40 protein-coding genes, 2 tRNA genes and 3 rRNA genes (2 of these 45 running past the window's edge) are annotated in these 57,671 nt (G+C 67.3%); 15 read left to right on the forward strand and 30 right to left on the reverse strand.

The window, feature by feature from the left end; all coding sequences use genetic code 11:
- Both AC1MEQ_RS06740 and AC1MEQ_RS06745 read left to right on the forward strand, forming a co-directional pair.
- On the forward strand, positions 1-871 hold the 3' portion of the coding sequence (locus AC1MEQ_RS06740) for an ABC transporter ATP-binding protein (RefSeq protein WP_479795124.1). It extends 275 nt beyond the left edge of the window; only the last 871 of its 1,146 coding nucleotides appear in the window; its start codon lies beyond the left edge, outside the window; the stop codon is at positions 869-871.
- Between the two features lie 102 nt (positions 872-973).
- On the forward strand, positions 974-2,338 hold the full coding sequence (locus tag AC1MEQ_RS06745; RefSeq protein WP_479795126.1) for a DUF4032 domain-containing protein: 1,365 nt from the start codon (positions 974-976) through the stop codon (positions 2,336-2,338).
- A 77-nt stretch (positions 2,339-2,415) separates the two neighbouring features.
- Here the strand turns inward: AC1MEQ_RS06745 and AC1MEQ_RS06750 are convergent, their stop codons facing one another.
- From AC1MEQ_RS06750 to AC1MEQ_RS06795, 10 genes are all read right to left on the reverse strand, one after another.
- Entirely contained in the window at positions 2,416-3,843 is a 1,428-nt protein-coding gene (locus tag AC1MEQ_RS06750) for an NCS2 family permease (RefSeq protein ID WP_479795128.1), read from the reverse strand.
- Positions 3,840-5,246 carry a guanine deaminase gene (locus tag AC1MEQ_RS06755; protein ID WP_479795129.1) on the reverse strand — a complete coding sequence of 469 codons (1,407 nt, stop codon included), beginning with the start codon at positions 5,244-5,246 and terminating at the stop codon, positions 3,840-3,842. Before AC1MEQ_RS06755 ends, AC1MEQ_RS06750 begins: the two co-directional genes overlap by 4 nt.
- Positions 5,243-6,046, reverse strand: a complete 804-nt coding sequence (gene xdhC / locus AC1MEQ_RS06760) for a xanthine dehydrogenase accessory protein XdhC (RefSeq protein ID WP_479795131.1) — start codon at positions 6,044-6,046, stop codon at positions 5,243-5,245. Before xdhC ends, AC1MEQ_RS06755 begins: the two co-directional genes overlap by 4 nt.
- Positions 6,047-6,061: 15 nt before the next feature.
- Positions 6,062-8,431 (reverse strand): xanthine dehydrogenase molybdopterin binding subunit, encoded by a 2,370-nt coding sequence (xdhB, locus tag AC1MEQ_RS06765; RefSeq protein ID WP_479795133.1) that lies wholly within the window; start codon positions 8,429-8,431, stop codon positions 6,062-6,064.
- Positions 8,428-10,083 carry a xanthine dehydrogenase small subunit gene (locus tag AC1MEQ_RS06770; protein WP_479795135.1) on the reverse strand — a complete coding sequence of 552 codons (1,656 nt, stop codon included), beginning with the start codon at positions 10,081-10,083 and terminating at the stop codon, positions 8,428-8,430. The genes xdhB and AC1MEQ_RS06770 overlap by 4 nt, the downstream gene beginning before the upstream one ends.
- Before the next feature lie 204 nt (positions 10,084-10,287).
- The gene (locus tag AC1MEQ_RS06775; protein WP_479795137.1) at positions 10,288-10,944 is read right to left on the reverse strand and encodes a nucleotidyltransferase family protein; all 657 of its coding nucleotides are present in this window, start codon (positions 10,942-10,944) and stop codon (positions 10,288-10,290) included.
- Complete coding sequence (locus AC1MEQ_RS06780; RefSeq protein WP_479795138.1) at positions 10,941-12,902, reverse strand: glycoside hydrolase family 13 protein; 1,962 nt, start codon at positions 12,900-12,902, stop codon at positions 10,941-10,943. Before AC1MEQ_RS06780 ends, AC1MEQ_RS06775 begins: the two co-directional genes overlap by 4 nt.
- A 61-nt stretch (positions 12,903-12,963) precedes the next feature.
- Positions 12,964-13,905 carry a sugar ABC transporter permease gene (locus AC1MEQ_RS06785; RefSeq protein WP_479795139.1) on the reverse strand — a complete coding sequence of 314 codons (942 nt, stop codon included), beginning with the start codon at positions 13,903-13,905 and terminating at the stop codon, positions 12,964-12,966.
- A complete protein-coding gene (locus AC1MEQ_RS06790) occupies positions 13,902-15,530 on the reverse strand; it encodes an ABC transporter permease subunit (protein WP_479795141.1) in 1,629 nt (542 codons plus the stop codon). Before AC1MEQ_RS06790 ends, AC1MEQ_RS06785 begins: the two co-directional genes overlap by 4 nt.
- A 171-nt stretch (positions 15,531-15,701) precedes the next feature.
- Complete coding sequence (locus AC1MEQ_RS06795; protein ID WP_479795143.1) at positions 15,702-17,003, reverse strand: sugar ABC transporter substrate-binding protein; 1,302 nt, start codon at positions 17,001-17,003, stop codon at positions 15,702-15,704.
- Positions 17,004-17,209: 206 nt separating this feature from the next.
- On the opposite strand from AC1MEQ_RS06795, the gene AC1MEQ_RS06800 reads away from it, so the two are divergent.
- Both AC1MEQ_RS06800 and AC1MEQ_RS06805 read left to right on the forward strand, forming a co-directional pair.
- The gene (locus tag AC1MEQ_RS06800; protein WP_479795145.1) at positions 17,210-18,994 is read left to right on the forward strand and encodes a glycoside hydrolase family 13 protein; all 1,785 of its coding nucleotides are present in this window, start codon (positions 17,210-17,212) and stop codon (positions 18,992-18,994) included.
- 35 nt (positions 18,995-19,029) lie between these two features.
- Positions 19,030-20,070 carry a LacI family DNA-binding transcriptional regulator gene (locus AC1MEQ_RS06805; RefSeq protein WP_479795146.1) on the forward strand — a complete coding sequence of 347 codons (1,041 nt, stop codon included), beginning with the start codon at positions 19,030-19,032 and terminating at the stop codon, positions 20,068-20,070.
- 118 nt (positions 20,071-20,188) lie between these two features.
- Here AC1MEQ_RS06805 and AC1MEQ_RS06810 read toward each other — a convergent pair.
- The 8 genes from AC1MEQ_RS06810 to AC1MEQ_RS06845 form a co-directional block, all read right to left on the reverse strand.
- Positions 20,189-20,265, reverse strand: a tRNA-Pro gene (locus tag AC1MEQ_RS06810).
- Between the two features lie 240 nt (positions 20,266-20,505).
- A complete protein-coding gene (locus tag AC1MEQ_RS06815) occupies positions 20,506-21,033 on the reverse strand; it encodes an SRPBCC family protein (RefSeq protein ID WP_479795148.1) in 528 nt (175 codons plus the stop codon).
- A 115-nt stretch (positions 21,034-21,148) separates the two neighbouring features.
- A 5S ribosomal RNA gene (gene rrf / locus AC1MEQ_RS06820) occupies positions 21,149-21,265 on the reverse strand.
- Between the two features lie 284 nt (positions 21,266-21,549).
- Positions 21,550-24,682: ribosomal RNA gene (locus AC1MEQ_RS06825) — 23S ribosomal RNA — on the reverse strand.
- Positions 24,683-25,274: 592 nt separating this feature from the next.
- Positions 25,275-26,802, reverse strand: a 16S ribosomal RNA gene (locus tag AC1MEQ_RS06830).
- The 16S, 23S and 5S rRNA genes sit together here, the layout of an rRNA operon.
- A 555-nt stretch (positions 26,803-27,357) precedes the next feature.
- Positions 27,358-31,074, reverse strand: a complete 3,717-nt coding sequence (gene glgB / locus AC1MEQ_RS06835; RefSeq protein ID WP_479795150.1) for a 1,4-alpha-glucan branching protein GlgB — start codon at positions 31,072-31,074, stop codon at positions 27,358-27,360.
- A complete protein-coding gene (gene treS / locus AC1MEQ_RS06840; protein ID WP_479795151.1) occupies positions 31,071-32,888 on the reverse strand; it encodes a maltose alpha-D-glucosyltransferase in 1,818 nt (605 codons plus the stop codon). Before treS ends, glgB begins: the two co-directional genes overlap by 4 nt.
- Positions 32,888-34,963 carry an alpha-1,4-glucan--maltose-1-phosphate maltosyltransferase gene (locus AC1MEQ_RS06845; RefSeq protein WP_479795153.1) on the reverse strand — a complete coding sequence of 692 codons (2,076 nt, stop codon included), beginning with the start codon at positions 34,961-34,963 and terminating at the stop codon, positions 32,888-32,890. The genes treS and AC1MEQ_RS06845 overlap by 1 nt, the downstream gene beginning before the upstream one ends.
- A gap of 132 nt (positions 34,964-35,095) precedes the next feature.
- Here AC1MEQ_RS06845 and glgP point away from each other — a divergent pair, with 132 nt between their 5' ends.
- Positions 35,096-37,654 (forward strand): alpha-glucan family phosphorylase, encoded by a 2,559-nt coding sequence (gene glgP, locus AC1MEQ_RS06850; protein ID WP_479795155.1) that lies wholly within the window; start codon positions 35,096-35,098, stop codon positions 37,652-37,654.
- A gap of 21 nt (positions 37,655-37,675) precedes the next feature.
- On the opposite strand, the gene glgX is transcribed toward glgP, so the two are convergent.
- The 6 genes from glgX to AC1MEQ_RS06880 form a co-directional block, all read right to left on the reverse strand.
- Positions 37,676-39,802 carry a glycogen debranching protein GlgX gene (glgX, locus tag AC1MEQ_RS06855; protein WP_479795156.1) on the reverse strand — a complete coding sequence of 709 codons (2,127 nt, stop codon included), beginning with the start codon at positions 39,800-39,802 and terminating at the stop codon, positions 37,676-37,678.
- Between the two features lie 13 nt (positions 39,803-39,815).
- Complete coding sequence (gene rlmB, locus AC1MEQ_RS06860; protein ID WP_479795158.1) at positions 39,816-40,802, reverse strand: 23S rRNA (guanosine(2251)-2'-O)-methyltransferase RlmB; 987 nt, start codon at positions 40,800-40,802, stop codon at positions 39,816-39,818.
- Positions 40,803-40,901: 99 nt separating this feature from the next.
- Positions 40,902-42,371 (reverse strand): cysteine--tRNA ligase, encoded by a 1,470-nt coding sequence (gene cysS, locus AC1MEQ_RS06865; RefSeq protein ID WP_479795160.1) that lies wholly within the window; start codon positions 42,369-42,371, stop codon positions 40,902-40,904.
- Positions 42,368-42,877, reverse strand: a complete 510-nt coding sequence (gene ispF, locus AC1MEQ_RS06870) for a 2-C-methyl-D-erythritol 2,4-cyclodiphosphate synthase (protein WP_479795162.1) — start codon at positions 42,875-42,877, stop codon at positions 42,368-42,370. The genes cysS and ispF overlap by 4 nt, the downstream gene beginning before the upstream one ends.
- Positions 42,877-43,656 carry a 2-C-methyl-D-erythritol 4-phosphate cytidylyltransferase gene (gene ispD, locus AC1MEQ_RS06875; RefSeq protein ID WP_479795164.1) on the reverse strand — a complete coding sequence of 260 codons (780 nt, stop codon included), beginning with the start codon at positions 43,654-43,656 and terminating at the stop codon, positions 42,877-42,879. The genes ispF and ispD overlap by 1 nt, the downstream gene beginning before the upstream one ends.
- A 113-nt stretch (positions 43,657-43,769) precedes the next feature.
- Positions 43,770-44,252 carry a CarD family transcriptional regulator gene (locus AC1MEQ_RS06880; RefSeq protein ID WP_343901082.1) on the reverse strand — a complete coding sequence of 161 codons (483 nt, stop codon included), beginning with the start codon at positions 44,250-44,252 and terminating at the stop codon, positions 43,770-43,772.
- Positions 44,253-44,572: 320 nt separating this feature from the next.
- Here AC1MEQ_RS06880 and AC1MEQ_RS06885 point away from each other — a divergent pair, with 320 nt between their 5' ends.
- Complete coding sequence (locus AC1MEQ_RS06885; RefSeq protein ID WP_479795166.1) at positions 44,573-45,112, forward strand: hypothetical protein; 540 nt, start codon at positions 44,573-44,575, stop codon at positions 45,110-45,112.
- A gap of 88 nt (positions 45,113-45,200) precedes the next feature.
- Here AC1MEQ_RS06885 and AC1MEQ_RS06890 read toward each other — a convergent pair whose 3' ends face one another.
- Both AC1MEQ_RS06890 and AC1MEQ_RS06895 read right to left on the reverse strand, forming a co-directional pair.
- Positions 45,201-45,881 (reverse strand): response regulator, encoded by a 681-nt coding sequence (locus AC1MEQ_RS06890; protein ID WP_479795168.1) that lies wholly within the window; start codon positions 45,879-45,881, stop codon positions 45,201-45,203.
- A complete protein-coding gene (locus AC1MEQ_RS06895) occupies positions 45,878-47,095 on the reverse strand; it encodes a sensor histidine kinase (protein WP_479796077.1) in 1,218 nt (405 codons plus the stop codon). The genes AC1MEQ_RS06890 and AC1MEQ_RS06895 overlap by 4 nt, the downstream gene beginning before the upstream one ends.
- A gap of 194 nt (positions 47,096-47,289) precedes the next feature.
- Here AC1MEQ_RS06895 and phoU point away from each other — a divergent pair, with 194 nt between their 5' ends.
- Positions 47,290-47,949: a phosphate signaling complex protein PhoU gene (phoU, locus tag AC1MEQ_RS06900; RefSeq protein ID WP_479795170.1), complete on the forward strand. Its 660-nt coding sequence runs from the start codon at positions 47,290-47,292 to the stop codon at positions 47,947-47,949.
- 76 nt (positions 47,950-48,025) lie between these two features.
- Here the strand turns inward: phoU and AC1MEQ_RS06905 are convergent, their stop codons facing one another.
- Positions 48,026-48,772 (reverse strand): phosphoglyceromutase, encoded by a 747-nt coding sequence (locus tag AC1MEQ_RS06905; RefSeq protein ID WP_479795172.1) that lies wholly within the window; start codon positions 48,770-48,772, stop codon positions 48,026-48,028.
- Positions 48,773-48,857: 85 nt separating this feature from the next.
- Here AC1MEQ_RS06905 and AC1MEQ_RS06910 point away from each other — a divergent pair, with 85 nt between their 5' ends.
- Positions 48,858-49,703 carry a class I SAM-dependent methyltransferase gene (locus AC1MEQ_RS06910; protein WP_479795174.1) on the forward strand — a complete coding sequence of 282 codons (846 nt, stop codon included), beginning with the start codon at positions 48,858-48,860 and terminating at the stop codon, positions 49,701-49,703.
- Positions 49,704-49,724: 21 nt separating this feature from the next.
- Here AC1MEQ_RS06910 and AC1MEQ_RS06915 read toward each other — a convergent pair whose 3' ends face one another.
- Both AC1MEQ_RS06915 and AC1MEQ_RS06920 read right to left on the reverse strand, forming a co-directional pair.
- Positions 49,725-50,036 (reverse strand): DUF2516 family protein, encoded by a 312-nt coding sequence (locus AC1MEQ_RS06915; protein WP_479795176.1) that lies wholly within the window; start codon positions 50,034-50,036, stop codon positions 49,725-49,727.
- Between the two features lie 36 nt (positions 50,037-50,072).
- Complete coding sequence (locus tag AC1MEQ_RS06920; RefSeq protein ID WP_479795178.1) at positions 50,073-51,218, reverse strand: trans-sulfuration enzyme family protein; 1,146 nt, start codon at positions 51,216-51,218, stop codon at positions 50,073-50,075.
- Between the two features lie 90 nt (positions 51,219-51,308).
- Between AC1MEQ_RS06920 and tmk the strand changes: the two genes are divergently transcribed.
- From tmk to AC1MEQ_RS06940, 4 genes are all read left to right on the forward strand, one after another.
- Entirely contained in the window at positions 51,309-51,962 is a 654-nt protein-coding gene (gene tmk, locus AC1MEQ_RS06925) for a dTMP kinase (RefSeq protein ID WP_479796078.1), read from the forward strand.
- On the forward strand, positions 51,959-53,149 hold the full coding sequence (locus tag AC1MEQ_RS06930) for a DNA polymerase III subunit delta' (protein WP_479795180.1): 1,191 nt from the start codon (positions 51,959-51,961) through the stop codon (positions 53,147-53,149). Before tmk ends, AC1MEQ_RS06930 begins: the two co-directional genes overlap by 4 nt.
- Entirely contained in the window at positions 53,146-54,672 is a 1,527-nt protein-coding gene (locus AC1MEQ_RS06935) for an alpha/beta hydrolase (RefSeq protein ID WP_479795182.1), read from the forward strand. Before AC1MEQ_RS06930 ends, AC1MEQ_RS06935 begins: the two co-directional genes overlap by 4 nt.
- An 84-nt stretch (positions 54,673-54,756) precedes the next feature.
- Positions 54,757-54,832, forward strand: a tRNA-Thr gene (locus tag AC1MEQ_RS06940).
- Positions 54,833-55,373: 541 nt separating this feature from the next.
- Here the strand turns inward: AC1MEQ_RS06940 and AC1MEQ_RS06945 are convergent.
- The gene (locus tag AC1MEQ_RS06945) at positions 55,374-55,787 is read right to left on the reverse strand and encodes a recombinase family protein (protein ID WP_479795184.1); all 414 of its coding nucleotides are present in this window, start codon (positions 55,785-55,787) and stop codon (positions 55,374-55,376) included.
- 34 nt (positions 55,788-55,821) lie between these two features.
- On the opposite strand from AC1MEQ_RS06945, the gene AC1MEQ_RS06950 reads away from it, so the two are divergent.
- The 3 genes from AC1MEQ_RS06950 to AC1MEQ_RS06960 all read left to right on the forward strand — a co-directional run.
- Complete coding sequence (locus tag AC1MEQ_RS06950; protein ID WP_479795185.1) at positions 55,822-56,457, forward strand: hypothetical protein; 636 nt, start codon at positions 55,822-55,824, stop codon at positions 56,455-56,457.
- Between the two features lie 55 nt (positions 56,458-56,512).
- Positions 56,513-56,728 (forward strand): hypothetical protein, encoded by a 216-nt coding sequence (locus AC1MEQ_RS06955; RefSeq protein ID WP_479795187.1) that lies wholly within the window; start codon positions 56,513-56,515, stop codon positions 56,726-56,728.
- 520 nt (positions 56,729-57,248) lie between these two features.
- Positions 57,249-57,671, forward strand: the 5' portion of a protein-coding gene (locus AC1MEQ_RS06960) for a type IV toxin-antitoxin system AbiEi family antitoxin domain-containing protein (RefSeq protein ID WP_479795189.1). It continues 543 nt past the right edge of the window; the window shows 423 of its 966 coding nt (coding positions 1-423); its start codon is at positions 57,249-57,251; its stop codon lies off the right edge, out of view.

Here is a 57,671-nt window from a genome sequence, read left to right on the forward strand (position 1 = left end):
GTCGGTCGCCGACAACATGGGCTTCGCGCTGAAAATCGCCGGCATCGACAAGGCCGAACGCGCCGAACGGGTCCGCGAGGCCGCCAAGCTGCTCGACCTCGAGGACTACCTGGACCGCAAGCCCAAGGCGCTCTCCGGCGGCCAACGCCAGCGTGTGGCCATGGGCCGCGCCATCGTCCGCTCCCCGCAGGTTTTCCTCATGGACGAGCCGCTGTCGAACCTCGACGCCAAGCTGCGGGTGCAGACCCGCACCCAAATCGCCTCGCTCACCCGCCGCCTCGGCGTCACCACCGTGTACGTGACCCACGACCAGGTCGAGGCCATGACGATGGGCGATCGCGTCGCGGTGCTGAAGGACGGGATCCTGCAGCAGGTCGACTCCCCGCGCAACCTCTACGACCGGCCCATGAACGTCTTCGTCGCCGGCTTCATCGGCTCCCCCGCCATGAACCTGCTGGAGCTGCCCGTCGTCGCCGAGGGCATCCAGTTCGGTGACTACACCTACCCGGTGGACGCCGACGTGCTCGCGTCGGCCAACGGCCAGACCATCACCTCGGGCGTCCGCCCGGAGGACCTGGAACAGGTCACCGCCGGCGGAGGCCTGGCCGTCGAGGTGGACCTCGTCGAGGAGCTCGGCGCCGACGCCTACGTGTACGGCCACGCCCTGCTCGACGGCCGGGAGATCCCGATGGTGCTGCGCGTGGACGGCCGCAAGCCCCCGTTCAAGGGCGAAACCATGCACGTGCGCCCGGCGGCCGGGCACGTGCACATGTTCGACACGCGGACGGGCCTGCGGCTGGGTGACCCGGCATCCGCCGGCGCCCCGCAGGCGTCGCTCTCCGACGTCGACGCACTGGCCGAATCCGAGTAGCAGAAACCGCAGCCGACGGCGGCCCCGCCTTCCCTCGTGAAGGCGGGGCCGCCGTCGTTCCCGTCCGGGCCAGCCCGGGACCAGCGCCGAACCGAGGATGCGATGACCCGCCACTACGCCAGCTGGCACAACGAACCCACCGACTACACCCAGCGGGGCAAGCTCCCCCGCGAAACCGTGCTCGACGAGTCGGCGCGGCCCCCGTTGGGCGGGTCGCTGAACATCACCTCCGCCACCATGGACTCCGCCCTGCTGGACCTGCCCTGGCACATCCGGCTGGAGGACTGGCCGGCCCGGAACCTGGCGGCGCTGCCCCGGGGCATCTCCCGCCACGTGGTCCGCTTCGCCCTGCTGCGCGAGACGGTGATCGCGGTCAAGGAGACCGGCGAGCACATCGCCCGGCACGAATACCACATGCTGCGCAAGCTCAACCGGCTGGGTGTGCCTTGCGTGGAGCCGGTCGCCGTCATCGCCGGACGGCTCGACGAGGACGGCGGGGAGCTGGACCCGGTCCTGGTCACCCGGCACCTGAAGTACTCCCTGCCCTATCGGGCCCTGTTCTCCCAGCGGTTGCGACGCAAGACCCTCCACCGGCTCATCGACGCGCAGGCGCTGCTGCTGGTCCGGCTACATCTGGTCGGTTTCTACTGGGGTGACGTGTCGCTGTCCAACACGCTCTTCCGCCGCGACGCCGAATCCTTCGCCGCCTACCTGGTCGATGCCGAGACCGGAGAGCTCTACCCCGAGCTCTCCGAGGGCCAGCGCGAATACGACCTGGAGATCGCCCGGGTGAACATCGCCGGGGAGCTGATGGACCTGATGGAGGCCGGGCTCATCGAGGAAACCGTGGATCCGCTGTCCACCAGCGAGCAGATCATGGACAGCTACCACGGGTTGTGGAAGGAACTCACCGGGCAGGACCGCTTCGACCTGCAGGAACGCTGGCGCGTCGACGAACGCATCCGGCGGCTGAACAAGCTCGGGTTCGACGTCGACGAGATCGCCCTGCGCACCACCCCCGACGGCGCTCAGCTGCAGATCCAGCCGAAGGTTGTCGACGCCGGCCACCACCAGCGTCGGCTGCTGCGCCTGACGGGCCTGGACGTCCAGGAGTTCCAGGCCCGCCGGCTGCTCAACGACATCGACGCCTACCGGGTCCGCAAGCACCCGGAGCTGGACGAGGAGATCAACGCGGCGATGTGGGTACGCGACGTCTTCCAGCGCATCACCGACGCGATCCCGCGCGAACTGCACGGCAAGCTCGAACCGGCACAGCTGGTCCACGAGGTCCTGGAGCACCGCTGGTTCATCTCCGAACGCCGCGGCAGCAACGTGCCCCTGTCCGAGACCATCGATTCCTACATCGACACGGTCCTGCGCCACCGCCGCGACGAGGCGGCCATCATGCTCAACCCACCCTCCGAGGTGCTCGAGGTCATCGACCTCACCGAGCACGACGACGGCTGAACTGGCTTCGGCCCCCACGCAGACTGCGCGTGGGGGCCGAAGCCAGCCGGGAGTCGTGGCGGTGGCCCGTCGGGCGGCTAGCCGAGCCAGACCCAGCGGACGATCAGCAGTGCGGCGATGAGGTAGAGGATCCAGTGGGCCTCCTTGATCCTGCCGGAGCAGACCTTGATCAGCGCGTAGGCCACCAGGCCGATGGCGACACCCTCGGCAATCGAGAAGGTCAGCGGCATGACGATGATCGTCAGGAACGCCGGCAGCGACTCGGAGATATCGCCCCATTCGATATGGCGGGCCCCCTCCATCATCAGGGCCCCGACCAGTATCAGGGCCGGGGCAGTGGCCGACGACGGCACGGCGGCGATGACCGGGGAGAAGAACATGGCCAGGCCGAAGAACCCGGCAACTGTCACGGCGGTCAGCCCGGTGCGGCCACCCTCCTCGACACCCGCCGCCGACTCGACGTAGGCCGTCGTGGTCGAGGTGCCCAACACTGCACCGCTGATCGCCGCCAGCCCGTCCATGGAGAACAGGGTCTTCGCCCGGGGCATCTCGCCGTCCTTGCCGATCATGCCGGAACGCTGGCTGAGGCCGGTGAGCGTGCCGGTGGCATCGAAGAAGTCGACGAAGAAGAACGTGAACACCACGGACAGCAGGCCTGCCGACAAGGCCCCGCCGATGTCGAGGTGGAAGGCGAGGTCACTGGGCCAGATCGGCATCTGGACGATCGATCCCCCGAAGCCGCCGAACGCGGCGAATGTGCCTTCTTCGGCGCCGGGGTAGACCGGCAGGCGGCTGATGATGGCCACGAGCGTCGTGGCGATGATGCCCAGCAGGATCGCCGCCTTGATCTTCAGCTTCATGAGCACGGCAATGACGAGCAGGCCGAACAGGCCCAGCCACACGTGCGGCTGGGTGACGTCCCCGATGCCGACAAACGTCGCGTCGTTGGCGACGACGAATCCCATGTTCTTCATCCCCAGGAAGGCCAGGAAGGCGCCGATGCCCGCGGTGATCGCATATTTCATGCTCCCGGACAGGGCCCGGGCGATCGCCTGTCGGACACCGAGGACGCTCAGGATGATGAACAGGACACCGGAGATGAACACGGCCCCCAGCGCGGTCTCCCACCGATAGCCCATGCCCAGCACGACCGTGTAGGAGAAGAAGGCGTTCAACCCCATACCCGGGGCCTGCGCGAACGGGTAGCGGGCGATCAGGCCCATGTAGAGCGAGCCGAGGATCGCCGCCATGCAGGTGACCATGACCAGCTGGGTGAACAGGTTGGACACGTCGGGCATCTGCCCGGCCATGGCATCGTTGAGCACGCTCGGGTTGACGAAGATGACGTAGCTCATCGCCAGGAACGTCGTGATGCCGGCGCGGATCTCGGTGCCGTAGCTCGATCCGAGCCGGGTGATGCCGAAGTACCGGTCGACCACTCCCCTGCCGGGGGCGGCGGATTTCCGGGGTTTGCGGCTGGTGCGTTTGGGCGTATTGATACTCATTGCTCTCCTTTGAGGAGCAGTGGACCACGACGGTGTGGCCCACGGGGCGGGATGGAGGGGGAAGGCTGCTCCGGGGTGGGGTGTTCGGAGAGGTCACTGTCGGGGCGGACGGGGCTCGGCGTGCCGCCCATCCAGACGCGGTGGATGTCCGTGCTGGTGCCGTTGGCGAAGATGCCGGCCAGGACGCGGTCTGCGCTTCCGGCATGGCGAAGGATGGAGTGCAGCGTGGTCCCGGGGCGCGGGGCGACCTCGATCGCGTCGAAGACCGCACCGACGCCGAGGTAACCGACGTCGTCGTGGCCCAGTGCCAGGGCACCGGCGCGGGTCGCGAGATACAGCAGGTGCGCGGGTCCAAGCTCCATGCCGTCCGGCTGCAGCTGTTGGTGGAAGTAGGCCTGCAACCCCTCCTTGAACTGGCTGAACCCGGTGCCCGCCCCGACGTCTGATCCGAGGGAGACCCGTACCCCTGCTTCCACGTGACGGCGCAGCGGAAACAGGCCGCTGCCCAGGGAGGAGTTCGACGACGGACAGTGGGCCACCGCTGTCCCGGCACCTGCCAGACGGGCCAATTCCCCGTCGGTGGGATGGACGTTGTGCGCCAGCAGGCTGCGCGGCCCGAGCAGACCGTGCTGGTCGTAGACGTCGCTGTAGTTCGACGCGTTCGGGAACAAGCCGGCCACGACGGCGATCTCCGCCGGGTTTTCGTTCACGTGGGAGGTGAAGAACAGATCGGGCGTGCCCTGAAGCGTCTGGCGGCAGGAGTCCAGCAGGGCCTCGCTCGCCGAGAGGGCGAACCGCGGGGTGACGGCATACCGCAGCTTCCCCTTGCCGTGCCAGGCCGCGATGAGTCCTGCAGCCTCACGGGCCGCCCGTTCGGGAGTGGTGAGCAGGTCCTCGCGCAGCGCCTGGTCGGCGACGACCAGGCCGGCGGTCATCCGCAACCCCTTCCGGTAGGCGGCGGCGAAGAGGGCGTCCGTGGCGGCGGCAAAGTGGGCGCCGAACACCAACGCCGTGGTGGTTCCGGCCCCGATGAGCCCGTCCACGAACTCCGAGGCAACGTCCTGGGCATACTCCAGGTCGGCCATGCGCGCCTCTTCCGGCAGGGCGCACCGGTCCAGCCACTCCAGCAACGGCATGCCCAGTCCGCCGATGATCCGCGGCTGGGGGTAGTGCACGTGGGTGTCGACGAGCCCGGGGAGCAGCACACCGTCGACACGGGTGACCTCCGCGCCGGGATGGAGTCGTTGCGCCTCGGCCAGCGAGCCACGAAAGGTGATGACGCCGTCGTGCACGGCGAGCGCGCACTCCTCGGCGCGGAGTCCGCCGCCGTCGAAGGGGTCCTCGGGTGTATCGAGGATCCGGCCGTGGAAGATCGTGGCCGGCGGATGCAAGTCGTTGGTCATGGTGCCACTTTCTGGAAGACGCGCATGAGGTCGGCTGCGACACTGATGGCGATGGCTGCTGGGTGCTTGCCCGTGAGGTCCGGGGCACCGATCGGGCATTGGATACTGTCGATGGACGGTTCCGGGTGGCCTTCGGCCGCGAGTTTCTTGCGGAACCTGGCCCATTTCGCCGATGACCCGATGACCCCGACGCTGGCGAACCCGCCGCGTCGGAGGGCTGCGTCGCAGAGCATCAGGTCTTCGGCGTGGTCGTGGGTGAGGATCAGGACGTGCGCATCCTCCGGGAGGGTCGCGATGAGCGTCTCCGGTGCCGGCAGGGTGTGGAGGTGGACGGTGGCCGGCCCGTCCTGCAGGGTGGTGGCCAGGGCGTCGTCGACGATGCCGCGCCGGGAATCGGCCAGATGCAGGGTCACCTCGGTTCGGCTGAGGATGCGTGCCAGTTCCCGGCCGACATGTCCGGCGCCGAAGATGGCCACGGTGGGTCGCCGGCCGATCGGTTCCAGCAGCACCCGCACGGTCCCGCCACAGCACTGGGTGCCGTATTCGACCCGTGCGTGTTCGTTGAGTCCGAACTCGGTTTCCACCATCGCCGTCTCCCCGTCGGCCAGCATCGTGCGGGCACGGTGGATCACGGTGGCTTCCATGTTGCCGCCTCCAATGCTGCCGGACGTGGTGTCGGATGAGATGAACAACTTCGCTCCGACGTCGCGGGGCGAATGCCCGCGGACCTCGACGATCGTTGCGAGGACGCCGGGCGTGCCGGTGGTGCGGGCGTGCGTGAGACCGTTGAGCCAGTCCATGATCCGCTGCCCCGGTCAGTCGGCCGCGAAGGCCGGGGCGGCGGCCGGTTGGCGCACCTGGTCCAGGGCCCAGTACACGGCCTCGGGGGTGGCCGGGGAGGGCAGTTCCACCTGTCGTCCCGGTTCCCCGAACGCAGCGGCAGCGGCCCGGAGGGCCTCGCGCACGGCGATCGAGAGCATGAGCGGGGGTTCGCCCACGGCCTTGGACCCGTAGATGCTGCCGTCGTCGGTGGGGTGGATGTACAAGTCGACGTTGAACACCTGCGGCAGTTCCGAGAACGACGGGAGCTTGTAGGTGCTGGCCGCCTGCGTCAGCAGCTTGCCGCGGTTCGGGCCGTCGCTGGTGTCCCAGCGCAGGTCCTCCTGGGTGAGCCATCCGGCTCCCTGGACAAACGCCCCCTCGATCTGGCCGAGGTCGATCAACGGCGAGAGCGAGCTGCCGACGTCGTGCAGCAGGTCCACCCGGCGCGTCGTATACGCGCCGGTGTACCCGTCCACCTCCACCTCGGCCACGGCAACACCCCGGGAGTAGTACTTGAAGGCGTTGCCCTGATAGGTGCTCGGATCGAAGTGGAGGCCCTCGGTCCGGTAGTAGCCGGCCGCCGACAGGGACACCCGCTGCTGGTACGCCGTTTCGACGAGCTCGGCCCAGCCAAGGGTCCGCTCGGTGCCCAGTCCGCTGACGACGTCACCGGCGATGCGCACGTCGTTCGGGTGGACGCCGAGTTGGCTGGCCGCCACCGGTGCCAGCCGGTCGAGGATCATCTCGCAGGCGTTCTTGACCGCCCCGCCGTTCAGGTCCGAACCGGTCGACGCGGAGGTGGCCGAGCTGTTGGGTACCTTGTCGGTGCGGGTCGGGGCCAGGCGGACGCGCCGCAAGGGCACGCCCAGCGCGGAGGCGGCGACCTGCAGCATCTTCTGGTGCAGCCCCTGCCCCATTTCCGTGCCGCCGTGGTTGATGAGCACCGACCCGTCGCGGTAGACCAGCACGAGTGCGCCGGCCTGGTTCAGCACCGGCTTGTTGAAGGAGACGCCGAACTTCACGGGGGTGATGGCCATCCCGCGTTTGACGTGCTGGTGCCCGGCGTTGAAATCGGCGATGCCATCCAGTCGGGCCTGGTAGTCGCTCGTTTCCTGGATCTTGTCCCACATGTCGTTCATGCGCGTCGCCTGGCTGACCACCTGGCCGTAGGGGGTGGTCTGTCCCGGGGCGTAGAAGTTCCGGCGTCGGATCTCCTCGTGGCTGATCCCCAGCTTCGTGGCGGCCTGGCCCAGGAGGTCCTCGGTCACGATCATGCCGGAGGGGGCGCCGAAGCCACGGAACGCGGTATGGGAGGTCTTGTTCGTGCGGGCGATCCGGCCGGTGACGTGGACGTTGGGCAGGTAGTAGGCATTGTCGATGTGGCACAGTGCCCGGCTGACCACCGCAGGTGAGAGGTCGATGCTGAAACCTCCGTCGGCCGTCATCACGGCCTTCAGGGCCAGGATGCGCCCCTCGTCGTCCATCCCGGCTTCCCACGTGGCGTGGAAGCCGCCGCGCTTGCCGGTCATGGTCAGGTCCTGGGTGCGGTTCAGCCGCACGTTCACGGGCCGGCCGGTCAGCACGGCCCCCAGGGCGGCGACGGCGGCATACGGATTCGCGTTCGTTTCCTTCCCCCCGAAGCCACCTCCCATGCGCAGGCACTGCACGGTGACTTGGCTTGACGGGATGCCCAGCACACGGGCCGCGACTTCCTGGGTGTGGCTCGGCGCCTGGGTCGAACATTGGATGAAGACCTGACCGCTTTCGTCCACGGTGGCGAAAGATGCCTGGGTTTCCAGGTAGAAGTGCTCCTGGCCCTGGATGTCGATCCCCCCGGTGAGGCGATGCGGGGCCGTCGCGAGCGCCGCGTCGGCGTCGCCGCGTCGCAGGGTGGCCTGCGGCCCCTGGAACTGCCCGGCGGCGATGGCTTCCTGGGTCGTGATGATCGAGGGCAGCTCCGTGTGGGAGATCTCGATGGCCTCGCTGGCCAGGCGCGCCTGTTCGAGGGTGTCGGCGAGGACCCAGGCGACGGCTTGTCCATGGAACTGCACCTCGTCGGGGAACAGGGTTTCATCGCCGAGTTCCCCGTAATCGTTGATGCCGGGGACGTCTGCAGCAGTGAGCACGCGGGCGACGCCAGGCATGGTCCGGGCCGTTGTCACGTCGAGCGTGTCGATCCGCGCGTGGGCGGCGAAGACCTGCAGCGGCCAGGCGTGCAGGACGTGGGCCGAGCGGTGTGGCAGGTCGTCGGTGTACAGGGCGCGGCCGGTGACGTGTTCCCACGCTGCGTCGTGGGGCACGACGACGCCCGTGACGCCTTCGTGGGGAATACCGGCCAGGGGGCGGGACGAGAACGGATTCATGATGCTGCCTCCTCATGGAAGCGACGAATGGATTGGGCCAGGGTGGCGCTGCGGTACCGGGCGCTGGCCCGATGGTCGGACATGGGCGTCCCTTCGGCCCGCATGACCTCTGCTGCGGCGTTGAAGGTTTCGGCGGTCCAGGGCTTTCCGAGCAGCGCGGCTTCGGTGTCGCGGGCGCGCAGTGTCGTGGCGGCGGCACCGCCCACCCCGATGCGGATCTGGTCGACTTTGCCGTCGGCGACACGGGCGGCGATGGCGACGGCCACCGAGGAGATGTCGTCGAATTTGCGTTTGGCGACCTTGTAGAACCTGCCCAGCGGAAGAGCCGGCGTGGGGATGCGCACGGCGAGGATGACTTCGTCGGCGGTCCGCACGCTCTGCCGGTAGCCGGTGAAGTAGTCGGCCAGTGCGACCGTGCGCTCCCCCCGCGGTGAGGCGAGCACCAGGTCGGCGTCCAGGGCCAGGAGGGCGGGGGCCATGTCACCGATGGGCGAACCGGTCCCCAGGTTTCCCCCGATGGTGGCTGCATTGCGGATCAGTATCGATGCGAAGAGCGGGAAGACCTCGGCGAGGAGGGGCACCGCACCGTCGAGGAGGCGTTCGACGTCGGAGAGGGCGATTCCGGCGCCGATTTCAATATGGTCATCGGCGATATTGAAGCGCCGCAGTTCGGGGAGCTGGTCGATCGCGATCGTCAGCGGGGCGCGGCGGTGCTTGATCGTCAGTTCCACGCCCCAGTCCGTTGAGCCGGCCAGCAGCACGGCGTCGGGCGTTTCGGCCAGCAGCCCCAGTGCCTCGCCGAGGTCGGCCGGGCGGACGAAGGCGCTGTCGGGGTTTCCCAGGCGCAGTGGGCGGCTGGCGGGTGCGGGCCGGTCACGGCGTTGGGCGAGCGCGTCCTGCTGATCGACGTCCCCCAGCGCAAAGGCGGCGTCGCGGATGGGCCGGTAGCCGGTGCAGCGGCACAGGTTTCCCGAGAGGGCGTGCAGGTCGAAGCCATTGGGCCCGATCTCCGGTTCGTGCCCGGTCGTCGATGCATACCGGGTGACCGGCTCGGTGGTCGCCGCCGCATTCGCCAAGTTTCGGGGCGGCAGCACGGAGTCCAGACGCTGGGCATCGTCATCGACGACCAGGGACCACGGCAGCTGATTACCGGAAGGCACGGCGCGTGCAGTGGAGACGATATCGGACGTGGCGGGTGCGGCACCGCAGCCGCCCTCGCCACAGGCGCAGCCGGCCCGGTCCATGCGGTAGTACTCGGCAGCCATCGAGCACACAAACCCGGGGGTGCAGAAACCGCATTGGGACCCGCCACGCACCACCATCTCCTGCTGCACGGGATGCAACGCATCGGAGGTGGCCAGCCCTTCGGCCGTGTAGATCTCCTGGCCCGCGAGGGCAGCGGCGGGTACCAGACACGAGTTGATCGAGGTCCAGCGGGTTCCGCCGTCGCCGTCGGGGCGGGCGACCATCACCGCGCAGGCGCCGCATTCACCCTCGGCGCAGCCTTCCTTGGGTCCGGTGATCCCGCTGCCACGGAGCCACTGCAGCGTGGTCGTGTGCGGGGCAACGTCCCGAACGGACATCTCACTGCCATTGACGGCTACGGCCGTGGCAGCCGCGTCCGTAGTCGTTTCATGCATGGATCCGGTCATGGTTCACCCTCCTTCGGCCTGACCACCAACGATGCCGTCACGATGCGTTACAGCATCGTAGTGGGCATGGTTAAGGCCGACGAGGTCGGGAGAGCCACACCAGGTTATCCATGCGAACAGGCAATGACTCCTGTGACGCAGCTTACACATCGATGCGTGGTTCTGGAAGAGCTTTTCCGAAATGTCGTCAGGGAGGGTCTTCGATCAGCCCAGCCGGTACAGGTCGGTTGCGGTGTCCACGTCGCCGCCATCGGATCGGTCGGAGCAGTCCACCACGTCGAGCCGTTTCCGGTTGCCGGCCAGGTAATCCCGCGCCCCGGCATCACCGTGGGCGGCGGCCCGCACCGCCGGCAGGTCCGCGGCGCCGAAGACCACCGGATGGCCGCGTCGCAGGCCACAACTGCCGGGGGCGTCTCCGATGGACGGGGGCTCGGCGGGGCCGGCACCCGGGGGCCCGTGGAATCCGGCGGCCGTGATGCGCCCGGGGCGGTGTGCCGCGAGCAGGCGGTGGACCATGGCCACATCGAGCCCTGGCTCGTCGACCAGGGCGACCATCGCTCCGCATCCTCCGGGCACCAGTGCGAGGCCGCTGCGCAGCGAACTGCCCATCCCCTGCTCCCAGTCCGCGTTCTCCACCACGAGGTGCCGCGCCAGCCCTGGCAGCACCCGGGCGTTGGCTGCACCGGCTCCGAGCACGACGATGACCGGGCTGCAGCCACCCTGGGTCAGGACGCCGGCCAGATGCTCCACCAGCGTGGTCCCGTCGGCCCGCCGCAGCAGTGCCTTCGGACCGCGCCCGAGCCGCGCGCCCCGGCCCGCGGCCAGCAGGACCGCTGCCACCGGGGCCGGTGCCGGGCTCACGGGCGTTCCGTTGGCTGCCCACCCGGCGGGGCTTCCGCCGGCACGAGGGTCCCGGGCAGCGCGAACGCGGCGGCGGAGAGGGCCTGGCCGGAGACCACGACGCCGGCGCCGGCCTCGCGCACGGCGCTCGCGGTTCCGTGACCCCAGAGCCGCCGCGGCGCGAATCCGGCGGCCAGCCCGGGGGCGAGATCGCCCAGGTCGACGCCCTGGGCCGCATCGCGGAACAGGACCACCAGCACCGATGCGTCGGCCGTCTCGCGGACAAAGGCCAGCGTCCCCCCGGCGGCGTGGAGCCAGCGCAGGCCGCCGGAGGTCAGTGCCGGGTGCTCGCGACGCAACCTGGACAGCCCGGCATAGAGCCCGCGCAAATCCGAGGGGATCCGCTCGGGCGCGTCCCAGGGCATGGGGGTGCGGGAGTTTTCTCCGTTGAACCCCTCGAACCCGAATTCATCGCCCATGAACACCATCGGCATCCCCGGCAGGGTGAACTGCAGGGCAGCGGCGAGCGGCTGGGCCCCGGGGAGAATGGCACGGGCCGCCCGCGCCGTGTCATGGGTGTCGATGGCGTTCAGGTTCGCCAACCGCACCCGCCAGGGGAAGGCGGCGGCGAAGGCCAGGTGGGTGGCCAGGAAGTCCTCGGCCTCAAACCTCTCGGGGCCGCGCTGGGGCAGACCGAAGTAGTCGGGCCATGCCTGGTCCAGGACATTGCCGGCCGCGTCCTGCACCGCCCCGGGGGCATCGCCGTCGTCCGTGGTGTGCGGGCGGGCGAGCCATTGCCAGAGCGGGCGGGTGAAGTTCGTATAGGTCATCGCCCCGTGCCAGGTGTCGCCCTGGAAATCGGGGGCTGCGTCGGAGGTCGATTCGGCCACGAGGAGGGCCTCGGGGTTGATCGTGTGGATCCGGTCGCGGATGAGTCCGGCGATCTCGTGGTTGAAGTCGTCGGCGCCGGCACGTCCGGTCATGTTCCCGACGTCGATGCGCCAGCCGTCCAGGTTGTAGGGCGCTTGCAGCCAGCGGGCCACCATCGAGTCGTCGGCGAGGATGAAGCGGTCGCGCAGGCCGGAGGAGCTCCAGTTGAATTTCGGCAGCGATACGACGCCCAGCCAGGCCAGGTACCGGGTGTTGGAATCGGTGAAGTAGTAGAAATCCGATTCGGGGGCGTCCGGGTTCCGGTAGGCGGCGCGGAACCATTCGTGGGCGTCGCCGGAATGGTTCGTGGTCAGATCGCCGACGACGCGCAGCCCCCGTGCGTGTGCCGCCTCGACGAGCCGGATGAGGGCCTCGTCGCCGCCCAGCAGCGGGTCGATCGCGGTGAACGCGGCGGCGTCGTAGCGGTGGTTGGAGCGAGCCGGGAACATCGGGGTCAGGTAGAGCACCGTGGCGCCGATGGCCTCGAGATGGTCCAGGTGTTCGCGGATGCCGTCGAGGTCGCCGCCGAAGTACTGGTACGGGGTGTCGGGCCCGCGTCCGATGACCGCGCTGCCGTCCCAGTCGGCGGCGACGGCCCAGTCGGGCAGCGCCCGGTCGGCGGCGGCCGCGGAGCGGGCAAAGCGGTCGGGAAAGACCTGGTACATCACCGATCGCTGGATCCATGCCGGTGCCGCGGGGCCGGCGCAGATCCTGAAGTCCTGCACGTCGGGCTCGTCCAGTGCGCCCGCCCCCCGGGCATTGACCCAGAGGTTGCCGGGCGTGCCTCCTGTGCGCAGCAGCCAGCGGTATTTCTGGACCGGGTTCACGACGAGCAGCCGGGCCTGCCACCAGGCCCAGCCGTCGCCCTCACCCAGCAGGGTGGCAGCGTCGTAGTGCGGTTCGGCGTCGCGGATGCTGCGCAGCCACACCCCGCCGGGGGTGGGCTGGCCGGCCGGCACGCGCAGCCGGACGGTGACGGTGTCGCCCAGGGCGGGATCCTGGCGGTCTACGTACAGGGCTGAGCCGTCGTGGTGCGGCGTGGGAATCATGGGTGTCCTCCTGCAGGACAGTCTCTCATCGCCGGGCCCCCGGGAACGCCGGACAGGGCACTCAGCCCTTGACCCCGCCGGCGGTCAGCCCGGTGGTGATGTAGCGCTGCAGGAACAGGAACAGGGCCATCACGGGGATGGCGGCCAGCACGGCACCGGCGGCGAAGACGCCCCAGTTCTCGGAGCGCTGCTGGGCGACGTAGGAGTACAACCCGACGGCGAGCGTCTGCGATTCGGGGGCGGTGAGCACCACGGAGGCGATGACGAATTCGCTGGAGATCGCGATGAAGGCCAGCAGTCCGACGACGGCGAGGATCGGGGTGACCAATGGCAGGATGATCTTGAAGAACACCTGGATGTGGGAGGCACCATCGATGCGGGCGGCTTCGTCCAGGGACTGCGGGACGGTGTTGAAGAACCCGTACATCAGGTACGTGTTGACCCCCAGCGCACCGCCGAGGTAGACCATGATCAGGCCCAGCGAACTGCCCAGGCCGATGGCCGGGATGATGTCGCCGAGGAAGTTCAGCAGCAGGAAGATCGCCACGACGGTCAGCAGCTGGGGGAACATCTGCAGCAGCAACAAGGTCAGCAGCCCCACACGGCGTCCGGAGAAGCGCATGCGGGAGAACGCATAGGCAGCCATCGCCCCCAGGAACACGGTCAGCGCGCTGGTGACCAGCCCGATGAGCAGGGTGTTGGCGAACCAGCGGCCGAAGGGCCGTTCCTGGTTGGCGAACAGGGCCTCGAAGTTCCCCCAGCCGAAGTGGGTGAACAGCGTGGAGGCCCCCGCCATGGTGCCCTCGGGGTTCAACGCCGCGGAGAGGACGTAGAGCAGCGGGAAGACGGAGAAGACGGTGGCCAGGACGGCCACGATGTGCCGCCAGCCCTTGTCCGCGAACCAGCGCCCGAACGACTGGCGACGCCGCGGCGGAACCGGCGTGCCGCCGTCCTGCCCGGCCCCGGCCCCGGGGGCCGGGGGCGTGATGGTGGAGGTGCTCATCGGTTGATCTCCTCGAGGGACTTGGTCTGCCGGAAGCTGATCGCGGAGACGACGGCGACGATGATGAAGATGATGATGGCCAGGGCGCTGGCGAGCCCGTAGTCGCGTCCGGTGCCGGCGCCGAAGGCGATCTTGTAGACCATGGTGATCAGGATGTCGGTTCCCCCGATATCGAACGTGGTGCCGTCGAAGCGCGGCCCGCCGCCGGTGAGCATGTAGATGACGTTGAAGTTGTTGAAGTTGAACGCGAAGCTCGAGATGAGCAGCGGGGCCAGCGAGACCAGCAGCAGGGGTAGCTTGATGGCCCGGAAGATCCGCCAGGCCCCGGCCCCGTCCATGCGGGCGGCCTCCTCGACGTCCTCGGGCAGCGACTGCAGCGCACCGGTGCAGACCAGGAACATGTAGGGGTAGCCCAGCCACAGGTTCACCACCAGCACCGACACCTTGGCCAACACGGGGTCGGTGAGCCAGGGGATCTGGGCGCCGCCGAGCAGGGCGTTGTTGATGAAGCCGAATTCCGGGTTGAGCAGCCCGGACCAGACCAGGCCGGAGAGGAACGCGGGGAAGGCGTATGGCAGGATCATCAGCACCCGGTAGACCTTCTTGCCGCGCAGGTCCGACCGGTTGAACACGATCGCCAGGAACAGGCCCAACGCGAAGGTGCTGGCGACCGAAAGCAGGGCGAAGGCGAAGGTCCAGAGCACGACCTGCAGCAGCGGGCCCTGCAGGTTCGGGTCGGTGAAGGCCCGCGTGAAGTTGTCGAGCCCGACGTTGATCTTCCAGCCGGTGGCCAGCTCGCTGCCGCCCTCCGCCGCGAACGTCCCCTCCCCCGAGTCGCGGTAGACGGTGCCGGTGGTGGTGTCGGTGAACGTGTCGGCTGCGGCATCGTAGGAGAGCTTGGGCTTGTAGACGTAGGCGGTCGAGCCGTCGGCGGTGCGCAGGGAGCCGTCCTCGGCGTTGTCGCTGAGGGGCACCTTCAGGTCGGCGATCTGCTGCTGGCGTTGGAGCAGGGTGGCGAAGTCCAGCGTCGTGTAGCCGTCCACGCCGGTGGCCGCCCCGGTCGGGCCGGTGGTCGAGGCGGTGGTGTCCTGCAGCGGCTGGTCGTTGCCGCCGAGCTTCACGGCTCCATCCGGGGCAGTGACCAGCAGGTACAGGTCACCGCCCTTCTCAAGCACGGACGCGGCATACTGCGGGGAATCGGGGACGCGTTCCTGGGCGGAGAGCTGGATGGACTCGATGGCGTCGGCCTTGGACGAGTTGTGCCCGTCGCCGTAGTTGGTGAACGCGATGTAGGTGGAGAAGACCATGACGAAGACCTGGAAGAGCAGCAGGAAGAACACCCCGGGGGCCAGGTACTTGGCCGGCAGCCCGTCGCTGCGCAGGTAGATCCAGTTGACGACGGCGGTGACGATGACGGAGATGGCCAGGATGAGCCATTCGGCGCTGGCCACCAGCTGGAACATGACGAACACGGCGATCGCGTCGACGAAACCCAGGAGCACGATCTTCGCCACGATGCCCATCAGGGAATCGGACGTGCGCTTCGGGCGGCGGGGGTCCGGGTTCCGGGTCGGGCCGGGTGTCGCCGGGGGTGTGCTGGAGGTGGTGAGCGTGGTGCCTGCCATCAGAGTCTGTACCTTCGTTGTGCGCGGCCGCGGGGCAGTCCGGCGCAGGGGTGCTGGGCCGTCTGCGGGGAAACGCGACGGGCGGTGCGATGTGATGTGTGGTGCACGGGGCGGCGGCTGGTGGCCGCCCCGTGCACCGATGCTGCGATGGTGCAGCGGGTTGGCCGGGTGCTAGATCTTCTTGTTGATCGTGGCGGCCATCTTCTTCCAGGCGGCGCCCGGGTTCGCTTCCTTGCCCTTGATGAGGTCCAGTTCGGTGCCGCCCCAGTCGGCCCAGACAGCGTCCATGGCGGGCACTGCGGGCATGGGGACACCGTTGGCTCCGATGTCGCCGAAGGCCTTCACCACCGGGTCGGAGGCGGCCTTCTCGAACGAGGAAGTCAGTGCCGGGGGCCGTCCGCCGGTCTTGAACAGGGCGTCCTGGGCCGTTTCCTGGCTGAGGTAGTTCACGACGAACTCCGTAGCGGCCAGGGTGTTCTTGCTCTTGGAGGAGATGAAGAACCCGTTGACCCCGATGAACGGCTGCGCCGGCTGGTCGCCGGCAGTGGGCAACGGGTCGATGGCGAACTTGATGCCCTTCTTCTGGATGTCGGGGATGTTCCACGGTCCGGTGAGGAAGTAGGCGGACTGCCCGGCCAGGAACTTCTCCTTGGCGATGTCCCCGGTGATGTTCGAGTTGAAGACCTTGGTCCCCTTGTCGCCGTTCTTGGCCAGGAACTCGGCGAACTTCACGCCGCCGGCGTTGTCCATGACAACCTTCGACCCGTCGTAGGAACCGTCGGATTTCTGAGCGAAGACCGGGGCCCCGAAGGAGGTCTGCAGCGGGTAGGTGTGGTACGGGTCGGCCTGCTTGGGGTCCAGTCCGACCAGGAACGGGTATTTCGCCTTGCCGCCGGAAACGGCCTTCCGCCCGGCGGCCACGACCTCGTCGAAGGTCTTCAGCGGCTCGGGCGACAGCGCCGTGTTGCGGACCAGCCCGACGTTCTCGATGGAGTACGGCAGCCCGTAGACCTGCCCTCCGTACGTCATGGCCTGGATGGAAGATTCGGCGAACTGCGAGGCCTTGTCGCCGAGCTGCAGCGGGGCGACCACGCCGTTCTGCACGAGCTTGCCCAGCCAGTCGTGGGGGCCCACGAGGACGTCGGGGCCCTTTCCGGTCGGAGCCTGGGTGATGAAGTCGTCGCGCACGGCGGCGAAGTCCTTGACGACCAGCTTGACGGCGATGCCCTTCTCGTCCTTGAACTTCGCGGCGATCTGCTTCAGCGCCGGGGAGCGTTCGGCGTCGACCCACAGGGTCAGGGTCGCCGACGTGGACTTCGCCGCGCCGGCGGACGCGGCGTTCGACGACGGTGCGGTGCTGCTGCCGGTGCCGCCGCCGCACGCGGCAAGCATCAGTGCCGCCGAGGTGCCGAAGGCTCCCAGGGCGAAGGAACGACGGGAAACAAGTCCCCGGCCGTCGGTGGTGTTCTTCATGTGTGCCTCTCCGAAGCTCGGTACAGTGCCCCCGGCCCCCGAACCGGTCCGCGTCGCCGCCGCACCAGTCCCCCGCCAGTGGGACACATTGTGATGTATGGCATAACTGTAAGCGTTTTCATTGAGAACGTCCAGACTCATGAAAAAGCCCAGTCAGTCAATGCAAGCGCTTCCACCATCCGGGATCCGACGCTAAGCTGGAGCCCATGTTCCCACCCTCTGCCCCGCCCTCGGCGTCCGCCCTGCCCACTGCGGGAACCCCTGTTGATCCGCAGGTGTTGGCGCCCCGGCCTGCCTTCGCCCCCGGCCCCCTCGTCCACGTGCCATCCACCGACGACTCGTGGTGGCGCAGCGCGGTGATTTACCAGGTCTACCCGCGCTCGTTCCGTGACATGCGGGGTACGGGCACCGGGAACCTGGCGGGGATCACCGCAGAGCTCCACCAGATCGCCGACCTGGGTGTGGACGCCATCTGGCTCTCGCCCTTCTACCCCTCCCCCCAGCTTGATGCCGGATACGACGTCTCCGACTACACGGACGTCGACCCGCTGTTCGGCGACCTCGATGACTTCGACGCGCTCATCACCCGGGCGGGCGCCCTGGGGTTGCGGGTCATCGTCGACCTGGTCCCCAACCATTGTTCGGACCAGCACCCGGCCTTCCGAGCAGCCCTGGCTGCCGGCCCGGGTTCGGCAGAACGCGACCTCTTTGTCTTCCGCGACGGGCGCGGCTCCGGCGGCGACGAGCCGCCGAACAACTGGGAGTCGCACTTCGGCGGGCCGGCCTGGACCCGCGTCACTGACCCTCATGGAACGCCCGGCCAGTGGTACCTGCACCTCTTCGATTCCTCGCAACCGGACTTCAACTGGGATTGCCCGGCAGTGCACGCGGAGTTCGACCGCGTACTGCGTTTCTGGCTCGATCGCGGTGTCGCCGGGTTCCGGGTCGACGTCGCCCATGCGCTGGTCAAGGAACCAGGTCTGCCCGACTGGGGCGGAACCGCCGACGGTTCCCCCACCCCCGGCTTCCCGTTCGCCTCCGCCCCCATGTTCGGCCGCCCCGGCGTCCACGCCATCTACCGGCGCTGGCGGGCCATCCTCGCCGAATACGACGGCGAACGCATCCTCTGCGCCGAGGCCAACGTCCATCCGGTCGACGCCGTCGCAGACTGGGTCCGCCCCGACGAGATGCACCAGGCCTTCAACTTCCCCTACCTGAACACCGGGTGGGATGCCACGGCCTTGCGCGCCGTGGTGGACCGCTCGCTGGCCGCGTTCGACGCAGTCGGCGCCCCGAGCACCTGGGTGCTCTCCAACCACGATGTCTCCCGCCATGTGACCCGCTTCGGATCCAGCACCCCGGTCCGATTCGGTGACGGTCTAGGCCCGCGTGACCCGCAGCCGGACCACGAGCTCGGCCGCGACAGGGCGCGGGCCGCGACGTTGTTCATGCTAGGCCTGCCCGGTGGCGCGTACCTCTACCAGGGCGAGGAACTCGGCCTGCCCGACCACACCACGTTGGCAGACCGCTTCCGCCAGGATCCGAACTTCTTCCGCACCGGCGGCGAACGGGTCGGGCGCGACGGCTGCCGCGTGCCGTTGCCCTGGACAGTCGATGGCCCGACGCTGGGCTTCAGCCAGGCGGACTCCGCCTGGCTTCCGCAGCCCGACGGATGGGAGGACCTCGCCCGGTCCGTCCAGCAGGCCGATCCGGCATCGACCTTGTCGCTGTACCGCCAGGCGCTGGACGCACGGCGTAGGCTGGAGCTCGGTCCCGGCGGCCTGCGCTGGCTGGCCACCGACCACGCGCCCGGAGTGATCTCCTTCGAGAATTCTGGCATCGTCGTCGTGCTGAACACTTCGAAGGTCCCAGTGGGCCTGCCGTCCGGCAGCGTCCTGATCGCCAGCGGTCCCGAGGCGGTCCAGATCGACGCCGGGACCCCCCGGCTGGCCCCGGATGCCGCAGCCTGGCTCCGGCCCGGACCGAGGTAGTTACGGGAACCGCCGGCCAAGAACCAGGAGGGCCCATGGCCCGCAGTGGAAGGAAGCAGATGGCCAGCATCAAGGACGTTGCCGAACGGGCCGGCGTCTCCGTCGCCACGGTCTCGCGTGCCCTCAGTGGAAACGGCAAGGTCTCCGCGGCAAGCCGTGAACGCGTGCGCGAGGCCGCCGAGGCGCTCGACTACGTCGTGTCCTTCAACGCCTCGTCATTGGCTTCCGGGCGCAGCCGGAACATCGGACTCGTCGTCCCCACCGTGGGCCGGTGGTTCTACTCCACGGTGCTCCAAGGCGCCACGAGTGCGCTCATCGACGCCGGCTACGATCTCACCCTCTACAACACCGGAGGCGAACAACGACACCGTGACTCGGTGTTCTCCGAGCTGCTGCTGCGCAAGCGGCTGGACGGGGTCATCACGGTGACCCTGAAGTTGGAGCCGGCGGAGATCGGCCAGCTTGCCTCGGTGCGCAAGCCGGTCGTCGCCATCGGTGGGCTGATCCCCCAGATCGATACGATCCGAGTCGATGACTTCAACATCTCGTCCCTGGCCACGGAACACCTGATCAGCCTGGGCCACCGCGAGGTGTCCTTCCTGGGCGGATCCGAGGAATTCGAGGTCGACTTCAAGCTGGGATCCGCCCGCGAAGACGGCTTCGAGTACGCGATGGACCAGGCCGAGATCCCGGTGCGTCGGGAATGGCTGCTCACGGCCGATTTCACCACGTCTGGCGCGTACCAGAAGGTGCGCAACATCTTGTCCAATCCCCGACGGCGACCCACGGCATTCGTCTGCGCTTCGGATGAGATGGCTTTTGGCGCAATCCTGGCCGCACGCGATTTGGGGCTGCAGGTTCCCGGCGACGTATCGGTGGTGGGCATCGACGGGCATGAGCTCGGGGAGCTCTTTGGATTGACGACCATTGCACAGGACCCCGGAGGCCAAGGCGCGGACGCTGTGGGCAAGTTGCTGTCGCTACTCGGCGAGGGCGACGCGGAACAGGATCCGACGCGGGGCTTTTATCCGACGGAATTCATAGCCCGATCCTCCACAGCACCGCCTTCCCGATAGAACCACCTCCGGAGGGGCGTACAGGTACTCCGACGCAAAAGTGGGGCCGATTTCTCGGCCCCACTCGCGATTGATAACTTGCTCCGGACCGCGGACCGTGATCCGCTGCTCCGGCAACTGGTCGGGGTGACAGGATTTGAACCTGCGACCTCGTCGTCCCGAACGACGCGCGCTACCAAGCTGCGCCACACCCCGTGGGGTTATCAACCTCAAGAAGTTTACCGGCTCGACGCCGAATTCACTAATCGAAGGGGCCGATGCCCACGCCGCCCAAGGGTGCCGGGCACAAGGTCGGGACGGGTGCCAGCTGCTGGTGCAGCAGCCTTCTCAGGCGGACCACGCCGACACGAAGGGCGGCTGTTGGCCTATCCCCGCCATGCGGGCCCCGACGGCAGACGCATCACCCCGGGGCCGGTAGTGGACGCGGCCGGCGAACTACGCCGCACCACCCATGAAGCGTTGATAGTACCCCAGTATCTCGGGCCAGGACCCGGCAAGCTGACGTTGCCCTTGACCGACCTCGCCGGCGGACCAGCCGTCATGCGTGACGGTGACGTCAGTGGCCCCGGTCCCTGTTTCGCTGAATTCGACGGACACCCGAGTGGGCGCCTCCTGCTCATGGCCCAGGATGAAATCGAGTTCCAGCACCCCGTGCGCCAACGCCTGGGGCTCAACGGGCACGGGCGCTTCTGAGCGACGTATGGTGGCCCACCGCCGGCGCTGTCCGGTCTCTGATTCCTCCATCAGGTCCTGCCCCTCGAATCCCAGATGTGAGCCGGGACCGATCCCCGCAAGGGTGCCCAGGGGCCACCAGAGGTGGAGGTAGTCGACGAACCCCTCGTAGGCCTGGTCGCACTCCATCCGCACGGTCACAGCGGCGACGACCGGGTTGGTTGCTTCCGGTGATTCGCCGGTCGAACCGGTGCCGGGTACGGGGTCAGCGTGGGAAAAGATGCCATCCATCTTTCCACCCTACCCCCGCGGTGCAACAGGGAAGCGAGGTGATTCCGGTGGGCAAAACTTCCGTTAAATGACTCAGGGCCCTGGACTGTTGTCCAGGGCCCTGGGCCCAATGATGGTCCGGCGGCGTCCTACTCTCCCACACCCTCCCGAGTGCAGTACCATCGGCGCTGTGGGTCTTAGCTTCCGGGTTCGGTATGGGACCGGGCGTTTCCCCCACGCTATGACCGCCGTAACTCTTCGACCCGATCCAAGCACCCCGGGGGGTGTTTGGTGGGAAAACCAGTTACCGTGCGCTCCCCCAACCCCTGGAGGGGGTGTGGGGTGCGTTGGTGTATCTATTCTATTATGGCCAGGCGCTCCCCGACCAACCAGCACACCCCGCCAGGGGGGTGTTTCCCACCACAACCCGGACCCAAAAGGCCGAGGTGGTGGTGGTGTGGTTGGTTGGGGGTTGTTGTCCCGCAACCGCATAGTGGACGCAGCATGCTTGCCCACACACAAGGTGTGTGGTGTTTTGTGGTGTAAGTTATCGGCCTATTAGTACAGGTCAGCTCCACGGGTCTTTAGTCCCCGCTTCCACATCCTGCCTATCAACCCAGTGGTCTGGCTGGGGGCCTCCCACACGATAAACGTGTATGGAAATCTCATCTCGAAGTGGGCTTCCCGCTTAGATGCTTTCAGCGGTTATCCCTTCCGAACGTAGCAAATCAGCGGTGCACTTGGCAGTACAACTGACACACCAGAGGTTCGTCCGTCCCGGTCCTCTCGTACTAAGGACAGCTCTTCTCAAATTTCCTGCGCGCGCAGCGGATAGGGACCGAACTGTCTCACGACGTTCTAAACCCAGCTCGCGTACCGCTTTAATGGGCGAACAGCCCAACCCTTGGGACCTACTCCAGCCCCAGGATGCGACGAGCCGACATCGAGGTGCCAAACCATGCCGTCGATATGGACTCTTGGGCAAGATCAGCCTGTTATCCCCGAGGTACCTTTTATCCGTTGAGCGACGGCCGTTCCACAACGTGCCGCCGGATCACTAGTCCCGACTTTCGTCCCTGCTCGAGCTGTCACTCTCACAGTCAAGCTCCCTTGTGCACTTACACTCGCCACCTGATTGCCAACCAGGCTGAGGGAACCTTTGGGCGCCTCCGTTACTCTTTAGGAGGCAACCGCCCCAGTTAAACTACCCATCAGGCACTGTCCCTGACCCAGATCATGGGCCGAAGTTAGGAATCCGGTACGGCCAGAGTGGTATTTCAACGATGACTCCACGAACACTGGCGTGCCCGCTTCAACGTCTCCCACCTATCCTACACAAGCCGCACCGAACACCAATACCAAACTATAGTAAAGGTCTCGGGGTCTTTCCGTCCTGCTGCGCGTAACGAGCATCTTTACTCGTACTGCAATTTCGCCGAGTTCATGGTTGAGACAGCGGGGAAGTCGTTACTCCATTCGTGCAGGTCGGAACTTACCCGACAAGGAATTTCGCTACCTTAGGATGGTTATAGTTACCACCGCCGTTTACTGGGGCTTGAATTCCCAGCTTCGCCCACAAGGGGCTAACCGGTCCTCTTAACCTTCCAGCACCGGGCAGGAGTCAGTCCGTATACATCGTCTTGCGACTTCGCACGGACCTGTGTTTTTAGTAAACAGTCGCTTCCCCCTGGTCTCTGCGGCCCCGATCCCCTCCCACCAGCAAGTGGTGTTCAAGGTTGGGGCCCCCCTTCTCCCGAAGTTACGGGGGCATTTTGCCGAGTTCCTTAACCATGATTCTCTCGATCGCCTTGGTATTCTCTACCTGATCACCTGTGTCGGTTTGGGGTACGGGCGGCTTGGACCTCACGTCGATGCTTTTCTTGGCAGCATAGGATCACCGGATCACCCACCAAAGTGGGCGCCTATCGGGTCTCAACCTATGTGAACGGCGGATTTGCCTACCGTTCGGCCTACACCCTTGGACCAGGACGATTCCATTGCCTGGCCCGGCTACCTTCCTGCGTCACACCTGTTAATACGTTGACCTCGCTGGCTCGGGTCCCGCGCCTCGCACCCGATACCCTTCCCGAAGGAAGGATGGTGGGTGTCTGGGGCGGTTAGCATCGCCAGTCCGGTAGGGACGGTCCTTCACCGGTACGGGAATATCAACCCGTTGTCCATCGACTACGCCTGTCGGCCTCGCCTTAGGTCCCGACTCACCCAGGGCAGATTAGCTTGACCCTGGAACCCTTGATCATTCGGCGGACGGGTTTCTCACCCGTCTTTCGCTACTCATGCCTGCATTCTCACTCGTGCCGTCTCCACCACTGGTTCACACCGTGGCTTCACTGCCGGCACGACGCTCCCCTACCCACCCAGGCGGCTGGACCACGAAGGCCTACCTATGTACCTGGATGACGCAACTTCGGCGGTGTGCTTGAGCCCCGCTACATTGTCGGCGCGGAATCACTTGACCAGTGAGCTATTACGCACTCTTTCAAGGATGGCTGCTTCTAAGCCAACCTCCTGGTTGTCTTCGCAACTCCACATCCTTTTCCACTTAGCACACGCTTGGGGGCCTTAGTTGGCGTTCTGGGCTGTTTCCCTCTCGACTATGAAGCTTATCCCCCACAGTCTCACTGCCACGCTCTGACTTACCGGCATTCGGAGTTTGGCTGACGTCAGTAACCTTGTAGGGCCCATTAGCCATCCAGTCGCTCTACCTCCGGCAAGAAACACGCAACGCTGCACCTAAATGCATTTCGGGGAGAACCAGCTATCACGAAGTTTGATTGGCCTTTCACCCCTACCCACAGCTCATCCCCTCCATTTTCAACTGAAGTGGGTTCGGTCCTCCACGCGCTCTTACACACGCTTCAACCTGGCCATGGGTAGATCACTTCGCTTCGGGTCTAGACCGCGCCACTGAACGCCCTGTTCAGACTCGCTTTCGCTACGGCTTCCCCACACGGGTTAACCTCGCGACACGGCACTAACTCGCAGGCTCATTCTTCAAAAGGCACGCCGTCACCACAACAAGGTGGCTCCGACGGATTGTAGGCACATGGTTTCAGGTACTATTTCACTCCCCTCCCGGGGTACTTTTCACCTTTCCCTCACGGTACTTGTCCGCTATCGGTCATCAGGAAGTATTCAGGCTTACCAGGTGGTCCTGGCAGATTCACACGGGATTTCTCGGGCCCCGTGCTACTTGGGATACCAACACAAAGCGGCGGAGGACATTACGGCTACGGGACTAACACCCCCTATGGTCCGGCCTTCAAACCGGTTCGCCTATGCACCCGCACCTCACTTCCCCAGTCCGGCAGAACTGGAATGGCTGGTCCCACGACCCCGCCCATGCAACGCCCGCCGGCTATCACACATGGATCGGTTTAGCCCCATCCGCTTTCGCTCGCCACTACTCACGGAATCACTGTTGTTTTCTCTTCCTGCGGGTACTGAGATGTTTCACTTCCCCGCGTTCCCTCCACGCAGCCTATGTGTTCAGCTACGGGTCACACGACATGACGCCGTGCGGGGTTTCCCCATTCGGAAATCCTGGTATCAACGTCCGGTTATCGACTCCTCCAGGCTTATCGCAGATTCCCACGTCCTTCTTCGGCTCCTGATGCCAAGGCATCCACCATGCGCCCTTGAAAACTTGACCACAAAAAGGTCATTCCACAAGAGCATTTGATCGAGAGAACCACCAACACCCAAAAGATGCTGGGGATTCTCAAATAATTGCTTTCGCAAACACAACACACAAAAGACCACCCACCCCAAAAGGGTAGGCAGGCCAATCACGCGTTGTCCTTGCAAGATGCTCGCGTCCACTATGCAGTTCCCAAACAACAACCCCGTCACACCCACCACCAGCACCACCAACCCCCCAAAAGGGACCGGATCAAGGTACGTGGCATAGGCCATGCGCGGGAGCCAAAACAAACAAAACCCAACCACCACCACGACCGACACCAGAAGTGCCGGCACGAACCGGTAAAAGGGGCCTGTTGTTTCAGGGCCCAACAGTGTGCCAAAGACCCGAGGACCATTCGCATCCCCCGGCATCGTTCCAACAACCCCGTCAACGGGACTGCGTACTGGATAACCGGGATCCGCGGATCCCAGGCCATGATTCGTTGACATTCCACCCATGAGCACCCGCCTGCCAACACAAGTGGCAGAAACGGGCAAACACTGAACACCACAAGAAAACCCACCAAGTGGCAGGCCCCGCGATGCTAGCTGCTCCTTAGAAAGGAGGTGATCCAGCCGCACCTTCCGGTACGGCTACCTTGTTACGACTTAGTCCCAATCGCCGGTCCCACCTTCGACGGCTCCCTCCCACAAGGGGTTGGGCCACCGGCTTCGGGTGTTACCAACTTTCGTGACTTGACGGGCGGTGTGTACAAGGCCCGGGAACGTATTCACCGCAGCGTTGCTGATCTGCGATTACTAGCGACTCCGACTTCATGGGGTCGAGTTGCAGACCCCAATCCGAACTGAGACCGGCTTTTTGGGATTAGCTCCACCTCACAGTATCGCAACCCATTGTACCGGCCATTGTAGCATGCGTGAAGCCCAAGACATAAGGGGCATGATGATTTGACGTCGTCCCCACCTTCCTCCGAGTTGACCCCGGCAGTCTCCCATGAGTCCCCACCACTACGTGCTGGCAACATGGAACGAGGGTTGCGCTCGTTGCGGGACTTAACCCAACATCTCACGACACGAGCTGACGACAACCATGCACCACCTGTGAACCGGCCCCAAAGGGGAAACCACATTTCTGCGGCGATCCGGCCCATGTCAAGCCTTGGTAAGGTTCTTCGCGTTGCATCGAATTAATCCGCATGCTCCGCCGCTTGTGCGGGCCCCCGTCAATTCCTTTGAGTTTTAGCCTTGCGGCCGTACTCCCCAGGCGGGGCACTTAATGCGTTAGCTACGACGCGGAAAACGTGGAATGTCCCCCACATCTAGTGCCCAACGTTTACGGCATGGACTACCAGGGTATCTAATCCTGTTCGCTCCCCATGCTTTCGCTCCTCAGCGTCAGTTAATGCCCAGAGACCTGCCTTCGCCATCGGTGTTCCTCCTGATATCTGCGCATTTCACCGCTACACCAGGAATTCCAGTCTCCCCTACATCACTCTAGTCTGCCCGTACCCACCGCAGATCCGGGGTTGAGCCCCGGACTTTCACGGCAGACGCGACAAACCGCCTACGAGCTCTTTACGCCCAATAATTCCGGATAACGCTTGCGCCCTACGTATTACCGCGGCTGCTGGCACGTAGTTAGCCGGCGCTTCTTCTGCAGGTACCGTCACTTTCGCTTCTTCCCTACTGAAAGAGGTTTACAACCCGAAGGCCGTCATCCCTCACGCGGCGTCGCTGCATCAGGCTTTCGCCCATTGTGCAATATTCCCCACTGCTGCCTCCCGTAGGAGTCTGGGCCGTGTCTCAGTCCCAGTGTGGCCGGTCACCCTCTCAGGCCGGCTACCCGTCGTCGCCTTGGTGGGCCATTACCCCACCAACAAGCTGATAGGCCGCGAGTCCATCCCCCACCGATAAATCTTTCCACCACCCCCCATGCGGAAGGAAGTGAATATCCGGTATTAGACCCAGTTTCCCGGGCTTATCCCAGAGTCGGGGGCAGGTTACTCACGTGTTACTCACCCGTTCGCCACTAATCACCCGGTGCAAGCACCGGGATCATCGTTCGACTTGCATGTGTTAAGCACGCCGCCAGCGTTCATCCTGAGCCAGGATCAAACTCTCCGTAAAAAAATACAGACACAGCCAACAACCCAAGGGAAAACAAGGGAAGGACTGCACCAAGTTACTGAACCCGGCAAATATGTCCCTGCGAGCACACGGGGGTGCACCCACAAAAGACCATTCACCAATTCATAAAAAATCGGTGTCAACAAACATGGCACACTATTGAGTTCTCAAACAACAGACGCTTCCAACCTCCACGAACCCGCCATCCGGCCGGCCGCTACGCTCTGGAGCAACTTGTCTAACTTACCCGTTGGCTTGGTCCGGGTCAAATCGACCGTTTTCCTCGCTTTTCGGAAGTCTGCGCCGTCCCGTTGGCTTCCCCGTGGAGAAGTTTTATTGGCGACCGGCGCGGGAAATAACTATACCCACATCCGGGCGGCTTCGCCAAATCGCGATGTCCATCCGGTGAACCGCGGCCAAAATCGCCGTCATTCCGCGGCCCGGGGAACGCCCGAGCTTCCCTTTCGAGGGTGGCAACCCGGTTGACCCGGTTGTGTGCTGTGCCACTCGTGGACCCGCGGGGTTCGGAAGACCGGCTCACCGCCGGTGCAGTCGTCAGCTTCGCGACCCGGGGACCAGGTAGATCACGCCCAGCGGGGGCAGGTCGACGACCGCCGAGCTGGGCTGCCCGTCGTGGGGTGGTCCGTCGGCGGTGATGGTTCCCGGTGTGGTGACACCGGATCCGCCGAACTCGGTGTCGTCGGTGTTCAGCACCTCGGTCCAGGCGCCGGAGGCCGGTAGCCCCAGCCGGTACCCAGGATGGGCGTCCCCCGAGAAGTTGGCAACGCACACCAGCTCATTGCCGCTCTCGTCGTGGCGGATGAAGCTCAGCGTGTTGCCGGCTGACTCGTGGTCGTTGATCCAGCTGAAGCCCGCGGGGTCGTTGTCCAGTTCCCACAATGCCGGAAGCTCGCGGTAGATCCCGTTGAGCGCGCGGACGGCCAGTTGGACGCCGCGGTGCTGGTGGGTGTCGGCCACCCACCAGTCGAGGCCGTGCTGTTCGCTCCACTCCCCTTCTTGGGCGAATTCGGTTCCCATGAAGATGAGCTGCTTGCCGGGGTGGGCCCATTGGAACGCCAGGTAGGCCCTGACCTGTGCCAGTTGGCGCCAGCGGTCCCCGGGCATGCGGCGTAGCAGCGACCCCTTCCCGTGCACGACCTCGTCGTGGCTGATGGGCAGCAGGAAATTCTCCGTGTATGCGTAGACCATCGAGAAGGTGATCTTGTGGTGGTGGTAGGACCGGTTGATGGAGTCCTCGGACATGTACTCGAGGGAGTCGTGCATCCAGCCCATGTTCCACTTCAGCCCGAAGCCCAGTCCGCCACCACTGGTGGGGGCGGTGACCCCGGGGAAGGCCGTGGATTCCTCTGCGATCATGACGATGCCGGGGTTGACCCGGTAGGCCGTGGCGTTGAGTTCCTGCAGGAAGCCGATGGCCTCCAGGTTTTCCCGTCCGCCGTGGATGTTCGGTTCCCATCCACCGTCTTCACGCGAATAGTCGAGGTAGAGCATGGAAGCCACGGCATCGACCCGCAGGGCGTCGATGTGGAATTCGCCCATCCAATACAGGGCGTTGGCGACCAGGAAGTTGCGTACCTCGTGGCGGCCGAAGTCGAAGACGAGTGTGCCCCAGTCGGGGTGTTCGCCACGGCGGGGGTCCGGATGCTCGTAGAGCGCCTGGCCGTCGAGCTTCGCCAGTGCCCACTCGTCTTTCGGGAAGTGGGCGGGGACCCAGTCCATGATCACGCCTATCCCGGCCTGGTGGAGGCGGTCCACGAGGTAACGGAAGTCGTCCGGGTGCCCGAAACGCGAGGTCGGTGCGTAGTAGGAGGTGACCTGGTAGCCCCACGAGCCGCCGAACGGGTGTTCGGCCACGGGCATCATCTCCACGTGGGTGAATCCCTGCCACGAGACGTACTCGCTGAGCTGGTCCGCCATTTGCCGGTAGTCAAGGCCGGGCCGCCAGGATCCGAGGTGCACCTCGTAGACGCTCATCGGGCCCGAGTGCGGATCCCGTCCGGCCCGGGACTCCATCCACTCCCGATCCTGGAACCCGTAGGAGGATTCCACCACCACGGAGCCGGTCAGCGGCGGGACTTCCGTGTGGCGGGCCATCGGGTCGGCCTTCTGGTACCAGTGGCCGTCCTGTCCGAGGAACTCGAACTTGTAGACGGCGCCGGCTCGGACGCCGGGCATGAACAGTTCCCATACCCCGGAGCGCCCCAAGGACCGCATGGCGCTTCCGGTGCCGTCCCAGCCGTTGAAGTCACCGACTACCCGGCTGGCCTGGGCGTTGGGGGCCCACACGGCGAAACTGGTGCCCTCGCACGTGCCCATGGCGGTGTGGTACCTGCGGACGGTGGCCCCCATGACGTCCCACAAGTGTTCGTGCCGGCCCTCGCCGATGAGGTGGAGGTCGACCTCCCCGAGGGTGGGCAGATAGTGGTAGGGGTCATCGACCAGCGTCGGGGCCTCGTCGCCGTAGACGACCTCGAGCCGGTAGTCGGGGACGGTGCCTTCCCGCCCAGCGGGTGTGGGTACCCCGGCGACCCAGACGCCGTCGTGCTCGTGGACCATGTCGAAGCGGCCGGCTTCCGTGACGAGGGTGACACTTCGGGCCAGTTTGCGCAGGGTGCGCACCGTGACCGCCCCGTCGTCGCCGATGTGGGCCCCGAGGACACCGTGGGGCGCGTGGTACCTGCCCTGTGCCACGGCGTCGAGCACGTCTGCGGCCACGGGGCGGGGCGTGTCCGCCGTATCGGCCGAACGGGTGGAGGTTGCGGTCTCGGGACGATCGCCCCGGGATGCGTTGGATGGGTTCTGCATGGCTGAGAGGACCTCCTGGACCGCCGATGCCGGAACCTGTTCCCAGGACGGCCGGTTTTGCTGTTCGTACACGACTTCGTAGAGGGCTTTGTCCAGCCAGAGGGCCAGAAAGAGCGGCGACTGGATGTCGATTGCTTCGCCCGATTCCTCACGGTACCCCGACAGGAAGGCCTTCCGCGTCCTTGCCGACCATTGGCGGGCCGCCTCCTGGCGGGCCGCGGTCCCGGCCGCGCCGGTTTGCAGTGCGGATGCCGCGGCATCGGGGGTGCCGGAACGGGTGGCCAACCCCGCGGCGTAGTCGAACGAACGCAGCATGCCCACGACGTCACGCAGCGCCACGTCGTAGCCGCCGCGGTCCTCGGCCGTGCGCAGTGGTTCGCCCTCGAAGTCCAGGACCACCCAGCCCCTCTCCCCCACCTGGAGGATCTGGCCCAGGTGCAGGTCGCCATGGATGCGCTGGAGCAGGGGCAGCCGGCCCAGGGCACCGAGCGACTCCAGGACCTCGATGAAGGCATCGGCCAGTGCCCCGTCCTCGGGCGCCGCCCGTTCCCATCCCCAGACCAGCCGTCCCCGCAAGGACTCGACGAACAGGCGCGTCTGTTCGGCGGTGGCCTCTGCCGTGGGGGCGACGGACCGCAGGTTGTGGTGCAGTCGTGCCACGACCCGGCCCAGCTCGGTGGCTTCGGCGGTGAAGTCGCGGTTCTCGACGGCAGCCGTACTGGCGGTGCGCCACGCGTCGACCGATCCGGGGAGGAACTCGCGCACGACGGAGAGCGTGCCGGTGACCTGCCGGCCTCCGGTGCTCCAGTGCCCATCCAGGCTGCCCATCGATCGCGGGACCTCCTGGGAACCGGCATCGGAGAGCAGGGTTCCCAGTTCGACGTCGGGATTCGCGCCCGGAAGTGGCACGCGGAAGAACTTGATGATGGCCGGGCCTTCCGCCACGTCGAGGACCACGGAGGTGTTGGACTGCTCGCCCTGCAGGACCCGCATGGACCCGGGTGCGGCCGTCGGCAGGGCCATCATGGCCGCCCAGGCATCGACGAACTCGGGGTCCTGGGTTCCGTCGTAGGCCAGCCAGTCCCCCTCCCCCGTAGTTACGGGTGCCCCCGCGCCCGCCGAGAGGGATCCGACCGCCGCTGCGTCCACCGCGCCCAGCGGCAGCCCGGCGGACTCGGATGCCTTCCTGCGCAGGGACAGGGGCACCTGGACCACGCCGGTATTTTCCGTAGTAGATTCGTCGCCTGGTTGTCTTGTCGCCTTGTTTGGAGTGGCGGTGGGCTCGATGGCCAGCAGGAGGCTGAGCAGGACCACGTCCGGGTCGGGGTGCGCGAGGGGAAGGGTTCCGGCGATCGAGACGGTGAAGGTACCTGCCGGGGCGGGGCACCAGCGCTGGGCGCCCAGCCAATCGGCGAGTACACGGGTGATATCGGTGTCGTTGCTCATCGGCGCACATCCAAGGGGTCGACGACCGGAAGGGTCGTGGTGTTTGCTGCAGTGACGTCGGACCGCGGCGAACGCAGTCTCAACCAGTAGAACCCCTGGGATCCGAGGGTGACCGACAGGCGCCCGCTATCGGAAACCGGGGGGAAGATGCTGCCGCCGAAGATGTCCCGCAGACCCCGTCCGGCATACTCGGGCAAGTCGAGTTCGGTGGCCACGGGGTGCTGGGACAGGTTGTAGACGCACAACAGCGTCTCGCCTTCCGTGGCTTCCCTGTCGTACGGCATCGTCGGGGGACGCGTTGCGCGCCGCCCGCCGGCAGGGTCCCCGGCCGGTGCCGTCCCGCGCACGAAGGCCAGCACGCTTGGGGCGCTCGCGTGGACGTTGCGATAGGTGCCCAACCCGAAGACCGGGTGTTCGCGCCGCACCCCCAGGATCTGCCGGACCCAGTGCAGCATCGAGCCGCTGTGGTTGAGCTGCTGCTCGACGTTGATGCTCGTGTAGCCGTAGACCAGCGACTGCACGACCGGCAGGTAGAGCTGGCCGGGGTCGGCGGCGGAGAAACCGGCGTTGCGGTCCGGGTTCCATTGCATCGGGGTCCGCGAGGCATCGCGGTCATCGAGCCAGATGTTGTCCCCCATGCCGATCTCGTCGCCGTAGTACAGGAACGGGCTGCCCGGCAGGGCGAACAGGAGTGCGTGGATGAGCTCGAGTTCGGCCCGGGAGTTGTCCAGCAACGGGGTCAGGCGGCGCCGGATGCCGACGTTGGCGCGCATGCGCGAATCCGGCGCATACCAGCCGAGCATGGCCTCGCGTTCCTCGGGCGTGACCATTTCCAGGGTCAGTTCGTCGTGGTTGCGCAGGAACGTACCCCACTGGGTTCCGGCCGGGATGTCGGGTGTCTGCTCCATGGCCTCGATGACCGGGGCTGCCAGCTGGTCCCGCAGCGCGAAGAAGAGCCGGGGCATGATCGGGAAGTGGAAGCACATGTGGCATTCGGGCTCCTCCACCGTGCCGAAGTACTCGACAACCTCCTGCGGGGGCTGGTTGGCCTCCGCGATGATGACCCGGCCGGGGTAGTCCGCGTCGACCAGTGCGCGGAGCCGGCGCAGGAAGTCGTGGGTCGGCGGGAGGTTTTCGCAGTTGGTGCCCTCTTCCTCGAACAGGTAGGGGATGGCGTCGGCGCGGAATCCGTCGACGCCGAGGTCCAGCCAGTAGCGCACGACGTCGAACATGGCTTCGTGCACGTGCGGGTTCTCGAAGTTCAGGTCGGGTTGGTGGCCGAAGAAGCGGTGCCAGTAGAACTGCCGTCGGACGGGGTCGAAGGTCCAGTTCGATTCCTCGGTGTCCACGAAGATGATGCGTGCATCGGAGTATTTCTCGTCGCTGTCAGACCAGACGTAGAAGTCACCGTATTCGCCCTCGGGTTCGCGGCGGGAGGCCTGGAACCACGGGTGCTCGTCCGAGGTGTGGTTCATCGGCAGGTCGATGATGATGCGCAGCCCGCGCTCATGGGCCTCGGCCACCAGACGCCGGAAATCCCCGATCGTGCCGAATTCATCGAGCACATCGTAGTAGTCGGAGATGTCGTAGCCGCCGTCGCGCAGTGGCGACTTGTAGAACGGCGGGACCCAGAGGCAGTCGACGCCGAGCCACTGCAGGTAGTCCAGCTTGTCGATCAGTCCGGCGATGTCACCGCTGCCGTCGCCGTTCGCATCGGAGAAGGCCCGCACCAGCACTTCGTAGAACACCGATTTCCGGTGCCACTGCGGGTCATGCGTCAGACCCGGTACGTTGAGCTGGAACGGGTTGGCCATCAGGTTCCCCGGCGGATGTGCAGGACATGGGCGGGCTCCAGGTGCGGGTCGAGGCGGACGTAGTTTTGTGCGCCCCACCGCCAGCTCTGGCCGGTGATCAGGTCATCGACCGTGAAGCGGCCCTCGTCGTCGAGGTCCTGGGGCCGCAGGTCCAGCGCGTCCAGGTCCAGGCTGACCATGGCTTCCCGGGCCCCGTGCGGGTCGGTGTTCACGACGATGATCAGCGTGTCGATCGCCTGCCCGACGGGCCGCGGGTCGGCAGGCCCGGCCGACCCGGCGGCGGCGCCGTCCGGTGCCGGAATGCTCTCGGCGTCCGTGCGGCGGGACTTCGAGTAGGCGATGGTCGCATCGTCGCTGGTGGGGTGGAGGACCAGGTTCTGCAGTTCGCCCAGCGCCGGATGGTCGGCGCGGATCGCGTTGAGGCGGCGCAGGTACGGTGCCAGCGACCGCCCCTCGGCCTCGGCAGTGTCGAAGTCGCGGACCTTGTACTGGAACTTCTCGTTGTCGATGTACTCCTCCGCCCCGGGGCGGGCGACGTGCTCGTACAGCTCGAAACCGGCGTAGACCCCCCACATCGGCGACGCGGTGGCGGCCAGTGCGGCGCGGATCCGGAAGGCCGCTGGGCCGCCGAACTGCAGGTATTCGGTGAGGATGTCCGGGGTGTTCACGAAGAAGTTCGGCCGGAAGAACGCCGAGGTCTCGCGGGAGACCTCCGTGAAGTACTCCTCCAACTCCTCCTTGGTGTTCCGCCAGGTGAAGTACGTGTAGGACTGCTGGAACCCGGCCCGGCCCAGGGCATGCATCATGGCCGGACGGGTGAAGGCCTCGGCCAGGAACACGACGCCGGGGTGCTGCTCCTGGACCTGTCCGATGAGCCATTCCCAGAACCCCACGGGCTTGGTGTGGGGGTTGTCGACGCGGAAGATCCGCACACCGCGCTCGATCCACAGCGTGACGATGCGCAGGACCTCGGCGCTGAGCCCCTGCGGGTCGTTGTCGAAGTTCAGCGGATAGATGTCCTGGTACTTCTTCGGCGGGTTCTCGGCGTAGGCGATCGTCCCGTCGGCCCGGGTGGTGAACCACTCCGGATGCTCGGCGACCCAGGGGTGGTCCGGGGAGGCCTGCAGGGCCAGGTCCAGCGCCACCTCGAGGCCGAGGTTGTGGGCGCGGTCCACGAAGGCGGCAAAGTCGGCCTCGGTCCCCAGATCAGGGTGGATGGCGTCGTGGCCGCCGGCGGCCGAGCCGATGGCCCAGGGCGAACCGGGATCGTGTTCGCCGGCGACCAGGGTGTTGTTCGGGCCCTTGCGGAAAGTCCGCCCGATCGGGTGGATCGGCGGCAGGTAGATGACGTCGAAGCCCATGTCCGCCACCGATTCCAGGCGTTCGGACGCCGTGGCGAAGGTGCCCGACGTGTATACCCCGGCCTCCGGATCGAAGGTGGCCCCCTCGGAACGGGGGAAGAACTCGTACCAGGCGCCCCGTCCGGCGAGATCACGTTCGACCAGCAAGGGGAAGCGCCCGCCGCCGGTGACCATGCGGCGCAACGGCCTCCGGGACAGTTCGGCCACCACGGCGGCGGAGGACGCGGCGGCCATCCGCACATCGTCCGGCAGTGCGGTGTCGGCCAGGGCGGTGGCCGCGGCTTCGAGAGCCGCCGGTTCCGGCGAAGCGGCGGCGGCCTCGCGGAACAGCAGCGTCCCCTCGGTGAGCATCAGCTCGGTGTCGATACCCGCCGGGACCTTGATGCCGGCGTCGTGCCTCCACGTGCCGATCGGATCGTCCCAGGCCTCGACCTCAAAGGTCCAGTCGCCCTCGCTGGTGGGGCGGAGGGTGCCCAGCCATTCGTCGAGGCCGGGCCGGCCGGGGCGCATGGGCACGCGCTGGCGTTCGACGCCGTCGGGGTCGTAGAGCACCGCCTCGGCGGCGAGTGCGTCGTGGCCTTCGCGGAACGCGGTCGCCCTGACCAGGACGTCCTGTCCGGCCACGGCCTTGGCGGGGAAACGCCCTCCCTCGATGACAGGGAAGACGTCGGTGACGGGAATGCGGCCGAATCTGGCCTTGCGCCGGGTGTTCACCCCATAGACGCTAGCCAGTCGGGGGCCTTAATGCCAAGGATTTCGGCGACGGGACCGAACCGTGACCCTGCGTTCGCTTCATATCCGGGGCAGGACCCCCATCCGGCAAGTTTCTAGGCTAGCGTCGTCAGGGTGAAGGCCATTCGACGTTTTACCGTCCGCACCGTCCTCCCCGAGAGCATCGCCGGTTTGGGGCCCCTGGCCTCGAACCTGCGCTGGTCGTGGCATCGGCCCACCGCCGAGTTGTTCCGCGATCTGGATCCCGAGGGGTGGGATGCCGTGCGCGGGGACCCCGTCGCCCTGCTCGGGCGCTTCGACCGTTCCCGTCTGCTCGGACTGGCCGGCGACGCCGAGCTGGTCCGGCGCATCGGCACGCTCGCGGCCGACCTGGAGGATTACCTCTCGGCCCCGCGCTGGTACCAGTCCCTGGAGGGCAACCCACCGGCGGCCATCGCGTACTTCTCCCCCGAGTACGGGATCACCGCGGCCCTGCCGCAGTATTCGGGCGGCCTGGGCATCCTGGCCGGCGACCACCTCAAGGCGGCCAGCGACCTCGGGGTTCCGCTGGTGGCAGTGGGCCTGCTCTACCAGGCCGGCTACTTCAAGCAGTCGCTCTCACGCGACGCCTGGCAACAGGAAACCTACCCGGTCCTGGACCCGCATGGGCTGCCGCTGACCCTGCTGCGCGAACCGGACGGCTCCATCGCCACCGTGACCCTGCCGTTGCCCGGCGGCCGGGAACTGCATGCGCACATCTGGCGGGCCGACGTCGGACGCGTCCCGCTGCTGCTGCTGGATTCGAACATCCCGGCCAACGACGACGCCGCCCGCTCCATCACCGACCGCCTCTACGGCGGCGGCGGGGACCACCGGTTGCAGCAGGAGCTGCTGCTGGGCATGGGCGGGGTGAAGGCCCTGCGCATCCATGCCCGGCTCGCCGGCACCGCGGCGCCCGAGGTCTTCCACACCAACGAGGGCCACGCCGGGTTCCTGGGGATCGAACGCATCCGCGAGCTCATGGACGGTGGGCTGGATTTCGCCACCGCGCTGGCCGCCGTGCGCGCCGGAACGGTGTTCACCACCCACACCCCGGTTCCCGCCGGGATCGACCGGTTCGACGCCGCGCAGATCGCGCACTTCCTCGACGCCGGCCTCGCCCCCGGGGTGCCGACCGACGCGGTGTTGGCGTTGGGCGACGAGGTGCCGCTGGACGGCAACGAGGGAACGTTCAACATGGCGGCCATGGGTCTGCGGCTGGCCCAGCGCGCCAACGGCGTCTCGCGGTTGCACGGCGAGGTCTCGCGCGGCATGTTCGCCGGCCTCTACCCGGGCTTCGACGCGGCCGAGGTGCCGATCGGCTCGATCACCAACGGCGTGCACGAGGCCACCTGGGTCGACCCCCGGGTCACCGCCTTCAACGATGCCGGATCCGGGGACGATGCGGGGCTGTGGGCGTTGCGCCGCGAGCTGCGCGTCCAGCTCATCGACGATGTCAGGTCACGGTTGCGCTCCTCCTGGAAGCGCCGCGGCGCCGCCGAGGCCGAGCTGGGCTGGACCGACTCGGTACTGGATCCGGATGTGCTGACCATCGGCTTCGCCCGGCGGGTGCCCACCTACAAGCGGCTGACCCTGATGCTGCGCGACCCCGTGCGCCTCAAGGCGGCCCTGCTGCACCCCACCCGGCCCATCCAGCTGGTCATTGCCGGCAAATCGCACCCCGCCGACGAGGCCGGCAAGCGGATGATCCAGGACCTCGTCCACTTCACCGACGACCCCGAGGTCCGCCACCGGATCGTCTTTTTGCCCAACTACGACATGGCCATGGCCCGCACGCTCTTCCCGGGCTGCGACGTCTGGCTGAACAACCCGCTGCGCCCGCTGGAGGCCTGCGGGACCTCCGGCATGAAGGCCGCGCTGAATGGTGCGCTGAACCTCTCAGTCCTCGATGGCTGGTGGGATGAGATGTACGACGGCGGCAACGGCTGGGCGATCCCCACGGCACCCGAGGGGGCCTCCCCGGAGGAACGCGACTCCCTGGAGGCCGCGGCGCTCTACGCGCTCATCGAGAACACGGTCGCCCCGCGCTTCTACGGCCAGGAGGACGACCAGTCCTCGGGTGCCGCCGGGCCCTCGACCCGCGCCGACGACGGGATGCCGCGCCAATGGCTGTCGATGATCCGGCACACCCTGGCCGTCCTCGGGCCGCAGGTCTCCGCGGCGAGGATGGTGCGCGACTACGTCAACACCTTGTATGTGCCGGCGGCACAGGCCGGCCACGAGGCGTCGGCCGGCGGCTTCGCCGGGGCCCGCGAGGCGGCCGCGTTCCGCGAACGCGTGGTCTCCGCGTGGTCGGGCATCGCCGTCGAACATGTCGATTCACTCGACATCGAGGCCGAACCGAGCATCGGCGACACGTTCCGGGTCAGCACCTACATCCGGTTGGGCAGCCTCTCCCCCCATGAGGTCCGCGTCGAGGCGGTCCAGGGCACCGTCGGGGACACCGACGAGCTCGCGGACACCTCGGTCCATCCGCTCGACCTCGCCGAGGACCTCGGGAATGGGCGGTTCCTCTTCCACGGGGAACTCCAGCTCGAACGCCCGGGCGCCTTCGGCTACGGGGTGCGGGTTGTCCCCGCCCACCCGATGCTGGCCTCCGCTGCGGAACTGGGCCTGGTCACCGCCGCCGGTTGACATCGGCAGGCCCGCGCGGGGCTACTGCCGGAAGCCGAGCCCGGGGGCATCGCAGCGGTAGACCGTGATCGAGCTGCCCTCGGCGGTGTCCAGTTCGCCGGCGCCGACCTGGGCGCCTTGGCGCAGCTGGCTGCGCGTTCCGGTGCCGTAGCGCAGCTCGAAGCGGGTCGATGCGGCATCCTTCCGGCGGAAGTCCTGCAGGGACTCGGCGTCGGGCATCCGGATCCTGCGGTCCTCGAGGTGCCCGTTGAACACGACGAGGCCGTCGATGCTGCCCGAGGTGGACCCCAGCAGCAGCTGCACTAGCCGGGTCCGCCCGTCGGTCCATTCCCCCTGCCGCATGGGGGTGCCCTCGGCGTTGAACCACAGCAGGTAGGAGCTTTCGGCGATTGTCGGGTAGACGAAGGGCTGGTGCTGCAGGAATTCGCGTCGGATCCTGGCGAAGGACTGGGTGCGACGCAGCATGGCCTGCCCGAACGCGTCCGGCGTCCAGTCCAGCCAGGAGAGCTCGTTGTCCTGGCAGTAGGCGTTGTTGTTGCCACGCTGGGTCTTGCCGAACTCGTCGCCGGCGGTGAGCATCGGCACTCCGAGCGAGATGAGCAGGGTCCCCATCGCGTTGGAGGCGGTTTGCAGCCGGGCCGCGGTGATATCCGCGTCCCCGCTCATGCCCTCGACGCCGTGGTTGTAGCTGCGGTTGTCCTCGGCGCCGTCGCGGTTGGACTCGCCGTTGTCCTCGTTGTGCTTGCGGTGGTGGCTCACCAGGTCACGCAGGGTGAAGCCGTCGTGTGCGGTCACGAGGTTCACCGAGGACAACGGGCCGCGGCCCGAGGCGGCAAAGATCTCGCGCGATCCGCCCAGGACGCTGGCCAGGCGGGCCACGTTGGCGGCTTCGCCACCGCCCTCGAGGGCGCCGCGGCCGGCCACCCAGAAGTCGCGGACGGTGTCGCGGAAGCCATCGTTCCAGTCGGCGAAGCCCTGCGGGAACCTTCCGGTCTGCCACCCGTCGGGGCCCAGGTCCCAGGGTTCGGTGATCATCTTCACGTGGGTGAGGACGGGGTCCGCGGCGATCGCCTGCAGGAACGGGTGGCGCGGGGTGAAGCGGTTGTCCTCGTCCCGGGCCAGGGTGACGGCCAGGTCGAACCGGAATCCGTCGACGTGGTAGTCCACCACCCAGTGGCGCAGCGATTCAAGCGCCATCTCGATCACCGGCGCGGAGGAGAAGTCCAGCGAGTTGCCGCATCCGGTGGTGTCCAGGTAGTTCCCGGCGTCGTCGTGCCGGTAGTACGCGGTGTCGCCGAGTCCGCGCCAGGAGTACGTCTTCTGGTCCTGCCCGCCCTCGGCGGTGTGGTTGTAGACGACGTCGAGGATGACCTCGAGCCCGGCCTGGTGCAGGAGCCGGACCATGCCCTTGAGTTCGTCCCGGACGGCCTGCGGTCCGGCAGCGCGTGCCGCTGCGCTGGCGTAGTCGGTGTGCGGGGCGAAGAAGCCGAGCGTGTTGTAGCCCCAGTAGTTGGGCAGCCCGAGGTCCTGCAGGTGCGGTTCGTCGAGGTGGAAGTGGATGGGCAGCAACTGGACCGCGGTGATGCCGAGGCCGAGCAGGTGCTCGATCATGGCGGGGTGGGCCATGCCGGCGTAGCTGCCGCGCAGTTCCTCGGGCACGTCGGGGTGCAGCATGGACTGGCCGCGCACGTGGGCCTCGTAGATGACGGTGTCCCGCCACGGGATGGCCGGGGCGGCGTCCCCGCCCCAGTCGAAGTCCTCGGTGACGTGCACGCCCCAGTAGGCTCCGCCATCGTCCTGGATGATGGCGCGGGCGAAGGGGTCCAGCAGCAGCTGGCCGTCGTGGGGCAGGTCGGCGCCGCTCGCCCAGAACGCGTAGCTGGCTCCCGGGCGCAGTGCGGCGACGAGCCCCTGGTGGCTGCCGGCGGTGTCGGCGGACAGCGCCGCCACCGCCCGCTTCCCCGCCGGATCGGTGTAGTGCACGTCGACGGCGGCCAGGCCCGGGGCGAACACCGAAACGTTCACGGCGTCCTGCGCTCCGGCGCCCCCGGGACCGTCGGCGGGCGCCGAGATCCCGGAGGACACGACGGAGGACGGGCGGTCGGGTGCCGGGGGCACGAGGAGCGCGGCGTCAGCGGGCTTCTTCACTGGCGCACCCGTCCTATTCGGCCCGGAGGCGGGACACCTCGTAGAGGGTGATGCCCACGGCCATCGAGGCGTTGAGCGATTCCATGGCCGATTCGATGGGGATGGACACGATCTGGTCGCAGTTCTCGCGCACGAGGCGGGAGAGCCCCTTGCCCTCCGAGCCGACGACGATGCACAGCGGGTCGGTGGCCAGCGGCAGGCCGGTCAGGCCGACATCGCCGTCGCCGTCGAGCCCGATGACATACACGCCGGCCTGCTTCATGGCCTTCAGCGTGCTGGTCAGGTTCGTGGCCCGGGCCACCGGCACGCGGGCCGCGGCGCCGGCGCTGGTCTTCCAGGCCGAGGCCGTCATGCCCACCGAGCGGCGTTCGGGCACGATCACCGCGTGGGCGTTGAAGGCCGAGGCGGAGCGGATGATGGCCCCGAGGTTCCGCGGATCGGTGATGCCGTCGAGGGCGATGAACAGCGGGGTGTTGTTGATGTACCCCTTGGCGGCCTTCACCAGCGTCGCCTCCACCGTCTCCAGGGCGTCCGGGTAGTCATACGGCGGGACCTGCAGGACCAGGCCCTGGTGGATGGAATCGTCGGTCATCCGGTCCAGCTCCGGCTTGCCGGTCTCCATGACCGCCAGGCCGCGGTCGGCGGCGAGCTTGAGGACCTCGCGCACGCGGTCGTCGACGTCGATGCGGATGGCCATGTAGAGGGCCTTGGCGGGGATGTCGGCGCGCAGGGCCTCCAGGACCGAGTTGCGTCCGGACACCATTTCCTCGGCGTTCTTGCTGCGGCCGCTGCGGGCCGCGGGGCGCTGGCGGGCGGCACCGGGCTTCGCGGCGGCACGTTCGGCCAGCTGCTTGCCGCGGTAGGCCTTGTGGTAGGTCCTCTCCTCGGCCTTGGGCGTGGGGCCCTTGCCCTCGAGCGCCTTGCGGCCGTGGCCGCCGGTGCCGACGGTGGGGCCCTTCTTCTTCTTCGGTGCGCCGCCGTGACGCTTGGGTGCTGCCATGGGATGGAATCCTTGATGTTGGTGGGGTCGGGTCCGCGCAGTCGCGATGCCCGGCAACCCCCTATTTTACAGGTGGAACGGCTTTTTCCGGACCGTCGGCTATTTCAGCGACCAGCGGGCGCCGTCGGCCGAGTCCTCCACGACGATCCCGGCGGCGGCCAGCGTATCGCGGATCCGGTCGGCCCGCGCCCAGTCCTTGGCGGCCCGGGCCTCCACACGTTCTTCCAGCTGCGCCCGCACCAAGGTGTCCAACGCCTCCTGCTGGGCCGGGGACCCGGCCTGCCCGTCTGCGGCGGCCGCATCGTCGAGTCCGAGCGTCGAGGTCATGGCCAGCACCTGCGCCAGTGCCTGGTCCGCGGCCTCCCACTCGCCGGCGGCCAGCGCCTTGTTGCCGCGGCGCACGCTCTCGTGCAGGGCGGCCAGGGCCTGCGGGACGTTCAGGTCATCGTCCATCGCCGCGGCGAACTCCTCGGTGACCTCGAAATGGGCCAGGTCGAGCTCGAAGTCCCCGCCCGGGGCCACACCGTGGAGGCGTTGCAGGGCGTGGGTGATGAACGTGTCGATGCGCTCGACGGCGGCGGCGGCCTCCTGCAGCGAGCTCGGCTTGTAGTCCAGCTGGGACCGGTAGTGGGCCTGTCCCAGGAAGTAGCGCACCACCCGGGCCGGGGCGGCATCGAGCATGTCCGCCGGCGAGATCGTGTTCCCGATGGACTTGGACATCTTCTCGCCCTCGAAGGTGACCATGCCGTTGTGCATCCAGAAGTTCGCGAACCCGTCGCCGGCCGCCGTGGACTGGGCGAGTTCGTTCTCGTGGTGCGGGAAGCGCAGGTCCAGTCCCCCACCGTGGATGTCGAAAGCGGCGCCCAGGTATTTGCCGGCCATGGCCGAGCATTCGAGGTGCCAGCCGGGGCGGCCGCGGCCCCACGGGCTGGGCCAGGAGGCGGTGGCGGGGTCGGCGTCCTTGTGCCCCTTCCAGAGCGCGAAGTCCCGCGGATCGCGTTTGCCGCGCGGGTCGGCATCCGGGGCGGCCTGCATGTCCTCGACGCGCTGGCGCGTGAGGGCGCCATAGGCCGGGTAGGAGCGGACGTCGAAGTAGACGTCGCCGGATCCGTCGGTGGCCGGGTAGGCGTGGCCGGCGTCGATGAGCCGGGCGATGAGCTCGTGCATTTCGGTGATGTGGCCGGTGGCGCGCGGTTCGTACGTCGGCCGGCGCACCCCGAGGGTGTCGTAGGCGCCGGCGAAGGCCTGCTCGAAGCGGTAGGCCAGCGCGAACCAGTCCTCGTCGGGCTGGTACGCCCCGTCGGCTTCGAAGCCGGACGCGAAGGAGGCGGCGGACTTCTCCAGGATCTTGTCGTCGATGTCGGTCACGTTGCGCACCACGTCCACGCGCAGCCCGCGGTGTTCGAGCCAGCGCACCAGGATGTCGAAGGCGATGGCCGAACGGACGTGCCCGACGTGGGGCATGCCCTGGACGGTGGCCCCACAGTAGTAGAGGCCCACACGCCCCGGTGTCAGCGGAACGAAATCCCGGACCTGTGCCTGCTGGGTGTCATAGAAACGGATGCTCACCGCTCAAGGTTATCGGACACCGGGTAGACCAGTGCCGTGGCGTAGGCGGTGATACCGTCCCCGGCGCCCTCGTAGCCGAGCCCGTCCGAGGTCGTGGCCGTGACCGTGACCGCGGCGCCGGCCGCCGCGGACAGGGCGGCGTCGGCCTCCGTGCGGCGCGGCCCGAACTTGGGGCGCCGCCCGACGAACTGGATGGCGACGTTGCCGATCTCCCATCCGGCGGCACGCACCAGCCGGGCGGCCTCGGCCAGCAGGCTCGCTCCCGAGGCCCCGGCGAATTCGGGCCGGTCGGTCCCGAAGTGGGTGCCCAGGTCCCCGATCCCGGCGGCGGAGAAGAGCGCGTCGCAGGCGGCGTGCGCGACGGCGTCGCCGTCGGAGTGGCCGGAGAGGCCGCGTTCGCCGGGCCAGTGGAGTCCGGCCAGCCAGAGGTCGCGGCCGGGATCCGCGTCCACGGCGTGGACGTCGATGCCGATGCCAGTGCGCGGGATCAGGGGGCGGGGGTCCATCACGGCTCCTGGGTGGGGGTCGGGGGGTGGTCGCGGGCCAGCAGCGCCTCGGCGAGCAGCAGGTCCAGCGCGGTGGTGATCTTGAAGGCCGCCGGGTCGCCGGGGACGACCAGCACCTGGTGTCCGGCGCGTTCCATCAGTGCCGCGTCGTCGGTGATGGCGGCGGCTTCCCCCCGGCTCCATGCGCCGGCACCGGCATGGGCAGCGGAGAGGGCGGCGGCCTCGAACCCCTGGGGGGTCTGGATGGCCCGCAATCCGGAACGGTCGGGGGTGCCGGTGACCAGGGCCGCGTCGGGTATGCCCCGGGCGGCCTCCGCTTCAGGGTCCACCGTCTTGATGGTGTCGGCGACGGCAAGACCGGGTACGACGGCGGTGCCCCCGGCCGCGAGGGCGCCGGCGATGCGGGTGAACACCTCCGGCGGTGTCAGGCACCGTGCGGCGTCGTGGACCAGCACGTGGTCCACGGGGGCCAGCGCCGCCAACCCGGCCCGGACGGAGTCATTGCGCTCGGTGCCACCGCTGGCGGTGCCGATGGCCAGCCCGGTGTCCTGACCGACCGCGTGGCACACCTGCCGCAGACGGTCATCGCCGGGCGGGAGCACGACGACCAGCTCGGTGCAGATGCCGGCGGCGATGATGCCCCGCAGGGCATGTTCGAGCAGGGTCCGGCCGGCCAGCGGAACGAGCGCCTTGGGCATCCCGTGGCCGAGCCGGGTGCCGGCGCCGGCGGCAACCAGGACGAGGCCGATGCGCGGGGGAACGGGGGCGGAATCAGTCACGCCCCCACCCTACCGGCGGGCAAACGAAAGACCCGGCCACCCTGGGGTGGTCGGGTCTTGTGCCGGCGGGGCCGGCTGGTCGCCGTTCCGGATGGCCGGAGCGGCGTCGTTGCCTAGGAGGCGAGCACCTCGTCGAGGACGATTTCCGCCTTCTCCTCGTCCAGCTTCTTGGCCAGGGCCAATTCGCTGATGAGGATCTGGCGCGCCTTCGAGAGCATGCGCTTTTCGCCGGCCGAGAGCCCGCGGTCGTTGTCGCGGCGCCACAGGTCGCGGACGACCTCTGCCACCTTGACGACGTCGCCGGATGCCAGCTTCTCCAGGTTTGCCTTGTAACGGCGGGACCAGTTGGTCGGCTCCTCCGTCAGTTCGGCACGCAGGACGTCAAAAACATGTTCCAGGCCTTCCTGGCCGACGACGTCCCTGACGCCAACCAGATCCACATTCTCTGCCGGAACCTCGATTGTCAGATCGCCCTGCGCGACCTTGAGCTTGAGATACATCTTCTCTTCGCCCTTGATCGTCCGCATCTTGATCTCTTCGATCATCGCCGCACCGTGGTGAGGGTAAACAACCGTTTCGCCAACCTCAAAAACCATCTGGATAAACCCCTTTCCCGGAATCCAGTTTATCACGAATATGGTTCTATCATCGGCGCGTTGCCCGCCATCTAGCGGCAGGAGGACCATAATCCGCCCTTGCGTTTTCCGCCATTGATGCTAGGGCGCGTGGAGCCACCCCGCGGAGGGTGGTCCTCCCGGCTGCCCCTGTCGCCTGCCGTCACCGGCCCAGCCGAGTCATACTTTTGCGCCGAAACCGATTAGGCTGGGACCAACGCTTTTTATGCTCCGGCGCGGGACCCACTCGTCCGCACTGGTGCGACAACACCAGAGAAGAACCTTGTAGAGGAGTTTGTGCCGTGATCACCGCACAGAAGTTCCGCGGCCGCCGTACCGCGACTGTTGCCGCCTTCGCCCTGCTGGCCGCAGGGATGACCGGTTGCGGTGCGGTGAACCCGCAGGCGACGTCGTTGCACTACGCCGCATCCGACGGCATCGTCTTCGACGTAGCCGACATCGAGATGCGCAACCTGATGCTGGTCACGAACTCGGTCGACGAACCGGCCCGCTTCATCGGCAGCCTGATCAACGACACCGACCAGGCCGCCTCGGTGAAGCTGACCGTGGACGGCAATTCGGCCACCATCGAGGTCCCGAAGAAGTCCGCGGTCAAGCTCGAGGATGACGCCAACAAGACCCTCCTGCCCAGCGCCGGCGTCGAGCCGGGGTCGCACGCCGACCTGACGGTGAAGATTGGCGCCAGCAGCGTCACCGAGTCGATGCCGGTCGTCAACGGAGTCCTTCCCGAGTACCGTCCGTTCGTACCCGGCGGCTACAACTCGGACACCGTCGAGCACCTGCAGCCGACGGAGCCGATCCTGACGCCGGAAGGCCACTAGGCCCCACCCACGCGAAACGGCGGCTGGATCCTCCGGGATCCAGCCGCCGTTTGCGTTCGCGCAAGCCGGCGCGCGCCGCCGTCGCGCCTCAGGCCTCGAACTTGTAGCCGAGTCCGCGCACGGTCACGAGGTGGACCGGGACGGCGGAGTCGGGCTCGATCTTCGAGCGCAGGCGCTTGACGTGCACGTCAAGGGTCTTCGTGTCACCGACGTAGTCGGATCCCCAGACCCTGTCGATCAGCTGGCCGCGCGTGAGCACGCGTCCGGCGTTGCGCAAGAGCATCTCGAGCAGCTCGAACTCCTTGAGCGGGAAGGAGACTTGTTCGCCCTGCACGCTCACGGTGTGCCGTTCGACGTCCATGCGGACCGGGCCCGCCTGCACGGTGGCGGCGACCAGTTCCTCCGGCTCGCCCTGCCGGCGTAGCACCGCCCGCACCCGGGCGACGAGTTCGCGGGCTGAGTAGGGCTTGGTGACGTAGTCGTCGGCACCGAGTTCCAGTCCCACCACCTTGTCGATCTCCGAGTCCTTGGCAGTCAGCATGATCACGGGGACGCTGGACCGCTGGCGCAGCTGCCGGCAGACCTCGGTACCGGGTTGGCCCGGCAGCATGAGATCCAGCAGGACCAGATCGGCGCCGGCGCGGTCGAATTCGACGATGGCGTCGATCCCGTTGTCGACGACATGGACCTCGAAGCCCTCCTTCGTCAGCAGGTACTCCAGCGGGTCGCTCAGCGACTCCTCGTCCTCGACCACCAGAATGCGGGTCAAATTCGGCCTCCTTGTTGTGTGGTGCGGTGTGTGTCCACGGTGTCGGTCTCGATGGAGCGGGCCTCCCCGGTGCCGGTGGATGCCGTTGCGCGGGGGGACTCGTCGGCGTGTTCATGGCGGGGCATGCGCACCGTGAAGGTGGACCCCTGGCCGGGTTGGGACCATAGCGTGACTTCGCCGCCGTGGTTGGAAATGACGTGCTTGACGATGCTCAGGCCCAATCCGGTGCCCCCGGTCTGGCGTGTGCGGGCGGCGTCGACGCGGTAGAAGCGCTCGAAGATGCGCTCCTGCTCCTCCGGGGCGATGCCGGGGCCCTGGTCGGTGACCGAGACCTGGACGAGTCCGTCGCGCGAGCGCACCCCGACCCCGACGCTGGTGCCGTCGGGAGAATACCGGATGGCGTTGTCGATGAGGTTCCGGAAGGCGGTCATCAGCAGGTCGCGGTCCCCGAAGATCCGGTCATCGGTGTGCCCGCCGACGGTGATGGTGATGCCCTTGCCCTCGGCGGTGAGCTTGTTGCGGTCCACCGCCTCGGCGATCACCCGGTTGACGTCCACGGGCTGGCCGGCCAGCACGATGTCGGCACCCTGCAGGCGGGAGAGCTCGATGATGTCCTGCACGAGCGCGGCCAGCCGGCGGGCTTCCTTGTCCAGCCTCATGGAGAAGCGGCGGACCGCGACCTCGTCGTCGGCCGCCTCGTCGATGGCCTCGGAGAGCAGCTGGATGGCGCCGACCGGGGTCTTGAGCTCGTGCGATACGTTGGCGACGAAGTCGGTGCGGACCGCCTCGGTACGGGTGATCTCGGTGCGGTCGTCGGCCAGCAGCAGGATGTATTCGTCGCCCAGCGGTGCGACCCTGACATGCACGACGATGGTCCCCTGCCCGAGCGGGCCCAGCGGCAGCTCGAACTGGCGTTCCTCGATGACCCCGTCCGCACGGACGCGGCGGGCCAGCGACAGCAGCTCGGCGTGCACCATCGTATGGCCGCGGACCAGCCCGTAGGCGTAGGCGGCGGGGTTGGCCCGGACGACGCCGTCGATGTCGTCGACCACGACGAAGGCCCGACCGACCACGGAGAGGATCTCCGCTGCGCCCTCCGGCAGGGTCGGTTCGTCGACGTCGAAGACCGCCTCACGCTGCAACCGGCTGTAGCGGTACGCGAGGAGGCCGACGACGCCGAGCGCCAGGCCCACCAGGCCGGCGATCACGATCATCAACGCTTCATTCACGCCACTAGCGTAGCCCGGACCGAACGGGGTCCAACGCCCGTATGACGGACCGGGGCCCGCCATTCACCCAATGTTCACGCGGCGGCGGCCCGAGGTTAAGCTGGGGGTGGGAACGTTGAAGCCTACAGTGCCCATCCCCTGCCCAGCGGCCGGGGAACACAGCTATGAAAGGACGCCCAGTGCGCAAGGTTTTCCAGGCCGAACTCCAGACGATCGGCGAGGAACTGACGGAAATGGCCACCCTGGTGGGCACCGCCATGGAGCGGGCCTACGCATCGTATGCCGGGGCCGATACGGAGCTCGCCCAGGAGGTGATCGCCGCCGACGCGCGTGTTGACTTCATGCAGAACCAGTTGGATGAGCGGGCCATCGACGTACTGGCCCTGCAGGGCCCCGTGGCCTCGGATCTGCGCATGATCGTGGGCTCCCTGCGGATGAGCGCCTCGCTCGAGCGGATGGGCGATCTGGCCCGGCACATCGCCCAGCTGGCCCGCCTGCGCTACCCGGCCAACGTCGCACCGGACGCGGTCGCCCCGGTCTTTGCCGAAATGGCCGAGCTCGACGTGCAGATCGCCCGGAAGCTGGTCACCCTGTTGGAGACCCGCGACCTGGACATCGCCGCCGAGATCGTCACGCTCAACAAGCGGATCGACGATCTGCATGCCAGCGTCTTCAAGCTGGTGGCCGCCCCGGAGTGGACCGAGTCCGCACCGCGGACCGCGGACGTCACGCTGACCAGCAGGTACATGGAGCGCTATGGCGACCATGGCGTATCCGTCGCCCGCAAGGTCAACTACCTGGTGACCGGCGAGTGGGAGCCAGGCAGCTCCGAACGTTAGGGGCAAACGGTGAGGGGCTGGCCGGCGCATCCGCGCCAGCCAGCCCCTCGTCGTTTCAGCCGGTGTCTTGCCGGGTCTACTTGCGGCCCTGGTTGGCCACGGCCTTGATCGCGTCGGCAGCTGCGTCCGCGTCGAGGTAGCGCCCGCCGGCGGTGACCGGGGTGAAGTCCTCGTCCAGCTCGTACACGAGCGGGATGCCGGTGGGGATGTTCAGTGAGGCGATGTCCTCGTCGGAGATGCCGTCCAGGTGCTTGACCAGGGCGCGCAATGAGTTGCCGTGCGCGGTGACCAGCACGGTCTTGCCGGCCTGCAGGTCCGGGCGGATCGCCGACTCCCAGTACGGGAGCATGCGCTCGAGCACGTCCTTGAGGCATTCGGTGCGCGGGGCGTCATCGCCGAGGTCGGCGTAGCGCGGGTCCCCGATCTGGGAGAACTCGGAGTCGTCGTCCAGCGGCGGCGGCGGGGTGTCGTAGGAGCGGCGCCACTGCATGAACTGGTCCTCGCCGAATTCGGCGAGCGTCTGGGCCTTGTCCTTGCCCTGTAGCGCACCGTAGTGGCGTTCGTTCAGCCGCCAGTCGCGGTGGACCGGAATCCAGGACAGGTCCGCTGCCTCCAGGGCCAGGTTCGCGGTGATGATCGCGCGCTTGAGCAGCGAGGTGTGCAGCACGTCGGGGACCAGGCCCTCGGCGGTGAGCAGCTCGCCGCCGCGCACTGCCTCGGCGCGCCCCTGCTCGGTCAGCGGCACGTCGTACCAGCCGGTGAAGAGGTTCTTTTCGTTCCATTCGCTCTGCCCGTGGCGGAGCAGGATCAGGGTGTGCGTCATATTTTCATCCTATCCGGCGTGAAGTCCGTTACTTTCCCCCATGACTGGTCATGAAGGACCCCGGCGCCACCTTATATTTTCTGTTGTGGTGCAAAAAGCTCAGCGGCTCGGCGGCCGGCACCAGGCCGGGCGCCCCGTGGGCAACCCCACGCGCGGGACCACGAATCCGAACCGCATGCGCCGCGTGGACCGGTGGATGACCGGGACCCAGGAATTCCGGCTGCGCCCCGAGGTCACCGGCGCACCGCCCATCTGCGTCGACCTGGGCTACGGGGCCTCCCCGCGCACCGCCGTGGAGTATTTCCAGCGCCTGCGCGCGCTGAACCCGCGGGTGTCCGTCGTCGGACTGGAAATCGATCCCGGACGGGTGAGGGCGGCGAAGGTGATGGAGGTCGACGGGCTGTCCTTCGGCGTCGGCGGCTTCGAGATCCCCACCGAACGCAATCCCCTGCTCATCCGCGCGTTCAACGTGCTGCGCCAGTACAACGAGGACGACGTCGCCTCGATCTGGAAGGCGCTGGCCGCCCGGCTCGATCCGCGCGGGCTGCTCATCGAGGGCACGTGCGACGAGGTCGGGCGGGTCAGTACCTGGGTCGGGATCTCCCCCGAGGGGCCCCTGACCTTGAGCATCTCGATCCGCTTCGGCGCCGTCGACCGGCCCAGCGAGGTCGCCGAACGCCTGCCCAAGGCGCTGATCCACCGCAACCACCCCGGTGAACGGGTCCACGATTTCCTGGCTGCTGCCGATGCCGCGTGGCTGGCGACTGCCCCGCTGGCACCTTTCGGCCAACGCCAGCGGTGGATCGCCATGTGCCGGACGCTGCGTGCTGACGGGTGGCCGGTGCGCGACGGCGTTCCGCGGTGGCGGTTGGGCGAACTCACCGTCGACTGGGCCTGCGTGGCCCCGCGGACGGGTGCGCTGGCGCTCTAGCGCGCCAGCGCGGGCGGAAGCCTAGTAGTTGTAGTACCCCGGCGAGCCCTTGCCGCCGACGGCGGGCCGGACATCGGCGAGGTAGACGCAGGAGATGCACGCGGCGATCAGCTGCAGGAACCCCGCACCGCCGGACCCGAGCACGCTGAAACCACACACGACGGCTGCAACGCCGGTCATGCCCAGCCAGAAGCCCTTGGTGCGCTTGTTCTCACGCGTGTAGTTTTGCGCCGGATGGCGCACGGCGTCGATGAAGGCCCAGAGGCCGAGCACCAGCGCCGCCAGGCTCAGGACCCGGAACAGGACGATCTCGAATAACAATGCGGTAGCCACATCCGCCAGTCTAGGCGACCGAACCCCGATCCGCGGCTAGCGCGCCGCCCCCAGCGCGGCGTCGAGGTCCTTCCACAGGTCCTCGACGTTTTCGATCCCGACGCTGAGCCGGATCAGGTGCGCCGGCACCGACGCCGGTTCGCCCGGGTGGCGCCGCCGTCGTTCGGCCAGGGACTCGACGCCGCCCAGGCTGGTGGCCGGCGTCCACAGCCGCAAAGCCGCCAGGGCAGCCTCCGCCGCGGCCTCTCCCCCGGCCACCGTGATGGCCACGATCGACCCGAACCCGTCCATCTGGGCCGCGGCGCGCGCATGCCCGGGATCCGATTCCAGCCCCGGGTAGCGCACCGACTCCACGGCGGCGTGCCCGGACAGGCGGCGGGCCAGCACCCCGGCACTGGCCTGGGCCCGCTCGACCCGCAGCGCCATGGTCCGCAGCCCGCGCAGGGTCAGCCACGCCTCGAACGGCCCGGCGATCGCCCCGTGCAGCGAACGGTGGGCGTGCAGCTTCGTGCGCAGCCCGGCATCGCTGGTGAGCACGGCACCGAGGACGACGTCGGAATGCCCGCCCATGTACTTGGTCGCCGAATGCACCACGACGTCGGCGCCGAGTTCCAGCGGGCGTTGCAGCAGCGGGGTGGAGAAGGTGTTGTCCACGACGGACAGCACCCCGGCGACGCGGGCCGCTGCGGCGAGGGCTCGCACATCGGCGACCTCGAGCATCGGGTTGGTGGGGCTTTCGAGCCAGAGCATGTCGGCGCCGTCGAGCAGGGCCACGGTGGCGTCGGTGTCCTCGACGTCGGCCAGCCGCACGGTGATCCCGGCCCGGGTCTCCAGGTCCGCCACCAGCGACAGCGAGCCGTTGTAGCTGTGCCGGGGCACCACGATCGTCCCACCCAACGGCACCAGCGACATCGCCGAGGCCACCGCTGCCATCCCCGAGGCGTAGACGAGCCCCGGCAGGACCGCCGATTCCAGCTGGGCCAGGGCGTCCTCGAGCGGATCCCAGGTCGGGTTGGAGAACCGCCCGTAGACCCGTTCGCCGGCTCCCGGGGTCCCGGCGCCGAAGAACGTCGAGGAGAGCACGATCGGCGGGTTCACCGGTGCGTCCACCTCGCGCGGCGGGCGGCCGGCGGCGACGACGACGGTATCGGGGGCAAGATCCTGGGGGTGCGATGGGGCCATGCCAAGATCGTAGACCTCGCAAAGGCCCACGCCCGAAGCCGCGACAGCGTGTTACCGGCCGCGGGCCGATAGGCTGGGCGGGTGAATGAAATGCAGCGCGCGCCCGGGGCCCTGTTCGTCGTCCTCGAAGGCGGCGACGGCGCTGGCAAGTCCACGCAGGCGGGCCTGCTGGCCGGCCATCTGCAGTCGGACGGCCGCGAGGTCGTGCGCACCCGCGAACCCGGCGGCACCCCCATCGGCGAGAAGCTGCGCTCCCTGGTCCTGGACCATGGCCACGGTGAGGTCGATGCCCGGACCGAGGCCCTCATGTTCGCCGCCGCGCGCGCCGCCCATGTCCAGCAGCTCATCCTGCCTGCGCTGGCCCGCGGCGCCACCATCATCTGCGACCGCTACATCGACTCCTCCGTCGCCTACCAGGGCGTCGGGCGCGGGCTGGGAACCGACGAGGTCCTGGCCCTGAACCGGTGGGCCACGGCCGGCCTGCGTCCCGACCTGACCATCCTGCTCGACGTCGACCCGCAGGCCGGACGCGACCGGCGCACCCAGGGCGCCGCGGCCGAGGACCGGCTCGAATCCGAGCCCGACGATTTCCACACCCGCATCCGCCGGGCCTTCCTGGACCGGGCCGGCAACGACGACGGCACCTACGTGGTCCTGGATGCCTCCCTTTCCGTGGAGGACCTGGCGGGACGCATCGCCGCCGCGGTGGCCGCGGTCGGGCAGCCGGCGGGATCGGCGTCATGACCGCGGAAACCGAGCTGCGGGGCGTCTGGACCGACCTGCCCGGACAGGACCAGGCTGTCGACGCACTGCGCCGGGCCGCGGCCCTCGGGGCCCCCTCGCACGCGTGGTTGTTCACGGGCCCTCCGGGGTCGGGGCGTTCGAATGCGGCCCGCTCCTTCGCCGCAGCCCTGCAGTGCGACGCCGCGGATCCCGAGGGACGCGGATGCGGGGAGTGCCGCGCATGCCGCACCGTCATGGCCGGGACCCATCCGGATGTCGCGCTCATCGCCACGGAGAAGGTCGCCTACCAGATCGAGGATGTCCGCCAGCTGATCGCCAAGGCACAGGACCGCCCGTCCTCGGGCAAATGGCGGATCATCATCGTCGAGGACGCGGACCGCATGACGGAGCGGACCACCAACGTGCTGCTCAAGTCCATCGAGGAGCCCCCACCCCACACCGTGTGGATCCTGTGTGCGCCGAGCCCCGCTGACGTGCTGGTGACGATCCGCTCGCGGTGCCGGCCGGTGACCCTGGGGGTCCCGTCCCGCGCGGCCGTGGCCGAACTCCTCGTGCGCCGCGACGGGCTGACCCCCGACCAGGCCGACTTCGCGGCCAGGGTCTCGCAGAGCCACATCGGCATCGCCCGGCGCCTGGCCCGCGACGAGGGAGCCCGGCAACGACGTGACCGCACGGTGCGCCTGCCGCTGCGTCTGGGTTCGGTCTCCGATGCGGTCATCGCCGCTGGGGACCTGGTGGAGCTCTCCACCACCGAGGCCAGTTCCTCCGCCGAGGAACGCGGCGCCGCCGATACCGCTTCCCTGCGCGAATCCCTGGGTCTGGCGGCGGATGCGCCGGTCCCGCCGCAATTGCGCAGCCAGTTCAAGGCCCTCGAGGAGCTGAACAAGCGCCGCGCCAAGCGCGGAGTCAACGACTCACTGGACCGGGCGCTGATCGACCTGACCACGTTCTACCGCGACGTGCTCACCCTGCAGTTGTCCACAGGGAGCGAACTGGTCAACGCCTACCTGGAACGCGAGCTCGCCGAGATCGCCCACCGTTCCACCCCCGAACAGACGCTGGCCCGGATCGACTACATCGCCGAGGCCCGGCGCCGCATCACCGCAAATGTCCAGCCGCTGCTGGCCATGGAGGCCATGATGGCAGGCCTGCTTCCCGCCAGGAACCAAGGAGAACCCCGCGTATGACCTTCCCCCGACGTCGGCTGCGCTGGGCGGCCGCCGCCAGTTGCCTGCTGCTGCTCACCGCGTGCAGCGCCACTCCCTCCTCCGGCCCCGCAGCGGACGGGGGTTCCGGTGCCTCGATGCCCGCCCCGCCAGCCGGCCTGGAGAAGTACTACAGCCAGACGCTGGACTGGACGAGCTGCTCGACATCGTTCGAGTGTGCCGACGTGGAAGTGCCCCTGGACTACGAGCATCCGGACAAGGACTCGATCAAGCTCTCTGTGGTGAAGCTGGACGCCGGCCGCAAGGCCGAGGGAACCCTGGTGGTCAATCCCGGCGGCCCGGGGGCCTCGGGGGTGGACCTGGTCATGAATGCCGGAACGCAGATCTTCTCCGCGGACCTGCGCCAGCGCTATGACCTGCTCGGCTTCGATCCCCGCGGGGTCAGCCGCTCGGCACCGGTCACCTGCCGGACGGATGCCGAACGCGACGAGGCCCGGACCCGGGATCCGGATCCCACGACCGATGCCGGGTTGGCGGAAATCGAGAAGCAGAGCAAGGAGTTCGCCGACGCCTGTGCTGCCAAGACGGGCAAGTCGCTCGGATTCATTGACACCGTCAGCTCCGCCAAGGACATGGACATCCTGCGTGCCGTCAACGGAGATACGCAGTTGGACTACCTGGGCTTCTCCTACGGGACCAAGCTCGGCGCCACCTATGCCCAGCTCTACCCGAAGAACGTCGGGCACATGGTGCTCGACGGTGCGATGGACCCCTCGTTGTCCAATGAGGAAGTGACCCTGGGCCAGGCCGCGGCCTTCGAAAAGGCCATCACCGCCTACCTGGAGGATTGCCTGCGCGGCCAGAACTGCCCGTTCGACGGCGATGCCGACCAGGCCCGCACCCAGCTCCACCAACTCTTCGACTCCGTCGAGCAGTACCCCCTGACCGCCCAGGACGGGCGCGAGGTCGGCATCACCGACTTTGTCAGCGGTTTCCTCGTGGCCTTCTACGATGATGCGTACTGGCCGACCCTCACCGATGCCCTGAACGCGGCGATCTCCGGTGATCCGACGAAAATGCTTGAGTTGGCGGATCTGAGCGCCGGGCGGGAGCCGGACGGCACCTACACAGGCAATGCCAATGAGGCGTTCATCGCCATCAACTGCCTGGACTACCCCGTCGATACCAGCATCGAAGGACAGCGCCAGGACGCCCGCGAACTGGCCAAGGCGTCACCGACGATCGGCAAGTACCTGGCTTACGGCGGGCTCTCCTGCAAGGACTGGAAGTACCCGTCAACCGGCAAACCGGCGCCGGTCTCGGCCCCCGGGGCGGCTCCCATCGTCATCATCGGCACGACCGGGGACCCCGCCACCCCTTATGCCTGGTCCAAGGCCCTGAATGAACAGTTGGAGTCCTCGGTACTGCTGACCTTCCACGGGGAGGGGCACACCGCCTACGGGCGAAGCAACGAGTGCATCGGCAACGCCGTCGACGAGTACTTCCTGGACTCGACGGTGCCGGAGGACGGCCTGCAGTGCTGACGCGTTCCCGGGTCCATGCGTTCGTTTTGACCGCTGGTGAAGCGCTCCTATAAACTAACTGCTTGTGGCCCACGTGGCTGCGGTGCCTCCTTAGCTCAGTTGGTAGAGCGTTTCACTCGTAATGAAAAGGTCGCCAGTTCGATTCTGGCAGGAGGCTCCAATATTGCGAAGGTCGGTTCCCTTACAACAAAGGGAACCGACCTTTTTGTTTCGTCTTGCTAGAGCGTCAGCTTAACACCGTCTTTGTCTATGCGTTACGCCGATTATCGGATCATTTCAGGACTCGTCGTCACTTTTTCGTCACTGCCAAGAGGCCACACTCCCCCGCTGCTAGTTGGACCAGCCCTCCCCATGCTCCCGCCGCCGGCCACCCCCTGCCCCGCTATGCTCAAACCATGGCAACGAATGCGCAGCGCGCTCGAATCAGTTCAGCCGGGGACTACTTGATCGGGGGCGGCACACTTCTTGCCGCACTATCGGCCCTCCTTGGAATAATCCTCCTGTTCACTGGAGGCAATGCGGGGACGATATTTCTCGGAATGCTTCCGGGATTACTGCTCATGGCTGTCGGTTATCTCAAGCGGATAGCGACAGTGCTGGCCCCGCCGCCAGGCGACGAGCCTGGCACACCCCAGACGCCGTAGCTGCTACTGCTCAATAGGCCGGGGCGCCAGCCCCGGCCTTGCCGCCTCCCTGGTCGCTTATAGGCCCAGGTAGCGGTACACCGTCGCCCGATTCACGGGCCGATCCTTGTTCTTCCCCTCAGTCGGTGCCAGCATCCGGCGCAGCTCGTCAATGCTCATGCCCCCGGCGCGCAGTTCCTTTGTTCGCTTCACAACGTCGGCGCTCGCCGCGACCTCGCGGCGCCCCGCCTTCGCCTTGCTGTCAGCTGTACCGGCCTTTGTCCGCTCGCTGAGTTGATCGCGCTCCAGCTGTGCAAACGCGGAGATGATTGCAACCATTGCCGTTGCCATTGCCGCGCCGATCTTGTCTTCCGGGTCGGTCGAGATACCGTCAGTCAGGGAGCGGAAGTTCACGCCCTGTTTCGTGAACCCGTCCAGCAGTTCGAGCAGGTGGCGCGTGTTGCGTCCTAGTCGGTCCAGCTTCCACACCACCCACCACCTGTGCCTAGATGAAAGGAGTTGGAGCATGGATGCTTCTGTGGTCTCTGCGTGGATCGCTGCATCGGTTGCCCTTCTCGCTCTCGTCGCGAGCGTGTGTGTCCAGCTTTGGAGCCTCAACAAGACGTCGCGCCACGAACGCGATATGCAACGGCAGCAACTCGAGTTCCAAGAGAAGGCTCTAAAGCAGAGCCAGGACGCGAATTACCTTGGGTGGCTCAGAGAAAAGCGACTGATTTCCATGGAAAGAATGCATAGGGCGTGGGAAGAAGTCTTGGCCGTGACCGACGCGTGGGGCTTTAGCGAAAGTCGAGAGACCAAGACTTGGAATGCTCGGGCGGAGGCCGCAAATGCGGAATGTCGCTCGGCAGCGATCAACCTTCGATTGGTCTTTGGTATCCACATTGACGTCATGGAGCGGGGTAACGAAGTCGCCAAGTACGCGGACCAATTGTGCCGGCTTGCGTTGCTCCCGTGGGAACAGGGGCAAAAGCTCAATACTTGGGACAAGATCTTGGAGGATCGGAAGAAGTGGAGAAGCCAGATTGTTCATAGCTACATGCTCTTATGGCCCGCCATGCAATCCCTAACCACGCCAATGCCGGAAGGAGAGAGGAAGCGCTTTGAAGCCGCGCTAGGGAAGTTAGGCAAGGAGGAGACGTAGTTGGCCCTCGAAGCGGGGGGTAACCCCGGCAGCGGAACGCGCTCGTACGATCCGGATGAAGCTCATGGGCGAGCTGACCGACGGTGTACCGAATTCGAAGGCGTGGCTGCGTCAGCGAGACGACATTGTCGACGACATTCTGGAGACAGGAGACGGCGCCAAGCGCCTGGAGCTGGCCGCCTTGCACCGGCAGCTGCAGGAGGGGCAGTGGCTACCTGTGGCGGAGCGTGAGCAGGCCATGCAGCGATCGGCGCTGCGCCTGGTGTCGTAGCAACAACCGCCCAGCACCGGTGCTGCCCGGTGTTCCGACGGTCGACCAGCCGCAGGTGCCAGCTTGAATGGCACCGGACGAAGGTCGTCCTTCTGCGTCTGTCGGGACGCGCGCCGCACGGAATTCTCAACCGGTGTAGGCATCTTCGACGAACGCCTGGGCCGCGGCGACGACGCTGGGCAGGCGGCTTTCGCGCCGACTAGAGCGGCGACGAGGCGCGGGGTGTGCGCGTCGTTTAGAGCGTGGCAGACCTGCCGGATCTCCATGGGCGACGTCCGCGTTTTGGCGGGGTGTGGCCGCGACTGACATACCCGACCTCCGTCTGTGTCCGGGCCCCTTTAGAACCGGAGATAATCCTGTCCGATTCGCGACTGCTTCGTCGCCGGAATGGCCGAAGTCCCTCTTTCGCCCAGACATCCTATTGCTTCATTTGTATCGGATTGAGATACAAACCAAGTATCTTCAATAATCTACGATACCTGTGTACTAGTTTTGTATCTAAATGAGATACAATGAGAGCATGAATAGAAATGTCGTCGCAGTCCTCAGCGACCTCGCAGCGGGGCAGTGGGGGATGTTCACCACGGCTCAGGCGGCGCGGATGGGGATCGAGCGAATGCAGCTATCCCGGCTCGTCGGGTCCGGCGTTCTGGAGCGTGTGGGCCAGGGTGTCTACGCCATGGCCGCAGTCTTTGACGAGCGCCGGGACCTGCATGAGGCGTGGCTCAGTACCGAACCCAAGGCAACGGCAGAAGAGCGCCTTCTCGCAGACGTCGACGTGGCAGTTGCCTCCCATGCTTCCGCGGCGTCGCTGCACGGCATGGGCGACCTGGATCCGTCGATCCCGGAGCTGACCATATCCGAACGCAGGCAGACCAGCCGCCGCATCAAACTGCACCGCCTGCCACTGGACCCCGACGAGATCACGCTCGTTGACGGGCTG

The sequence above is a fragment of the Arthrobacter sp. ASL1 genome, from assembly GCF_056680475.1.

Coding starts and splice junctions, on each gene's coding strand:
- AC1MEQ_RS06745 (WP_479795126.1), top strand. CDS start 974: ATGACCCGCCACTACGCCAGCTGGCACAACGAACCCACCGACTACACC.
- AC1MEQ_RS06750 (WP_479795128.1), bottom strand. CDS start 3,843: ATGAGTATCAATACGCCCAAACGCACCAGCCGCAAACCCCGGAAATCC.
- AC1MEQ_RS06755 (WP_479795129.1), bottom strand. CDS start 5,246: ATGACCAACGACTTGCATCCGCCGGCCACGATCTTCCACGGCCGGATC.
- xdhC (WP_479795131.1), bottom strand. CDS start 6,046: ATGGACTGGCTCAACGGTCTCACGCACGCCCGCACCACCGGCACGCCC.
- xdhB (WP_479795133.1), bottom strand. CDS start 8,431: ATGAATCCGTTCTCGTCCCGCCCCCTGGCCGGTATTCCCCACGAAGGC.
- AC1MEQ_RS06770 (WP_479795135.1), bottom strand. CDS start 10,083: ATGACCGGATCCATGCATGAAACGACTACGGACGCGGCTGCCACGGCC.
- AC1MEQ_RS06780 (WP_479795138.1), bottom strand. CDS start 12,902: ATGATTCCCACGCCGCACCACGACGGCTCAGCCCTGTACGTAGACCGC.
- AC1MEQ_RS06785 (WP_479795139.1), bottom strand. CDS start 13,905: ATGAGCACCTCCACCATCACGCCCCCGGCCCCCGGGGCCGGGGCCGGG.
- AC1MEQ_RS06790 (WP_479795141.1), bottom strand. CDS start 15,530: ATGGCAGGCACCACGCTCACCACCTCCAGCACACCCCCGGCGACACCC.
- AC1MEQ_RS06795 (WP_479795143.1), bottom strand. CDS start 17,003: ATGAAGAACACCACCGACGGCCGGGGACTTGTTTCCCGTCGTTCCTTC.
- AC1MEQ_RS06800 (WP_479795145.1), top strand. CDS start 17,210: ATGTTCCCACCCTCTGCCCCGCCCTCGGCGTCCGCCCTGCCCACTGCG.
- AC1MEQ_RS06805 (WP_479795146.1), top strand. CDS start 19,030: ATGGCCCGCAGTGGAAGGAAGCAGATGGCCAGCATCAAGGACGTTGCC.
- AC1MEQ_RS06815 (WP_479795148.1), bottom strand. CDS start 21,033: ATGGATGGCATCTTTTCCCACGCTGACCCCGTACCCGGCACCGGTTCG.
- glgB (WP_479795150.1), bottom strand. CDS start 31,074: ATGAGCAACGACACCGATATCACCCGTGTACTCGCCGATTGGCTGGGC.
- treS (WP_479795151.1), bottom strand. CDS start 32,888: ATGGCCAACCCGTTCCAGCTCAACGTACCGGGTCTGACGCATGACCCG.
- rlmB (WP_479795158.1), bottom strand. CDS start 40,802: ATGGCAGCACCCAAGCGTCACGGCGGCGCACCGAAGAAGAAGAAGGGC.
- ispF (WP_479795162.1), bottom strand. CDS start 42,877: ATGGACCCCCGCCCCCTGATCCCGCGCACTGGCATCGGCATCGACGTC.
- AC1MEQ_RS06880 (WP_343901082.1), bottom strand. CDS start 44,252: ATGGTTTTTGAGGTTGGCGAAACGGTTGTTTACCCTCACCACGGTGCG.
- AC1MEQ_RS06895 (WP_479796077.1), bottom strand. CDS start 47,095: ATGATCGTGATCGCCGGCCTGGTGGGCCTGGCGCTCGGCGTCGTCGGC.
- AC1MEQ_RS06905 (WP_479795172.1), bottom strand. CDS start 48,772: ATGACGCACACCCTGATCCTGCTCCGCCACGGGCAGAGCGAATGGAAC.
- AC1MEQ_RS06920 (WP_479795178.1), bottom strand. CDS start 51,218: ATGGCCCCATCGCACCCCCAGGATCTTGCCCCCGATACCGTCGTCGTC.
- tmk (WP_479796078.1), top strand. CDS start 51,309: ATGCAGCGCGCGCCCGGGGCCCTGTTCGTCGTCCTCGAAGGCGGCGAC.
- AC1MEQ_RS06930 (WP_479795180.1), top strand. CDS start 51,959: ATGACCGCGGAAACCGAGCTGCGGGGCGTCTGGACCGACCTGCCCGGA.
- AC1MEQ_RS06935 (WP_479795182.1), top strand. CDS start 53,146: ATGACCTTCCCCCGACGTCGGCTGCGCTGGGCGGCCGCCGCCAGTTGC.
- AC1MEQ_RS06950 (WP_479795185.1), top strand. CDS start 55,822: ATGGATGCTTCTGTGGTCTCTGCGTGGATCGCTGCATCGGTTGCCCTT.
- AC1MEQ_RS06955 (WP_479795187.1), top strand. CDS start 56,513: ATGAAGCTCATGGGCGAGCTGACCGACGGTGTACCGAATTCGAAGGCG.